This is a genomic window from Frigoribacterium sp. CFBP 13707, assembly GCF_014842245.1.
In the GTDB taxonomy this organism is placed as follows: Bacteria; Actinomycetota; Actinomycetes; order Actinomycetales; family Microbacteriaceae; genus Frigoribacterium; species Frigoribacterium endophyticum.
Map to the genome: position 1 here is coordinate 342,112 of NZ_JACYVL010000003.1, position 56,903 is coordinate 399,014.

Below are 56,903 nucleotides of genomic sequence, written 5' to 3' on the forward strand. Positions count from 1 at the left end.
GCCGACGGCGTTCCCGGCGGCGAGGGCGTCGACGACGCCGGTGAGCAGGTCGGCGCCGCTGGCGGCCAGCTCGGCGAGGAGCTCGCCCGCGGTCTCGTCGCTGCCGAGGGGGCGCTCGATCGTGCCGAAGACCTCGCCGGCGTCGAGCTCGGGCACGAGCTGGAAGACGGCGGCTCCCGTGACGGGATCGCCGGCCATGAGGGCGCGCTGCACCGGGGCGGCTCCGCGCCAGCGGGGCAGCAGCGAGAAGTGCAGGTTGACCCAGCCGAGACGCGGGGCGGAGAGCAAGGGCTCCCGGAGCAGGGCCCCGAAGGCGACGATGACGCCGAGGTCGGCGTCGAGCGCGGTGATCGCGGCCGTCACCTCGTCGGTGACCCGGCGCGCCTTGAGCACCGGCAGGCCGAGCCGCTCCGCCTCGACGGCGACCGGGGTGGCGGTCAGCACGCGACGTCGCCCCTGGGGCGTGTCGTCGCGGGTGAGCACGGCGACGACGTCGTGCTCGCTCGCCGCGAGGGCGGTGAGGGACGGGACTGCGGCAGCGGGGCTGCCGGCGAAGACGAGGCGCACGAGGGGTCCTGGGGGTCGGTGGTGGTGGGCGGTGGGCGGTGGGCGGAAGGTGATGGGCTGCTGACGGACGGGGCACCGGGGAGGCGCGGGGCCTACCCGGACGGCGGCCCGGTCAGCCGGCGGCCGGGTCAGTCGGTGAACGGCTCGACGTCGTCGAAGCGCACCCTGAGTGTAGGGAGCGGTCGGCCGCGACGGCCCGCGACCGCCTTGCGTCGACCGGTCGCGGCGCGGATGACCTGGGAGCGCAGCACCTGGGCCACCTCGGCGCCCCGGGCGAAGTCGAACCGGACGATGGCCCGGACGCCGGCGTCGGGCACCTCGACCGGGCCGAGGACCTCCCGGCCGACCTCGGGCGGGAGCGCCTCGAGGGCCTGGGCGACGGTGTCGACGGTGCCGGTGACCGTGGCCACGCGGACGGCGGGAGGGAACCGCAGCTCGCGCCGGTCGGCGAGCTCGCCCGACACGTAGCGGGCGAGCTGCCACGTGGCGAGCGCCGAGGCCAGCGCCCCCCCGACGCCGACGAGCACCACGGGCGCGCGGCGGGCGGCGAGGGCCGTCGCGTTGGCCCACCAGCGGAGGCAGTCCTCCGCGACGCGCAGGCTCTCCCGCGCGAGCATCCGCTCGCCGTCGAGGAGGAGGACGGCGCGGTAGCCGCCCGGGGCGATCGGCTCCGCCCCGCGGGTGGCCACGACGATGGCCGGCTCGTCGTCGACCCGGACGATCTCGCGGGAGCCGTCGGAGACGATGACGCGGACGCCGGGGAAGGCCTTGCCCAGCTCGTCGGCCGTCCGCGAGGCGCCCGTGCCCACGCTCTTCATCACGGTGCCCTCGCAGGTCTGGCATCGCCAGCCGACGGCCAGGGCGCCGCACCACGAGCAGGCCGGCTGGGCGCCCTGCGACCGCTGCACGAGGGGCCCGTTGCAGCGCAGGCACCGGGCGGTGTCGCCGCACTCCGTGCAGGCGAGTCGTGGCGAGTACCCCGGGTGGGCGACCTGGATCAGCACGGGCCCGTGCTCGACCGCGGCCCGTGCCTCCGTCCAGGCCGTGGAGGGGATCCGGGCCTGCGCGGCGAAGCCGTCGCGGGCCGCCTGCTGCGAGGTCGGGACGACGTGCGGCTGGTAGCGCGGGTCGGGGCGCACCTCGGCGAGGAAGCCGATCTCGACGAGGCGCTGCACGTCGGTGCTGCGCGTGTGCCCGAGGAAGACCAGCGCGGTGCCCTGCTGGGCCTGCCGCAGCAGCGCCGTGTCGCGGGCGTGCACGTAGGGGCTGAGCGGCTCGGAGAAGAGCGGGTCGCCGTCGTCGAAGACCACGATGAGCCCGAGGCGCTCGGACGGCGCCAGGAGCACCGACCGGTTGCCGACCAGGACGAGAGGAGTCGCGCCCCGGGCCCGCAGGACGGCCCGGTAGCGATCGGCGTTCGACTGGCGCGAGTCGAGCCGGACGACCCGGTCGGGCGGGAGCACGGCCGCCAGCGCGCGCAGCACCTGGTCTTCGTCGCGGTGGTCGGGCACGGCGACGATCGCGTCGTCGCCGGCGGCGAGGGCCACCGTCGCCAGCTCGGCGGCCGTGACCGCCCAGCGGCCGACCCACGTGCCGTCGGGGAGCTCGGCGAGCAGCGGCACGGCGTCGACGGCGGCGCGGCCCCTGGCCGGCACGAGGCCCGCCAGGGCGTCGGCGGAGTACCCCGTCACGGCGTGCGCCTCGACGGCCTCGTCGGCGACCGGCTCGACGCCCGCGGCCTCCTCGAGGGCGGCGAGGTGGGCCTTCTCGACCCGCACCTGCCGGGGCGGGACCGCGAGCCTCAGCACGTCGCTCGCGGAGCCGCCGGCGCGGTCGGCCACGGCCCGGGCGAGGCGGTAGACCTCCGGGGCGAGCACGGGGACCGTCGACACGACGTCCTCCAGGTCGCTGAGCTCGCCCCGGTGGTCGCTCGTCGTGTCGAGCTCGACGACGAACGCGTCGGCGATGCGCCCCGCCGAGCGGAGCGGCACCCGGACGCGCACGCCCGGCGCGACGTCGGCGCGGAGGTGTGCGGGCACGGCGTAGTCGAAGAGCCGGTCGAGCTGCGGCAGGGGCGACTCGACCAGGACGCGCGCCACCGCCCGGGGCGCGGCGCCGTCGACGGATCGGCCCGACGCGGGCTCCTCCGCTGGCGGGGACACCGCTGCCGTCGCCACGCCCGTCGGCCCCGTCAGAGCCCGGCGGCGGCCCGCAGGGCGTCGACCCGGTCGAGGGCCTCCCACGTGAACTCGGGCAGCTCGCGGCCGAAGTGGCCGTAGGTCGACGTCGCGGCGTAGATCGGGCGGAGCAGGTCGAGGTCGCGGATGATCGCCGCGGGGCGGAGGTCGAAGACCGCCGTGACGGCCTCGATGATGGTCTCGTCGGGGACGTGGCCCGTGCCGAAGGTCTCGACGTAGAGCCCGACCGGTGCGGCGCGGCCGATGGCGTAGGCGACCTGGAGCTCGATGCGGTCGGCGAGGCCGGCGGCCACGGCGTTCTTCGCCACCCACCGCATGGCGTAGGCCGCGCTGCGGTCGACCTTCGACGGGTCCTTGCCGGAGAACGCGCCGCCGCCGTGCCGGCTGGCGCCGCCATAGGTGTCGACGATGATCTTGCGGCCCGTGAGGCCGGCGTCGCCCTGGGGGCCGCCGATCTCGAAGCGGCCCGTGGGGTTGATGATGAACCGCGTCTCGCGGGAGTCGAGGCCCGCCTCGTCGAGGACGGGCCGCACGACGTGCGCGATGACGTCGGCCTCGAGCTGCTCCATCGACACGCGCGGGGAGTGCTGCGTCGAGACCACCACGGTGTCGACCGTCTTCGGCACGACGCCGTCGTAGCCGACCGTCACCTGGGTCTTGCCGTCGGGGCGCAGGTAGTCGAGCTCGCCCGACTTGCGGACGTGCGCGAGGCGCTCGGCGAGACGGTGGGCGAGCCAGACGGGCAGCGGCATGTACTGGGGCGTCTCGTTCGTCGCGTAGCCGAACATGATGCCCTGGTCGCCGGCGCCCTGACGGTCGAGGACGTCGTCGGAGGTGCCGGCCCGCGCCTCGAGGGCGGTGTCGACGCCCTGGGCGATGTCGGGCGACTGCGCGCCGATCGAGACCTCGACGCCGCAGGTGCGCCCGTCGAAGCTGACGGCGCTCGAGTCGTAGCCGATGCCGACGATCAGGTCGCGCACGATCGTGGGGATGTCGACGTACCCCTTCGTCGTCACCTCGCCGGCCACGTGCACGAGCCCGGTGGTGACCATGGTCTCGACCGCGACCCGGCTCGCCGGGTCGACCGCCAGCAGGGCGTCGAGGATGCCGTCGGAGATCTGGTCGCAGATCTTGTCGGGGTGGCCCTCGGTGACCGACTCGGACGTGAACAGCCGCAGGCTGCTCGCGGCCGGTGTCGGGCTGCTGGTGGTCTGGTCGGTCAGGGTCACGGGTCCTCCGGGTGTCGGGACGGGCCCCCGGGGGTGCCCGGGGACGGGGCGAGGCCCCGCGGGATCGACTCCTGCGGGGCCTCGTCTGATGGTACGACCGACCACCGTCGATGACGGCGGTCGGCGGGAGGGGCGCTACTCGGCGGGCGCCGCGAGCGGCTTGACCTCGAGCTTGTCCTCGTTGATCTCGTGCATGGCGACCGAGAGGGGCTTGTCGTCGATGGTGCTGTCGACGAGCGGTCCGACGTTGTCGAACAGGCTGCCCTCGTGCAGGTCGGCGTAGTAGTCGTTGATCTGGCGGGCGCGCTTGGACGCGAAGATGACGAGCGCGTACTTCGACTCGACCTTCGAGAGCAGCTCGTCGATGGGCGGATCGATGATGCCCTGGTTCTTGTCGGCCATGTGGTGCTCCTCTTGTCATGTCGCAGTGCTGCGTGTGGCGGTGCTGCGTGTGGCGGTGCCGCCGCGGCCGGGGCCGGACGGGAGATCGTGGCGCCGGTCAGGCGCGGGGCGGCCTGGTCAGGACGCAGTCATCAAGTCTACGACCTCACGAGCCGCTTCTGCCACGTCGTGGTTCACGACCTTGACGTCGAACTCGTCCTGGGCGGCCAGCTCGACCTTGGCGGTCTCGAGGCGACGCTGCTGCTCCGCGGCGTCCTCCGTGCCGCGGCCGATGAGACGGCGGACCAGTTCGTCCCAGGTGGGCGGCAGCAGGAAGACGAGGACCGCCTCCGGCATCGCCGTCCGGACGAGGCGCGCCCCCTGGAGGTCGATCTCGAGCAGGACGCTCCGGCCCTCCTGGAGCGCGGCGTCGATCGGCGGCCGCGGCGTGCCGTAGCGGTACGAGTTGTGGACGACGGCGTGCTCGAGCAGCTCCCGCTCGCGGATCATGCGGTCGAACTCGGCGTCGTCGACGAAGTAGTAGTGCACGCCGTCGACCTCGCCGGGGCGGGGCGAGCGCGTCGTCGCGGAGATCGAGAGGTGCACGTCGGGGTAGTTGTCGCGGATGTACGACGACACCGTGCCCTTGCCCACCGCGGTCGGGCCCGCGAGGACGACGAGGCGCGACCGCTGCCGGCCCTTCGCCTCGCGGTGCGCGAGCCAGTCGCCGAGGATGCGGCGCTGCCGCACGCCCAGGCCGCCGACGCGCTTGGACTCGGCGATGCCGAGGTCGGCCATGATGCGCGCGACCCGGGTCGGCCCGATGCCGGGGATGCTCGTGAGGAGCTCGCGGACGCGGAGCGTCGCCTCGGGCTCGGTGGCCTCGCCGGCCCAGGCCGACTCGGCCACGTCGAGCGCCGATCGACGACGCTCCGCGATCGACGCCTTGACGGCGGCGCGGGCGCGACGGGCGGCGACGGCGGCACGGGCGGCGGCGGCCCGGTCGACCGGGGGCGGGGTCATGCGAGGCACGAGCGGACCTCCTCCTGGTCGCGGCGCACGGCGGCGGCCACGCCCGAGGGGCCGGCCGACAGCACGCCCCGCGACGTCGAGACGACGACGGCGTCGGCCGCGGGGCCGTACAGGCTGCGCAGCTGGTCGTACCGGGCGCCCTGGTGGCCGAAGCCCGGGGCGAGCACGGGCGTCGTGGTCAGCCGCGCGACGTCGATGCCGGTGGCGGCGAGGTCGACGGTGGCGCCGAGCACCAGTCCGACCGAGCCGAGGCGGGTCTCCCCCGCGGTCTGGTTGTCGTCGAGCACGTGGTCGACGATACCGCCCGCGACGGTGACGACGCGCCCGTCCGCCCCGGCGGACCCGGCGCGCTGCACGCCCTGCGCCTCGGGGTTCGAGGTCGCGCCGAGCACGAAGACCCCGGCACCGGAGGCGCGGGCCAGGGCGATCGTGCCGGCCGCGGCCCCGAAGCCCAGGTAGGGCGACACCGTGAGCGCGTCGACGCGCAGGGGCGAGTCGGGCGAGAACCAGGCCTCGGCGTACGCGTCCATGGTGCTGCCGATGTCGCCGCGCTTCGCGTCGCCCACGACGAGCAGGTCGGCGTCGCGGGCCGCGGCGAGCACCGCCTCGAGGGCGGCGAAGCCCGCGGAGCCCCACCGCTCGTAGAACGCGACCTGCGGCTTGACGATGCCCGCGCCTCCCCGGGTCGCCTCGACCACGCGGAGGCCCATCTCCCGCGCGCCTGCGGCGCTCACGGGCAGCGACCACTCGTCGAGCAGCCACGGGTGCGGGTCGATGCCCACGCAGAGCGGACCGACGCTCGCCATGACGTCGGCGAGCCGGTCGCCGAAGGGGGCGGGCGCCGCTGGCGCGGTCGGGGTCATCGGCGAGCGGCCCGGGCGATGCCGTAGTCCTGCAGGCTGGTCACCTCGAGGTCGGTGTGCACGGCCTCGATCGACGCCACGGCGGCGCCGAGCTGCGCGATCGTCGTGAAGAGCGCCTTGTCGGCCGCGACGGTGGCGGCGCGGATCTCGTAGCCGTCCGCCCGCGCGCTGGACCCGCTCGGCGTGTTGATCACGATGTCGACCTCGTCGCGGTTGATCAGGTCGACGACGCTCTCGCCGCCGGCGCTGAACTTCGCCACGGTGTCGGCCGCGATCCCGTTGCGCACGAGGACGGTCGCGGTGCCCTCGGTCGCGAGGATCCGGAAGCCGAGCTGCTGCAGGCGCAGCACGGGCAGCACGATGGCCCGCTTGTCACGGTCGGCCACCGACACGAACACCGTGCCCGACGTGGGCAGCCCGCCGTAGGCGGCGGTCTGGCTCTTCGCGAAGGCGCGCGGGAAGTCGCGGTCGATGCCCATGACCTCGCCGGTGGACCGCATCTCGGGGCTCAGCACGCTGTCGACGATCTGCCCCTCCTTCGTGCGGAACCGCTTGAAGGGCAGGACGGCCTCCTTGACGGAGATCGGCGAGTCTAGCGGCACGTCGGAGCCGTCCTGCTCGGGCAGCAGGCCGCTCTCGACGAGCTCGCGGATCGACGTGCCGACCATCACGAGCGAGGCCGCCTTCGCGAGGGGGATGCCGAGGGCCTTCGAGACGAAGGGCACCGTGCGGCTGGCCCGGGGGTTCGCCTCGATGACGTAGAGCACGCCCGCGGCGATCGCGAACTGGACGTTCAGCAGGCCGGAGACCCCGATGCCCTGCGCGATCGCGAGGGTCGCCTCGCGGACGCGGTCGATCTCGCCCTTGCCCAGCGTGACCGGGGGCAGCGTGCAGCTCGAGTCGCCGGAGTGGATGCCGGCCTCCTCGATGTGCTCCATCACGCCGCCGACGTAGAGCTCGGTGCCGTCGTAGAGCGCGTCGACGTCGATCTCCACCGCGTCGTCGAGGAACCTGTCGACGAGCAGCGGCGCGTCGGGCCCGATGATGGCCGCGTCCTGCACGCGGACGAAGTAGTCGGCCAGCGACGGGCTGTCGTAGACGATCTCCATGCCGCGGCCGCCGAGGACGTACGACGGGCGGACGAGCACGGGGTAGCCGATCTCCTCCGCGACGGCGACGGCGCTCTCGTAGTCGGTGGCCGTGCCGTTCTTCGGCGCGAGGAGGCCCGCCCGGTCGAGGATGGCCGAGAACAGGCCGCGCTCCTCGGCGGAGTCGATCGCGTCGGGGGTCGTGCCGAGGATGGGCACCCCGGCCGCCTCGAGGCCCTTCGACAGGCCGAGCGCCGTCTGGCCGCCGAGCTGCACGACGACGCCGACGAGCTCGCCGCTCTGCGACTCCGCGTGCACGACCTCGAGGACGTCCTCGAGGGTCAGCGGCTCGAAGTAGAGCCGGTCGCTGGTGTCGTAGTCGGTCGAGACCGTCTCCGGGTTGCAGTTGACCATGATCGTCTCGTAGCCCGCGTCGCTCAGCGCGAAGCTGGCGTGCACGCACGAGTAGTCGAACTCCACGCCCTGGCCGATGCGGTTCGGGCCCGAGCCGAGGATGACCACCTTGCGGCGGTCGCTCGGGGCGACCTCGGTCTCGACGTCGTAGCTCGAGTAGTGGTACGGCGTGAGGGCCGGGAACTCGCCGGCGCAGGTGTCGACGGTCTTGTAGACCGGGCGCACGCCGAGCGCCCAGCGCTCCTCGCGGACCTCCTGCTCGCCGAGGCCGCGCAGCTGCGCGATCTGGGCGTCGCTGAAGCCGTGGTCCTTCGCGTGGGCGAAGAGATCGGCGTCCAGCTCCGTGGCCGCAGCGACCTCGTCTGCGACCTCGTTGATCAGGACCACCTGGTCGATGAACCAGGGGTCGATGGCGGTGGACTCGAACACCTGCTCGGCCGTCGCGCCGGCACGCAGCGCCTGCTGCACGGTCACGATGCGCCCGTCGGTGGGGGTGTGCGCCAGCGCGAGGAGCGCCTCCGCGTCGCCCGGCTCGCCCTCCCAGTGGAAGCTCGACCCGCGCTTCTCGAGCGAGCGCAGGGCCTTCTGCAGCGCCTGGGCGTAGTTGCGGCCGATGGCCATGGCCTCGCCGACGCTCTTCATCGTCGTGCTCAGCGTGGTGTCGGCGGCCGGGAACTTCTCGAAGGCGAAGCGCGGCACCTTGACGACGACGTAGTCGAGGGTGGGCTCGAAGGAGGCGGGGGTCACCTTCGTGATGTCGTTCGGGATCTCGTCGAGCCGGTACCCGAGGGCGAGCTTCGCGGCGATCTTGGCGATCGGGAAGCCCGTCGCCTTCGACGCGAGGGCGCTGGAGCGGGAGACGCGGGGGTTCATCTCGATGACGATGACGCGGCCGTTCTTCGGATCGACCGCGAACTGGATGTTGCAGCCGCCCGTGTCGACGCCCACGCGCCGGATGATGTCGATCGAGATGTCGCGGAGGTTCTGGTACTCGCGGTCGGTGAGGGTCAGCGCCGGGGCGACGGTGATCGAGTCGCCGGTGTGTACGCCGACCGGGTCGACGTTCTCGATCGAGCAGACGACGACCGTGTTGTCGGCCGTGTCGCGCATCATCTCGAGCTCGTACTCCTTCCAGCCGAGGATGCTCTCCTCCAGGAGGACCTCGGTGGTGGGGCTCTGGTGCAGGCCGTCGGTGACCATGCGCACGAGCTCGTCGCGCGTGTAGGCGAAGCCCGAGCCGAGGCCTCCCATCGTGAACGACGGGCGGATGACGAGCGGGTAGCCGAGGTCCTCGGCGTACTCGATCGCCTCGTCGACCGTGTGCGCGATGTACGACTTCGCGACGTCGGCGCCGGACTCGAGCACGAGCTCCTTGAAGAGCTGGCGGTCCTCGCCCTTCTGGATCGCCTCGACCTTGGCGCCGATCAGCTCGACGCCGTGCTTCGCGAGGATCCCCTCGGCGTCGAGGGCGATGGCGGCGTTGAGGGCCGTCTGCCCGCCGAGCGTGGGCAGGATCGCGTCGGGGCGCTCCTTGACGATGATCGCCTCGAGCACCTCGGACGTGATCGGCTCGATGTACGTCGCGTCGGCGAAGTCGGGGTCGGTCATGATCGTCGCCGGGTTCGGGTTGACGAGGATGACCCGGACGCCCTCCTCGCGGAGCACGCGGCAGGCCTGCGTGCCCGAGTAGTCGAACTCGGCCGCCTGGCCGATGACGATCGGCCCGGAGCCGATCACGAGGACGGAGTTGATGTCTGCGCGCTTGGGCATCAGTTGCTGCTTTCCAGGTCGGAGCCGAAGTCGACGGGCTGGCCGGACTTCCGGGCGACGACCGCCTCGCGGAAGCGGTCGAAGAGGTGGTTGCTGTCGTGCGGGCCCGCGGCGGCCTCGGGGTGGTACTGCACCGAGAACGCCGGGATGTCGAGGGCGCGGAGCCCCTCCACGACCTCGTCGTTCAGGCTGAAGTGGCTGACCTCGACGCGGCCGAAGCCGGCGGGCGAGTCGAGCACGCCCTCGATCGGGGCGTCGACCGCGAAGCCGTGGTTCTGGCTGGTGATCTCGACCCGGCCGGTGGTCTTGTCGAGGACGGGCTGGTTGATGCCGCGGTGGCCGAAGGGCAGCTTGTAGGTGTCGAACCCGAGGGCCCGACCGAAGAGCTGGTTGCCGAAGCAGATGCCGAAGTAGGGCACCCCGTCGCGCAGCGCGCCGCGGAGCAGCTCGACCTGGGCGTCGCTGGCCGCGGGGTCGCCGGGGCCGTTCGAGAAGAACAGGGCGTCGGGGGCGAGCTCGCGGAGCTGCTCGGGTGTCGTGTCCTGCGGGAGCACGTGCACCTCGAAGCCGCGCTGGGCGAGGTAGCGCAGGGTCGAGGTCTTGACCCCGAGGTCGAGCACGGCGACCGTGCCGACGGCCTCGCCCTCGGCCGGGAGCACGTAGCGCTCCGTCGTCGAGACCGCGCTCGACAGGCTCAGGCCGCGCATGTCGGCCGAGTCGCGCACGAGGGCGAGCTGCTCGTCGTCGGCGAGGTCGAAGTCGGCCCCGCTGAAGATGCCGCCCCGCATCGAGCCGACGTCGCGGAGGCGACGGGTCACGGCCCGGGTGTCGATGCCCCGGATGCCCACGACGCCGTCGGCGACGAGCTGGTCGTCGAGGCTGCCCTGGGCGCGGTGGTTCGACACGACGCGGCTGGCGTCGCGGACGGCGTAGCCGGAGACCCAGATGCGGCGGGACTCGGGGTCTTCGTCGTTGACGCCGGTGTTGCCGACGTGGGGCGCCGTCATCACGACGATCTGGCCCGCGTACGACGGGTCGGTGAGGGTCTCCTGGTAGCCGGTCATGCCGGTCGCGAAGACGGTCTCGCCGAGGGTGCGCCCGACGGCGCCGTAGGCGCGGCCGACGTGGCGCGACCCGTCTTCGAGCACGAGGACGGCCCGGGGGGTGTTCGACGCGTCAGTCAATGGTCTTCTCTCCTGTGGGGGTGCCGGCCGCGGGGGCCGGGGGGACGAGGGGGCGCAGGGCGTCGACGACCGGTCGGGGGTCGTCGGCGAAGCGCAGGTAGGTGTCGACGACGGTGTCGCCGAGGCTCCAGGTGACCGCCACGAGGCCGTCGGTCTCGACGACGCGGTCGATCGCCCAGGTGGCGCGCTCGACGGCGCGGACCGAGGAGGCGCGGATCAGCACCGGGGGCTCGCCCGCGATGGCCAGCCGGACGCCCTCGGGGTGCACGGAGACGACTGCGCGACCGCGGAAGCCGAGGCCGTGGACGACGATCCGGTCGAGGGGGTCGCCGGCCCGGGTGGTGGCCACGTAGAACCCGTCGCGCTCGACGCTGGCGGGCCCGAGCTCGTCGGGGGCGCGCTCGGGGGCGGGCACCTCCGACTGTCGTCGCCCGCGGGCGCGCCAGGCGCGGACCATCGCGGCCATGAGGAGGCCGAGGAGGACGAGGACGGCGGCGCCGATGAGCCAGTAGGTCACCGGTCGGTCGCCTCCCCCGCGGCCAGCACGGCGCGAGCCGAGACCTCGGCGGCGGACCGGGCGACGGACTCGGCGTCGACCACGGACCCGTCGAGGACGGTCGCGTAGCCCTGGTGGAAGGTCGCCTCGACCCGCCCGGGGAGCCGTTCGCCCAGGTACGGCGAGTTCGTGCTCTTGCCCGCGAGGTGCTCCAGGCCGAAGGTGCGGGTCACCCCTCGATCGTAGAGCGTGAGCTCGGCGGGCTCCCCCACCGCGAGCGGGCGGCCCTGGCCCGCGACCTGCCCGATCACGGCCGGGGCCGTGGACATGACGCGGGCGACGTCGGCCCAGCCGATCATGCCCGTCTCGACCATGGTGCGGTGCACGACCGAGAGGGCCGACTCGAGGCCGACCATCCCGTTGGCCGCGGCGTCCCACTCGCAGCACTTCGCCTCCGAGGTGTGCGGTGCGTGGTCGGTGGCGACGATGTCGACGGTGCCGTCGGCGAGGGCCGCGCGGAGGGCCTCGACGTCCTCCTGCCGCCGGAGCGGCGGGTTCACCTTGTAGCGCGAGTCGTAGCTCGAGACGAGCTCCTCGGTGAGCAGCAGGTGGTGCGGCGTGACCTCGGCGGTCACGGCGATGCCCCGGGACTTCGCCCAGCGGACCACCTCGACGCTGCCGGCCGTCGAGACGTGGCAGACGTGCAGGCGGGCCCCGACGTGGTCGGCGAGCAGCACGTCGCGCGCGATGATCGCCTCCTCGGCGACGGCCGGCCAGCCGCCCAGGCCGAGCTCGGCGGAGAGGGCGCCCTCGTTCATCTGCGCGCCCTGGGTCAGCCGCGGCTCCTGCGCGTGCTGCGCGAGCACCCCCCCGAAGCCCTTGATGTACTCCAGGGCGCGGCGCATCAGCAGCGGGTCGGAGACGCAGTGGCCGTCGTCGGAGAAGACCCGGACGGCGGCGCGCGACCGGGCCATCGCGCCGATCTCGGAGAGGTGCGTGCCGGCGAGGCCCTGCGACACCGCGCCGATCGGCCGGACGGTCACGTAGCCCGCTCGGTCGCCGAGGGCCTGGACCTGCTCGACGACGCCGGCGGTGTCGGCCACGGGCGACGAGTTGGCCATGGCGTTGACCGCCGTGTAGCCCCCGGCCGCCGCCGCGCGGGAGCCCGTGAGCACCGTCTCGCTGCCCTCGCCGCCGGGCTCGCGGAGGTGCGTGTGCAGGTCGACGAGACCGGGGAGCACGAGCAGCCCGTCACCGTCGACGACCCGGGCGCCGAGGTGGCTCAGCCCGGAGCCGAGCTCGGCCACGACGCCGTCGCGGACGAGGACGTCGGTGCGGGCGCCGTCCGGGGCCTCGACGGAGCGGATCAGGTAGGAGGTGGTGGTCACGGGGTCCCTTCCCGGTCGCCGGCGAGGGTCAGGTAGAGCACGGCCATGCGGACGGCGACGCCGTTCGTCACCTGGTCGCGCACGGTGGAGCGGGGCGAGTCGGCGGCCTCGTCGCTGATCTCGAGGCCGCGGTTCATCGGCCCGGGGTGCATGACGATCGTCGTCTCCGGCAGCGTGCGGAACCGCGCGGCGCCGAGGCCCCAGGAGCGGGCGTACTCGCGGGCGTTGGGGAAGAACGCCTCGTGCATGCGCTCCTGCTGGATGCGCAGCATCATCACGACGTCGGGCCGCACGGCCGCGATGGCCTCGTCGAGGTCGTAGTGGACGTCGACCCCGAAGCGGCTGACGTCGACGGGCAGCAGCGTCGGCGGAGCGACCACGGTGACGTGGGCGCCGAGCGTCCGCAGCAGCCAGGCGTTCGACCGGGCCACGCGGGAGTGCAGCACGTCGCCGACGATGAGCACCTCCACCCCGTCGAGGTCGCGGCCACGACTGGCGGCGCCGTGGAGGCGACGACGCATCGTGAAGGCGTCGAGCAGCGCCTGCGTCGGGTGCTCGTGCGTGCCGTCGCCGGCGTTGACGATCCCGGCGTCGACCCAGCCGCTGTCGGCGAGCACGCGAGGGGCGCCGGAGGCGGGGTGCCGGAGGACGATGCCGTCGGCTCCCATCGCGGCGAGCGTCTGGGCGGTGTCCTTCAGGGACTCGCCCTTCGACACGCTGGAGCCCTTCGCCGCGAAGTTGATCACGTCGGCGCTCAGGCGCTTGGCCGCGGCCTCGAACGAGATGCGGGTGCGGGTGGAGTCCTCGTAGAAGAGGTTGACCACGGTGGTGCCGCGGAGCGTGGGGAGCTTCTTCACCTGCCGGGTGGCGACGTCGGCCATGTCCTCGGCCACGTCGAGCACCCGGAGGGCGTCGTCGCGGCTCAGGTCGGCCGTGCTGAGGAGGTGCCTCACGAGGTGGGCCCGCCGGTCTGCCCGGCGGAGGCGGCGTCGGGCTCGTCGCCCGCGCCTCCCTCGATGGCGACGCCGTCGTCGCCGTCGACCTCCGACAGGTGCACGTAGATGCGCTCCGACGAGGAGGTCGGCAGGTTCTTGCCCACGAAGTCGGCCCGGATCGGCAGCTCGCGGTGGCCCCGGTCGACGAGGACGGCGAGGCGGACGGCCCGCGGTCGCCCGAGCGCGCTGAGCGCGTCGAGGGCGGCCCGGACGGTGCGGCCCGAGTAGAGCACGTCGTCGACGAGCACGACGACCGCGCCGTCGATCCCGCCGGGCGGGAGGCTCGTGGGGTGGCTCGCCCGCGTCGGGTTTCGCCGCAGGTCGTCGCGGTACATCGTGACGTCCACGGCACCGACCGGGACGACGACGCCGGCGATCGACGAGAGGGTCGCTCCGAGACGCTCGGCGAGGGCGACGCCCCGCGTCGGGACCCCGAGGACCACGAGGCCGTCGGGGCCCCGGTTCGACTCGAGGATCTCGTGGGAGATGCGCGTCAGGGCGCGCGTGATGTCAGCCTGACTCAGCACGGTACGGGTGCTCAATCGGACCTCCTTCCCCGCCTCTCGGGACGGAATTTAAAGGACGTCGGGGTGGTGCGTCGCGACCCGGCCCGCAGGCCGCGACGCGGTGCCGCCAGCCTAGCGGCTGGCGGCGACGCTGCTGAGCAGGCCGTTGACGAAGGTGGCGGAGTCGTCGGTGCTCAGCGACTCGGCGAGCTCGACCGCCTCGCTGATCGCGACGTGGTCGGGCACGTCGTCGGCGTGGAGCAGCTCGAAGATGGCGATGCGGAGGATGCCCCGGTCGAGGATGGGCATCCGCTTCAGGGGCCAGCCCTGCGAGTACGTCTCGATGAGCTCGTCGATCTCGGAGCCGTTCTCGACGACGCCCTGGACGAGGTCGCGGGCGTAGCCCCAGCTGGAGCTGCGCTCGGGCTGGGCCATCGCCCGCGTGGTCTCGGCGACCAGGGCGTCGCTGATGCTGATCTGTCGGACGTCGGCGACGTAGAGGACGTCGAGGGCGCGCTTGCGCGCCTTGGTGCGTGCGCTCACGGAGGCTGTCGGCGCCGACTAGTCGGCGACGCGGCCGAGGTAGCCGCCGTCGCGCGTGTCGACCTTGACCTTGGTGCCGGTCTCGAGGAAGAGCGGGACCTGGATCTCGTAGCCGGTCTCGACCGTCGCGGCCTTGGTGCCGCCGGTCGAGCGGTCGCCCTGCAGACCGGGCTCGGTGTACGTGACCTCGAGGACGACGCTGGCGGGCAGCTCGATGTAGAGGGGCGTGCCGTCGTGGAGCGCCATCTGCACGTTCTGGTTCTCGAGCATGAAGTTCTTCGCGTCGCCGACGATCGTCGCCGGGACGTTGATCTGGTCGTAGTCGCTGGTGTCCATGAACACGTAGCCGTCGGCCTCGGCGTAGAGGTACGTGTACTCGCGGCGGTCGACGTTCGCGAAGTCGATCTTGGTGCCGGCGTTGAACGTCTTGTCGACGACCTTGCCCGACATGACGTTCTTCATCTTGGTGCGGACGAAGGCCCCGCCCTTGCCCGGCTTGACGTGCTGGAACTCGATCACGTTCCAGAGCTGGCCGTCCAGGTTGAGGACGGCGCCGTTCTTGATGTCGTTGGTGGTCGCCATGCGTGCGGGGTCCGTTCCGAGTTCTTGGTGATGCGGCCGAGACCGGCCGACGAGCGAGTCTACCGGACGCGCTCGTCCCGGCGGGGAGGGCGACGGGCGGACGCGCCTGCCTAGGAGCCGATCTCCTGGTACGCCATGAAGAGCAGGCTCGCGTCGGGACCGGTGAGGACGGTGGGCTTCGCGACGTCGTCGAGGACGATGAAGCGGAGCATGCCCGCCCGGGACTTCTTGTCGCGCTGCATCGTCGCGAGCAGGGTGTTCCACCGGCCGAGCGGGTAGCTCGTCGGCAGGGTCAGGGACTCGAGGATGCGGCGGTGACGGTCGACGACCTCGTCGCTGAGCCGTCCGCTCAGGCGGGCCAGCTCGGCGGCGAACACCATGCCGACCGAGACGGCCGCGCCGTGCCGCCACTGGTAGCGCTCGGCGTGCTCGACGGCGTGGCCGAGGGTGTGCCCGTAGTTCAGGATCTCGCGGAGCCCCTGCTCGGTGAAGTCCGCCGCGACCACGCGCGCCTTGACGCCGATGGCCAGCTCGAGGACCCGCCGGAACTCCGGGGTCGTCGGGTCGACCGCCCGGTCGACGTCGGCCTCGATCACGTCGAGGATCTCGGGCTCGGCGATGAAGCCCGCCTTCACGACCTCGGCGAACCCGGCCAGGATCTCGTTTCGCCCGAGGGTGTCGAGCATGTCGAGGTCGGCCACGACGGCGACGGGCGCGTGGAAGGCGCCGACGAGGTTCTTGCCCTCGGCCGTGTTGATGCCGGTCTTGCCGCCCAGGCTGGCATCGACCATGCCGAGGACGGTCGTGGGCACCTGGACGAGCGCGACGCCCCGGAGCCAGGTCGCGGCGACGAAGCCCGCGAGGTCGGTGACGGCGCCGCCGCCGAGGCCGATCACGGCGTCGGTGCGCGTGAAGTCCGCCTGGCCGAGCACCTGCCAGCAGAAGGCCGCCACCTCGACGCGCTTGGCGTCCTCGGCGTCGGGGACCTCGGCGATGAGGGCCTCGTAGCCCGCGGCCACGAGGCTCTCGCGCAGCTCGCCGGCCTTCCGGCCGAGCGTGGGCGCGTGGACGATCAGCACCTTGGCGGTGCCGCTCGGCAACAGCGCGGGGATGCGCGAGGCGACGCCCCGACCGAGCACCACGTCGTAGGGGGCGTCGCCGCCGACGCGGATCGTCGTCGAGTCGTCGTCGTGGCGGGCGGAGTCGCCCTGGAGGGCGCTGTCCTGGGGGGCGCTGTCGTGGGGGCGGGTGTCGCTCATGCGGGCCTCTCGGTCTGGTGGTCGGTGCGCCCGGCCAGGAAGACGACGATGTCGTCGACCAAGGTCGAGACGGGCCGGTCGGACGTGTCGAGCTCGACGTCGGCCAGGGATCGGTACAGGGGCGCCCGCTCGTCGGCGATCGCGCGCCAGGCGGCCATGCCGCCGGTCTGCAGGAGCGGGCGGGCGGACCCGGCGATCCGCGCCTCCACCGCCTCGGGCGTGACCGTCAGCAGCACCACGGTCGTTGCGGCGAGCCGCTCGCGCGTGTCGGGGTGGAGCACCGCTCCCCCGCCGAGCGAGACCACGCCGGGGCTGGTCAGCGCCTCGGCGACGACGTCGTGCTCGAGCTCCCGGAACCGGGGCTCCCCGTGCACGGCGAAGATCTCCGCGACGGGCCCGTGCCGACGGACGACGACGCGGTCGGTGTCGACGAAGGGGAGGCGGAGCCGCCGGGACAGCTTCTTCCCGATGCTGCTCTTGCCGGCGCCCATCGGGCCGATGAGCACGACGGGCCCGGCCTCGGCGGCCGGAGGCCCCGACGCCGTGCCCTCCGGGGCGCCGGTCACGATCCGGAGGCCGCCGCCTCGGTGCGGAGGGTCTCGGGGATGGACTCGAGGTAGGCCCGGAGGTTGCGCGAGGTCTCGGCGAGGGAGTCGCCGCCGAACTTCTCGAGCACCGCGTCGGCCAGGACGAGCGCGACCATCGACTCCGCGACGACGCCGGCGGCGGGCACGGCACAGACGTCGGAGCGCTGGTGGTGGGCCTTGCTCTCGTCGCCCGTCGCGACGTCGATCGTCGCGAGGGCGTGGGGGACGGTGGCGATGGGCTTCATGCCGGCGCGGACGCGGAGGACGGTGCCGGTGCTCATGCCGCCCTCGGTGCCCCCGGCACGGTCGGTGTCGCGGGAGATGACGCCGCCCTGGCGGTGCAGCTCGTCGTGCGCGACGCTGCCGCGGCGACGCGTCGTCTCGAAGCCGTCGCCGACCTCGACGCCCTTGATGGCCTGGATCCCCATCAGGGCGGCCGCCAGACGGGAGTCGAGCCGGCGGTCCCAGTGCACGTGCGAGCCGAGGCCGGGCGGCACGCCGTAGGCGAGCACCTCGACCACGCCGCCGAGGGTGTCGCCGTCCTTCTTCGCGGACTCGACCTCGTCGACCATGAGCGCGGAGGTGGCGGGGTCGAAGCAGCGGAGGGGGTCGTCGTCGAGCCGGTCGACGTCGCCCGGTCGCGGCAGGTCGGCGCCCTCGGGCACGCGGACCGGGCCGATGGAGAGCGTGTGGCTGACGAGCTCGACGCCGAGCTCGGCGAGGAAGGAGCGCGCCACGGCGCCGAGGGCGACGCGCGCGGCCGTCTCGCGGGCACTCGCGCGCTCGAGCACGGGGCGGGCCTCGTCGAAGCCGTACTTCTGCATGCCCACGAGGTCGGCGTGGCCGGGGCGGGGCCGCGTGAGCGGGGCGCTGCGCCCACGGGACGCGTCGCTGACCTCGACGGGCTCCGGGCTCATGACCTCCTCCCACTTCGGCCACTCCGTGTTGCCGATGCGGAGGGCGACCGGGCTGCCCATGGTGAGGCCGTGGCGGACGCCGCCGGAGATGGCCAGCTCGTCCTGCTCGAACTTCATGCGCGAGCCGCGGCCGTAGCCGAGCTTCCGCCGGGCGAGGTCGGTGCGGACGGCGTCCATCGAGACGGGCACGCCCGCGGGCAGCCCCTCGAGGACGGCGATGAGCTCGGGGCCGTGAGATTCCCCTGCGGTCAACCAACGAAGCATGCGGCAATCCTCGCACAGGCCGAGGACGTGGCCGTCCGCCGCCCGCCGCCCCGGGCGGGGAGGACGGGCGGCGGGCACGGCGCGGCCGTGGGCCTACTGGTACTCGGGGTGCTCGCGCATCCAGGCCTGCCAGACGGCGACGGCCTCCTCGTGCTCGGCGAACGTCGTCGAGAACGCCGTTTCGCCGGTGTCGAGGTTCGTCGTGACGAAGTAGAGCCAGGAGCCGTCGGCCGGGGCGACGGCCGCGTCGATCGCGAGGTCGCCCGGGTTGGAGATGGGGCCGACGGGGAGGCCCTCGTGCTGGTACGTGTTGTAGGGGTTGTCGGCGTCGCCGCGCTCCGCGTCCGTCGTCGTCACGCGGTGCGTGTTGCCGGTGCCGTAGGCGACGGTCGCGTCGGACTGCAGCAGCATCCCCTGGTCGAGGCGGTTCTGGAAGACCCGTGCCACCTTCGGGTAGTCGGCCGCGAGGCCCGCCTCGCGCTGGATGAGCGAGGCGAAGACGACGATGCGCTGCTGGTCGGCGGGCTGCACGCCGGCGGCCGCGAGGCGCTCCTTCATCGTGTCGACCATCTGCTGCAGGTAGCCCCGCGCGTCGAGGCCGGGGTCGAGCTCGTAGGTCGCCGGGAAGAGCCAGCCCTCGAGGCTGGTCGCCTCGGCGGGGAGGCCGAACGACGCGGGGTCGGCGGCCGCGGCCTGGACCTGGTCGAGCGGGATGCCCGTGGCGTCGGCGAGCAGCGTGTACACGTCGACGGCGGCCGTCCCCTCGGGGATGACGACGCGGTCCGTGACCCGGTTGGAGGAGTCCTGCAGGGCGGCGAGGGCCGAGGCGGCGCTCATCTCCTGCTGCAGCGTGTAGCTGCCGGGCTGGAACGTGATGGTGGGGTCGGCGAGCATGAGCGAGTAGGCGGCCTGGTAGCTCTTCGTGACGCCGGCGTCGTTGAGGTTCGTCGCGATGTCGGAGCCGTTCTCGCCGCTGGTCACGGCGAACTGCACCTCCGTGCCGTTGCCGGTGCCGGAGAAGTCCTCGGGGGCGGGCTCGCCCTGGAGCTTCTCGATCAGGGGCGACACGGCGCCCCACGCCGCGGCGACGCCCGCGGCGCCGCCGCCCACGACGACGAGCAGGACCACGAGCAGCACGATGCCGCCCTTCCTGCTGCCACGAGGGCGCTTCTCACGACCCCGGGGCGAGCGCTCCCGGTCGCGCTGCTCACGACGGGAGGCGGCCGGCACCTCCTCGGCGGGCTCGGCGGTGGCGACCCCGGCTCGGCGGGCACCGGCGGAGGCGCGGCTGCCGTCGGCGCCGCGAGGAGGGTCGGACTGCGGGGGCGACGCGAAGAGGTCGTCCCACTGGGGATCGTCGGCCACGGTCATCGTCCTTCGTCGGGTGCGGGGAGGGCCCCGGCGCCGTCGTCGGGGCCGGGTGCGCCCACGAGGTGACCGGGCGGGCGACCGCTCGACCGCTCGAGGTCGAGCGCGTGCTGGACGATGATAACAGCGGCGACCTGATCGATGACGGATCGTTGTCGACGGCCCTTGCGCCCGGAGGCCCGCAGTGCTCCTTGTGCACTGACGGTGGACAGCCGCTCGTCGACGAGCCGGACCGGCACGTCGCTCCGGCCGGCGAGGACGGCGGCGAAGTCGCGCGCGTCGGTGGTCGAGGGAGTGTCACCGCCCGACAGCGACAACGGCAGGCCCACGATGATCTCGAAGGCCGACGCCTCAGCGGCGTGGGCGAGGATGGCGTCGACGTCGGCGGTGCCGTCCGCCGCCCTCGGCACGGTCTCGACCGGGGTCGCGATCATGCCGTCCGGGTCGGTGCGGGCGACGCCGATGCGGGCGCGGCCCACGTCGACGCCGAGCCGCACCCCGCGACGCACCCTCAGCCCCGGAGGGCCGCGACGATGCCGGCCAGCGCCGCCGGCACGGCGGCCACGTCGGAGCCGCCGCCCTGCGCGAGGTCGTCCTTGCCGCCTCCCCCGCCGCCGAGCACGCCCGCGGCCGCGCGAGCCAGGGCGCCCGCCTTCACGCCGGCCCGACGAGCACCGTCGGTCGTGGCGACGATGACGGCGGGCTTGCCCTGCACGTCGGCCGCCAGGGCGACGACGGACGAGGACGAGGAGCCGAGACGCTCGCGCACGGACGTCACGAGCGACCGCAGCTCGTCGGTGGTGCGCAGCGCGCCGACGTCCTCGGCCACGACGGTCAGCTCGCCGACCGGAGCGGCCGTCGCCGCGAGCGAGGGCACCCGGGTCGCGAGCTGGGCGGACTCGAACTCCGCGATCCGCTTCTCGGCGGCCTTGAGGCTCGCCACCAGGTCGCCCACGCGCTCGGGCAGCTGCTCGCGCGGCGCCTTGAGCGACGACGTGAGCTGGGCCACGATCGCGCGCTCCGACGCGAACTCGCGGAACGCGTCCAGGCCGACCAGCGACTCCACCCGGCGGTTGGTCGAGCCCACGGAGGTCTCGCTCACCAGGTTCACGAGCCCGACCTGCGAGCTCGTCGAGACGTGGGTGCCGGCGCAGAGCTCCCGCGACCACGGGCCCCCGATGTCGACCATCCGCACGGTCTCGCCGTACTTCTCGCCGAAGAGGGCCATGGCGCCCATCGCCCGGGCCTCGTCGAGGGGCATCTCGCGGGTGACGACCTGGAGGTCGTCGCGGATGGCACGGTTCGCGATCTCCTCGATCTCGGACCGCGTGGCGGGGCTGAGGGCCTGGTTCCAGTTGAAGTCGAGGCGCAGGTAGCCGGCCTTGTTGTACGAGCCGGCCTGGTGCGCCTCCGGCCCGAGCACCTCGCGGAGCGCCGCGTGCACGAGGTGGGTCGCGGAGTGCGCCTGCGTCGCGCCGCGGCGCCACACGGGGTCGACGACGCTCGTGGCGGCGTCCCCGACGCCGACCTCGCCGGAGCGCACCTGCACCCGGTGGCTGATGAGGCCCTTGACCGGCTTCTGCACGTCGAGCACCTCGAGGTCGAAGCCCGTGCCGACGATGCTGCCGGCGTCGGCCTCCTGCCCGCCGGACTCCGCGTAGAGCGAGGTCTCCGCGAGGATCACCTCGGCGATGTCGCCCGCGACGGCACGGTCGACGGAGGCACCGTCGACGATGATGCCGAGGACGGTCGACTCGGTGTCGAGCACGTCGTACCCCGTGAACACGGTCTCGCCGTGGGCACGGAACGCGCTGTAGACGCTGAGGTCGGCGAGGGCGGTCTTCCGCGACTTCGCGTCGGCCTTGGCGCGGGCCCGCTGCTCGCTCATGAGGCGGTCGAAGGCCTCGCGGTCGACCGTCAGGCCGTTCTCCTCCGCGATCTCGAGCGTCAGGTCGATCGGGAAGCCGAAGGTGTCGTGGAGGAGGAAGGCCGTGTCGCCCGCGAGTCGCGGGGAGCCGGAGCCCTCGTCGCGGCGCTTCGTGTCGGCGACGGCGATGTCGAGGATGTCGGTGCCGGCCGACAGGGTGCGGAGGAAGGTCTCCTCCTCGCCGACGGCGAGCTGTGAGATGCGGTCGTAGTCGGTCTCGACCTCGGGGTAGGCCGCCTTCATGGCGTCCCGTGAGGCGGCGAAGAGCACCGGGAAGGTGGCCCCCTCCACACCCAGCAGGCGCATGGACCGCACGGCGCGGCGGAGCAGGCGACGCAGGATGTAGCCGCGGCCCTCGTTCGACGGACGGACGCCGTCGGAGAGCAGCATGAGCGCGCTCCGCACGTGGTCGGCGATGACCCGCATGCGGACGTCGTCGTCGTGCACGGCCCCGTAGCGGCGGCCGGACAGCTCCGCGGCGGCGTCGAGCACGGGGCGGACCTGGTCGATCTCGTACATGTTGTCGACGCCCTGCTTGAGGAACGCGACACGCTCGAGGCCCATGCCGGTGTCGATGTTCTTCGCGGGCAGCTCGCGCACGATGTCGAAGTCGACCTTCGAGCGCACGTTGTCGATCTGGTACTGCATGAACACGAGGTTCCAGATCTCGACGTAGCGGTCGTCGTCGGTGGCGGGGCCGCCGTCGACGCCGTAGGCCGGGCCACGGTCGAAGAAGATCTCGGAGCACGGGCCTGCGGGACCGGGCTGGCCGGTGTGCCAGTAGTTCGTGTCCTTCCCGAGGCGCTGGATCCGCTCGTCGGGCAGCCCCGCGATGCGCTTCCAGAGCTCGATCGCCTCGTCGTCCTCCTCGTAGACGGTCACCCAGAGGTCGTCCGGCGAGAAGGCCAGCCCGCCGTCGGCCTCGCTCGAGGTCAGCAGCCCCCACGCGTACTCGATCGCGCGGTCCTTGAAGTAGTCGCCGAACGAGAAGTTGCCGTTCATCTGGAAGAAGGTGCCGTGCCGCGGCGTCTTGCCGACCTCCTCGATGTCGTTGGTGCGGATGCACTTCTGGACGCTGGTGGCCCGGGGCCAGGGCGTCGGCACGAGGCCGGTGAGGTAAGGGATGAACGGCACCATGCCGGCGACCGTGAAGAGCAGCGACGGGTCGTCGCTGACCAGGGAGGCGGACGGGACCACGGTGTGGCCTCGCTCACCGAAGTACTCGAGCCAACGGCGGCGGATCTCTGCGGTCTGCATGGTTCTCCCAGGGGTGCTGCGGTGATGTGCGGGGGCGGACGAGGAGGCGCGGGGCCCCGGCCGGGTCAGCCCTCGGTCGTGGGGTCCGTCGCCGAGCGCAGCTCGGCCTCACGGGTCTTGTAGCCGTCGACGACCGCGGCGCGGAACGAGGTGACGCTGCCGTCGATGTCGTCGAGGAGGCGCTGCCCCCCGGCCGTGCGGACGGCGAGGTGCGCGATGCCGAGCCCGAGGACGACGCCGACGGACAGCAGGATCAGGCTCTTCACGGGTGCTCCTCACGGGTCTGCGCCGGGACGGCGCGGGTCGACACGTCAGCTTACTTCGAACGGCCGGGCGGTCGGGCACCGGGCCGCCGGGGACGACGAAGGGAGCGCGCCACGTGAGCGGCGCGCTCCCTCCGGAGTCGCTGTGGAGCAGGTGCTAGCGGGCGGCGTAGTACTCGACGACCAGCTGGACCTCGCAGGTCACGGGGACCTCGGCGCGCTTCGGGCGACGCACGAGGCGGGCCTGCAGCTTGTCGATCTCGACCTCGAGGTACGCGGGCACCTTGGGGAGGAGGTCGACGTGGCCACCGGCGGCGGAGACCTGGAAGATCTCCATCTTCTCGCTCTTGGGCTTGACGTGGATCATCTGGCCCTCCTTCAGACGGAAGGAGGGGCGGTCGACGAGCTTGCCGTCGACGAGGATGTGACGGTGCACGATCATCTGACGGGCCTGGGCCGTGGTGCGGGCGATGCCGGCACGGACGACCAGGGCGTCGAGACGCGTCTCGAGCAGCTCGACCAGGTTCTCACCGGTCAGGCCCGAGGCCTTGCGGGCCTCGTTGAAGACGATGCGGAGCTGGGCCTCGCGGATGCCGTACTGGGCACGCAGGCGCTGCTTCTCACGGAGACGGACGGCGTAGTCGCTGTCGGTCTTGCGCTTGGTGCGGCCGTGCTCGCCGGGAGCGTAGGGACGCTTCTCGAGGTAGCGGGCGGCCTTGGGGGTCAGCGCGATGCCGAGGGCACGCGAGAGACGGGTCTTGCTGCGGGTACGTGACTTGGTCGACACGGTCGTCCTGTTCTTGTCGTGGATCATGGAGGGCCGGCCCAGCGCGCGAGCGCCGGCAGGCGTAACAAGAGGGGTGAGTGCCGCGGTGGCGACCGGCTACAGGTCGTCGCACCTCTCTCGGGGACGTCTTCAGCAGCCGCGCATCGACACCCGAGTTCTAGGCAACCCCACGAGCATACAGGAGCGGCTGCGGCTGCGCGACAGGACCGAGGCGGCGAGTCGCGCTCGGGCGTCAGCGGCCGCGGGTGATGCGGCGCAGCTTCTCGAGCCGGGCGGCGACGTCGCGCTCGTTGCCGTTCGAGGTGGGGTCGTAGTAGGTGCGGTCGACGATCTCGTCGGGGAGGTACTGCTGCTCGACCACGCCGAACTCTGAGTCGTGCGCGTACTTGTAGCCCTTGCCGTGCCCGAGGCGGCGGGCCCCGGGGTAGTGCGCGTCTCGGAGGTGCTTCGGGACGGGGCCGGCGCCTCCCGCCCTGACGTCGGCGATGGCGGCGTCCAGGGCGCTGTACGAGCGGTTCGACTTCGGCGCCGTGGCGAGGTACACGACGGCCTCGGCCATCGGGATGCGCCCCTCCGGCATGCCGATCATCTGCACGGCCGTCGCCGCCGAGACGGCCACCGTCAGCGCGTTCGGGTCGGCCATCCCGATGTCCTCCGAGGCGGAGACGATGATGCGCCGGCAGATGAAGCGAGGGTCCTCCCCCGCCTCGATCATCCGGGCGAGGTAGTGCAGCGCGGCGTCGACGTCGGAGCCACGGACGGACTTGATGAACGCGCTGATGACGTCGTAGTGCTCGTCGCCGTTGCGGTCGTAGCGGAGCAGGGCGCGGTCGACCGACTGGGCGACGGTCTCGGCGGTGATGACCGGTCGGCCGTCGCCCCCGTCGCCGTCGTCGCCGTACTCGGCGTCGGGGTCGTAGTCGGCGTCGGCGTCGACCTCCTCGGTCGCGGCGCCCGCGGCGGTGAGCTCGGCCGTCGTCGCGGTCGCGGCGTGGGCGGACGCCTCGAGCGCGGTCAGCGCCCGACGGGCGTCGCCGGACGCGAGCCGGACGATCGTCGACAGCGCCTCGTCGTCGAGGACGACCCGGTCGTCGAGGCCCCGGGGGTCGTGGACCGCGCGACGGACGAGGTCGCCGAGGTCGTCGTCGCTCAGCTGCTCGAGCGTGAGGAGGAGCGACCGCGACAGCAGGGGCGTGATGACCGAGAACGAGGGGTTCTCGGTGGTCGCGGCGATGAGGATGACCCAGCCGTTCTCGACCCCGGGCAGCAGGGCGTCCTGCTGCGCCTTCGTGAAGCGGTGGATCTCGTCGAGGAAGAGGACCGTCGTCGTGCCGTACAGGTCCCGGTTCGTCAGCGCCTTCTCCATCACCTGACGGACGTCCTTGACGCCCGCGGTGACGGCGGACAGCTCGATGAACTGCCTGCCGGAGCTGTGCGCGATGGCCTGCGCGAGGGTCGTCTTGCCCGTGCCGGGCGGGCCCCAGAGGATGACCGAGACCGCGCCCTGCTCCCCCGTGGTGTCGGAGGCGAGGGTGACGAGTGGCGAGCCGGGCCGCAGCAGGTGTCGCTGGCCGGCGACCTCGTCGAGGCTGGTGGGGCGCATGCGGACCGCGAGTGGGGTCGAGCTCTGCGGGAGCGGGCTCATGGGCACCCATGCTAGACCGGGCCCCCGACACGGGAGCGGTCGTCGGCGCCGCCGTCCGCCCCGATACAGTCGATCCCACCGCACGAGCTCGTCCGCACGGGGCCGAGCGACGACCGAGCACGGAGGACACGCGTGGCTGCGACGAAGAACGACCGGGAGTCCCGCGACAGGCTGCGGCGGTACACCGCCCGGCAGCAGGTGCACGCCGCCCAGGTCGCCCGGCGCCGCCGCGACGACGTCCTCGCCGTCGTGGCCGTGGTGGTCGTCGTCGGCCTCGCCGTGCTCACGCAGGTGGTGTGGGGCAAGGACGACCCCGGCACGGCGGCGTCGACCCCCTCGCCGAGCGCCTCGTCGACGGCCGAGGCGACCGGCACCGGCGACGTCCCGAGCGCCGAGATCGCCGAGGGGCGCACCTGGACGGGGCAGTTCGACCTCAACGACGACGTGCAGCTGGGCGTCGAGCTCGACGGCGCCGCGGCGCCGCAGGCGACCTCCGTGCTGGTCGACCTGGTGCGGAAGGGCTTCTACACCGGCACGAGCTGCCACCGCATGAGCGACGCCGACTCCGCCGAGTTCCTCCAGTGCGGCTCGGCGAACGGCGACGGCACGGGCGACGCCGGCTTCACCTTCGGGCCGCTCGAGAACGTGCCGTCCGACGGCCTGTACCCGGCGGGCACGATCGCGATGGCCAGGGGCGAGAGCCCCGACTCGCAGTCGACCCAGTTCTTCGTCACCTACGGCGACACCTACCTCGACGCCTCGACCGGCGGGTACACGGTCGTGGGCCGGGTGACGAGCGGCCTCGACCAGCTGACCGCGAACGTCACCGACGCTGGCCTCACGCCGGGCACCAGCGAGACGGACGGCGCGCCGGTCGTGCCGACCACCATCACGTCCGCCTCCCTGGAGTAGTCCTCCGCGCCTCCTCGTGCAATAGGCTGGGCACCCATCGCGGGGGCTCGTCCTGAGCGCCGCGACGAGCACCTCCAGCAAGGGATGACAGTGGCTACTGACGATCGGGCACCCTGGGGCCGAGTCGACGACGACGGCACCGTGTACGTGCGCGAGGGCGAGGGCGAGCGCGCCGTGGGGCAGTACCCCGACGCGACGCCCGCCGAGGCCCTCGCCTACTACGAGCGCAAGTACACCGAGCTGAACGGGCAGGTCACCCTGCTCGAGCAGCGGGTGAAGCGCGGCGCCTCCGCCTCCGACGTGGCGAAGACGGTGAAGGCCCTGCACCAGCAGCTCGTCGAGCCGAGCGCCGTCGGCGACATCGAGGCCCTGCGCACGCGCGTGGCCGCCCTCGACTCGACCGTCGGCGAGATGACCGAGAAGCAGAGCGCCGAGGCGCAGGAGGCGCTGACCGAGGCCGTCGCCTACCGCACGTCGCTGGTCGTCGAGGCCGAGACGCTCGCCGCGCAGGATCCCGCGCGCGTGCAGTGGAAGCAGGTCACCGCCTCGGTCGACGACATCTTCGCCCGCTGGCAGAAGCACCAGCAGGACGGACCGCGCATCCCCAAGGGCGAGGGCAACGACCTCTGGAAGCGCTTCCGAGCGGCCCGGTCGACCATCGACCAGCACCGCAAGGCGTTCTACGCCGAGCTCGACTCCACCCACCGCGAGGCCCGTCAGCGCAAGCAGGCCCTCGTCGAGGCCGCGGACGCCCTGGCGGCCCGCGGTGCGGACGGCATCCCCGAGTACCGCCACCTGCTCGACGACTGGAAGCGCGCGGGCCGCGCCGGCAAGAAGTACGACGACGCCCTGTGGGCGCGCTTCAAGCGGGCCGGCGACGTCCTCTACGCCGCCAAGGGCGAGATCGCCGCGCAGGACGACGTCGAGTACGAGGGCAACCTCGCGGCCAAGCTGGCCCTGCTCGACGAGGCCGAGAAGATCCTCACGGTGACCGACCGGGTGCCGGCCCGTGAGCAGCTCACCTCCGTCCAGCTGCGCTGGGACGAGATCGGCCGCGTGCCCCGCGAGCAGCTCCGCTCGGTGGAGGACCGCCTGCGCAAGGTCGAGTCGCACGTGCGCGAGCTCGACGAGCAGTTCTGGGAGAAGAACAACCCCGAGCGCAAGGCCCGCTCGGAGGGCCTCGCGAGCCAGCTGCAGGACGCCATCACCAAGCTCCAGGAGGAGCTGACGGCGGCCGAGGCGTCCGGCGACGCGCGTCGCGTCGCGGAGGCCCGCGAGGCCCTCGACGCCCGCCGGGTCTGGCTGGACGCACTCGGCTCCTGACCGGCCCGCGACGCGTCGCCCCGATCGACCACGACCGCCCGCCCTCTCCACAGGAGAGCGCGGGCGGTCCGTCGTCCCGGCCCCGGTGCGCCAAGCTGGGCACGTGCGCCGACCGCTCCCCCGCCTCCTCAGCCCTCGGGACCTCCCCGAGGCCGAGCTGCGGGCTGCCGTGCTCGACGGGGAGCTCTACGCCCTCGGTGACCGCTGGTCGTCCGTGGCCGACCCCGACGACGCGGAGGCGCGGGCCCGGTCCGTCCTGTCCGAGTCCTCGTCGAGGACGATCGCGGCCCGCCGCACCGCTGCCTGGATCTGGGGGGCCTGCGCCGCGCCTCCCCCGGACCTCCAGTGCCTCGTGTCGTCGTCGGCCCGCAGCCGCGGAGCTCCGTCGGGCAGCCGCGTGTCGGAGGTGCGGATCGACGACGACGAGGTCGTCCACCTCGGCGGAGCCCTCGTGACGTCGCCGGCGCGGACGGTGCTCGACCTGCTCCGGCTGGACGACGTCAGCGGAAGGTCGGAGCAGCTCGCCCTCCGCGTGCTCTCAGAGCACGAGGTGGAGCCGCGTACCGTCCTGTCGCTCTCGCGGCGACACTCGTCGGCGGTCGGTCGCGCCCGGGCGCAGGCGCTCCTGCGAGCCCTCGTCGACCCGGTGCTCGGCTGAGGCACCGGGTCGACGGAGGGCAGGCCCGTCAGCCGGCGCTCACCCGGTAGACGTCGTAGACCGCGTCGATCCGCCTCACGGCGTTGAGGACGCGGTCGAGGTGCGTGGTGTCGCCCATCTCGAAGACGAAGCGGCTGAGGGCCAGGCGCTCGTCGGACGTGGACACGCTCGCGGAGAGGATGTTGACGTGGTGCTCGGAGAGCACCCGGGTCACGTCGGAGAGCAGGCCGCTGCGATCGAGGGCCTCGATCTGGATCTGGACGAGGAAGACGCTCTTCGAGGACGGCGCCCACTCGACGTCGATCATCCGCTCGGGCTCCTTCATCAGTCCCTGCACGTTGTGGCAGTTGGCCTGGTGCACGCTGACGCCCTGGCCCCGCGTGACGAACCCGACGATCTGGTCACCCGGCACCGGCGTGCAGCACTTGGCGAGCTTGACGAGGATGTCGGGGGCCCCACGGACGAGCACGCCCGAGTCGCTGTTGCGGAGCGGACGCGTGACGCCCTTGCTCGGGAACTCGAACTCGCCCTCGTCGACCTCGTTCTGCTGCTGCACCGCGGCGAGCACCTTCTCGATGACCGACTGCGTCGAGATGTGGCCCTCGCCCACGGCGGCGTACAGGCTCGAGACGTCGTCGTGTCGAAGCTGCGAGGCGACCTCGGCGATCGAGTCCTGGTTCATCAGCTTCTGCAGCGGCAGGTTCTGCTTGCGCATCGCCCGCGCGATGGCGTCCTTGCCCTGCTCGATCGCCTCGTCGCGGCGCTCCTTGGTGAACCACTGACGGATCTTGTTCCGGGCCCGGGGGCTCTTGACGAAGCTCAGCCAGTCCTGGCTGGGGCCCGAGTCCGGGTTCTTCGAGGTGAACACCTCGACGACGTCACCGCTGTTGAGCACGCTCTCGAGCGGCACGAGGCGGCCGTTGACCTTGGCGCCCATCGTCCGGTGGCCCACCTCGGTGTGCACGGCGTACGCGAAGTCGACGGGCGTGGCGCCGGAGGGCAGGCCGATGACCTTGCCCTGCGGCGTGAAGACGTAGACCTCCTTGGCGCCGATCTCGAAGCGCAGGCTGTCGAGGAACTCGCCGGGGTCGGCCGTCTCGGCCTGCCAGTCGGAGATGTGCGCGAGCCAGGCCATGTCGGTCTCGGTGCGCGCGCCCGTGCTGGAGTCGTCACGGCCGCCGTTCATCCGCTGCTTGTACTTCCAGTGCGCGGCGACGCCGAACTCCGCGCGCTGGTGCATCTCGTGCGTCCGGATCTGGATCTCGACCGGTCGGCCCTTCGGCCCGATCACCGTCGTGTGCAGCGACTGGTAGAGGTTGAACTTCGGCGTCGCGATGTAGTCCTTGAAGCGACCCGGCAGGGGGTTCCAGCGGGCGTGGATGGACCCCAGCACGGCGTAGCAGTCGCGCAGCGAGTTCACCAGGACCCGGATGCCGACGAGGTCGTAGATCTCGTCGAACTCGCGGCCGCGCACGATCATCTTCTGGTAGATCGAGTAGTACTGCTTCGGCCTGCCGACGACGTCGCCCCGGATCTTCGTCGACTTGAGGTCTGACTTCACCGCGTCGATGACGTTCTGCACGAACTGCTCACGCTGCGGGGTGCGCTGCTTGACGAGGTTGTCGATCTCGACGTAGAGCTTCGGGTGGAGGACGGCGAAGGAGAGGTCCTCGAGCTCCCACTTGATGGCCTGGATGCCGAGCCGGTGCGCGAGCGGCGCGTAGATCTCGAGGGTCTCGGTGGCCTTCCTCGTCGCCGACTCGGACTCGACGAAGCCCCAGGTGCGCGCGTTGTGGAGGCGGTCGGCCAGCTTGATGACGAGCACGCGGATGTCCTTCGACATCGCGACCACCATCTTGCGGACCGTCTCGGCCTGGGCGCTGTCGCCGTACTTCAGCTTGTCGAGCTTGGTGACGCCGTCGACCAGCATCGCGATCTCGTCGCCGAAGTCCCGCTGCAGCATGTCGAGCGTGTAGTCGGTGTCCTCCACGGTGTCGTGCAGGAGGGCGGCGGCGACGGTCTTGGAGCCGATGCCGAGGTCGGCGAGGATCTGGGCGACGGCCACGGGGTGCGTGATGTACGGCTCGCCGCTCTTCCGCAGCTGCCCCTGGTGGGCGCGCTCGGCGACGCTGTAGGCCCTCTCGATGACCACGAGGTCGGCCTTCGGGTGGTGCATGCGGACGGTCTTGACCAGGCGGTCGACGGCACCGGCCGGCTGGCTCCGGGAGAAGAGCCGGGGCAGCAGCGTGCGGAGCGACGCCGTGCCCTGAGGCTCGGGCGGCGCGTCGTTCCTCGTGGTGATCTCGGTCACGACCGCGCCTCGCTCTCGTCCTGGGGCCTCCTCGGCCCCGTCGGGTGGGTGGTGGCCGTGGCGGTGACCCGCTCCGACAACGCTACCCTCTCGCGGTCAGTCGACCGACGCCGGCCCCCCGCCGTCGCGGGTCAGCTCGCCGTCGGCGTCGCGCCAGGCGAGCATGCCGCCCTCGACGTTGACGGCTCGGCGACCTGACCGACGCAACGCCGCCGAGGCACGCATCGAGCGCATCCCCGAGTGGCAGACGACGAGCACGTCTCGGTCGGTCGGCACCTCGTCGAGGCGCTCCCCCAGCTCGGAGAGCGGCACGAGCAAGGCCTGCGGCGCGTGGCCGGCGTCCCACTCGGAACGCTCGCGGACGTCGAGCAGGTAGCCGCCGTCGGCGACGAGGGCGACGGCCTCCGCGGCGGTGACGTCGGGGAAGTCGGACGAGCCGGCGGCGGCGGTCACGAGCCGACCTCGGCGCGCTCCTCGGCCGTGACGGGGGCGGAGGCCGCCGTCTTCTTCGCGTCGCGGTCGGCCAGGGCCGGTTCGCGCATCCGCAGCGTCGCGTAGAGCGGCGACGCGATGAAGATCGTCGAGTAGGTGCCCACGAGGATGCCGATGAACAGGGCGAGCGAGATGTCGCGCAGCGTGCCGGCCCCGAGGACGAACGCGCCGATGAAGAGGATCGCCGCGACGGGCAGCAGGGCCACCACGGAGGTGTTGATCGACCGCACGAGCGTCTGGTTGACGGCGAGGTTGACCGACTGCGCGAAGGTCCGCCTCGAGCTCTCGCCGTCCTCCGTGGTGTTCTCGCGGATCTTGTCGAAGACCACCACCGTGTCGTAGAGCGAGTAGCCCAGGATGGTGAGGAAGCCGATGACGGCCGCGGGGGTGACCTCGAAGCCGACGATGCCGTAGATGCCGGCCGTCAGGACGAGGTCGTGGAGCAGGGCCGCCATGGCGGCCAGCGACATCTTCCACGTCCGGAAGTAGAGCGTCATGCCGATCGCGGCGAGGATGAGGAAGATCACGAGGCCCTTGATGGCCTGGCCGGTGATGTCGGCGCCCCACGAGGCCCCGATGAACGACGACGTGACCCGGTCGGCGGGGACGTCGTAGGCCTCGGCCAGGGCGTCAGCGACGTCGTTCGTCTGCGCCGGCTCCAGCTGCGAGGTCTGCACGCGGATGGTGTCGGAGCCGACCTGCGTCACGCGGGGTGTCGAGCCGGGCGCCGTCGCCTCGACGGTCTCGCTCGCGACGTCCTGGTCGAGGGAGGCGGGCTGGGCCACCTGGAACTCGGACCCGCCGGTGAACTCGATGCCGAAGTGGAAGCCGCCGCGGAGGAAGGGCACCGTGGCCGACAGGATGAGGACGACGACGGCGACGATGTACCAGGTACGGCGTCGGCCGACGATGTCGTAGGAGCGAGCCCCCGTGTAGAGGTCGTTCCCGAACTTCGAGAAACTGGCCATCAGGAGTCCTTCCCGTCAGTGCGCGTCGTGTCGTCGACACGGTCGCCGTTCTTCTCGGCGGCCTTGCGCTCCGCGATGGTCTGGCGCTTGGCGGCCTCGCGGCCACCGGCGCCCTTGCGAGCCCCGACGGGTGCCGGGGTGCGGAACTGTGCCCGGCCGCGGTAGACCGCGCCGAGGGCCTTGGGGTCGAGCCCGCTGAGGGGGTTGCCCTCGCCGAAGAAGCGCGTGCGGGCGATCAGCTGGAGCATCGGGTGCGTGAACAGGGCCACGACGATCAGGTCGATGACCGTCGTGATGCCGAGCGTGAGCGCGAAGCCCTTCACGTTGCCCACCGCGAGGATGAAGAGCGTGATGGCGGCGAGGAAGTTGACCGTGTCCGACGCGATGATCGTGCGGATGGCCCGACGCCAGCCCGACTCGACGGCGGACTCGAGGATGCGCCCGTCACGGAGCTCGTCGCGGATGCGCTCGAAGTACACGATGAACGAGTCGGCGGTGATGCCGATGGCCACGATCAACCCCGTCACGCCGGCGAGCGAGAGCCGGTAGCCCTCCCGCCACGAGAGGATCGCGATGACGAGGTAGGTCAGGGTCGCCGCGATGACCAGCGACAGGATCGTGACGAAGGCCAGCGCCCGGTACTGCACGAGCGAGTAGATGACGACGAGGATGAGGCCGATCAGGCCGGCGATGAGGCCGCTGACGAGCTGGGTCTGGCCGAGCGTCGCCGTGATGTTCTCGTTGCTCTGCACCGTGAAGCTGATCGGCAGCGCGCCGAACTTGAGCTGGTCGGCGAGGGTCTTCGAGGTGTCCTGCGTGAACGAGCCGGTGATCTGCGCCTTGCCGTCGGTGATCGCGGCGTTGGCGGACGGGGCGGTGATCACCTGGTTGTCGAGCGTGACCGCGAACTGGTTCTGCGGCGCCTGCAGGGTCACGAGGCGGGAGGTGACGTCGCTGAACTCGCGCGAGCCCTGGCCGTTGAACTCGAGGTTCACGGCCCAGGTGTTCGTCGAGTTGCCCTGCGAGTCGGTGGCGAGGCCGTTGGTGGCGTCGCTGATGTCGCTGCCCTGCACCTCGACCGGGCCGAGGATGAACTTCGACGTGCCGTCGGTCGAGCACGTGACGAGCGGCTCGTCGTCCGGCGCGGTGGCGAGGTCGTTGTCGGCGGCGCACTGGTAGTTCGTGTACTCGTCGGCCAGCTGCTCGGTGATCCACGCCAGGTCGGAGGCGTTGGTCGGCGAGGCGGTGGGGGTCGAGTTGAGCTCGGGGTTCGGCGTGTAGGGCGTGGCGGACGGGCTCGCCGAGGCGCCGTCGGTGTCGTCGCCCCCGACGGCGGCCGTGCTCACGGCCTCCGTGTAGAGGACGGGGCGGAAGGTCAGGCGCGCCGAGGCCTCGATGCGCTCGAGGGTCGCGTTGTCGGGCCGGCCGGGGATGGAGACGACGATGTTCTGCGAGCCCTGGCGGGTGATCTCCGACTCGGAGACCCCGGCCGAGTCGATGCGCTGACGGATGATCGTCACGGCCTGGTCGAGCTGCTGGCTCGAGACGGACTCGCCGCTCGCGAGCTGTGCCGCGAGGGTGATCTGCGTGCCGCCCTGCAGGTCGAGCGCGAGCTCGGGCACCCAGCTGGCGCCGGCGGCCCAGTCGGCCTTGCCGTTCAGCAGGGTGGCGGTGCCGTTGAGGGCGGTCAGCCCCGCGATGATGACCAACAACCAGGTCAGGGAACGAAGGGCCTTCTTGACCGGCGTCGAGCGTGCCACGGAGGAGTCTGCTTTCTCATGGGAGCGCGCGCCCTGGTGAGGAGCGCGCGCCGGTGGTCGAGCGAGGCCACGTCGTGGCCCCGCGACGGCGGTCTAGACGGTGCGGGGGTTCTCGTCGTCGGAGGCCGAGGTGTCGACCCGGTCGCCCGGGGCACGCTCGCCGAAGGCGGGCTTGGTCAGGTCGACCGGTGCGGCGGCGGGACGGCCGTCGACGTCGTCGGCCTCGTCGGCCTCGTCGACGACGGTCTCGTCGTCGGCGGCGACCGGGGGCGTCACGACCCGGCCGAGGGTCTGGCGGTGCACCTTCAGGACGGTGCCCGGGGCGACCTCGACCTCGGCCGTGGTGGTCTCGTCGTCGATCGAGACGATGGTGCCGTAGACGCCGAAGGTCAGCATGACCTCGACCCCGGGGACGAGCGCTGTCTGCAGCTCGGCCTGCTGGCGGTCGCGCTTCTTCTTGTTGCGGAACATGAAGAAGACGAGGACCACCAGGAGGAGGACCATGATGAGCGATGTGGCGTCCATGAGGAACTGCCTTTCGGAGCTAGGAGGTTGTCGTCGGCGGCGGTGCTGCGGGGGCCCCTGGCCTCACCGACCTCCGGAGATCATAGTTCATCGCCGAACAGCGCCCCTGAGCCGCGCGACAGGCCGAAGTGCCGCCACGCCGTCGCGGTGGCCACCCGCCCGCGCGGGGTCCGGACCAGGAGGCCCACCCGGACGAGGAAGGGCTCGACGACCGACTCGATGGTGTCGGCCTCCTCCCCGACGGAGACCGCGAGGGTGCCGAGCCCGACGGGCCCCCCGTCGAACCGGGTGAGGATGGTCTTGACGACCTCCCGGTCGAGGCGGTCGAGCCCCAGGTCGTCGACGTCGTAGAGCTCGAGCGCCGCGCGCACCGTCGCGAGGTCGGCGTCACGGCCGTGGACGAGGGCGTAGTCGCGCACCCGGCGCAGCAGGCGGTTGGCGATGCGCGGCGTGCCGCGGCACCGGCCCGCGATCTCGGCCAGGGCCTCTCCGTCGACGGCGATGCCGAGGAGCGAGGCGGCGCGTCGGAGCACCTCGGCGAGCTCCGCCTCGTCGTAGAACTCGAGGTGGGCCGTGAAGCCGAAGCGGTCGCGGAGCGGGTTCGGCAGCATCCCGCTGCGGGTCGTCGCCCCCACCAGGGTGAAGGGCGAGAGCTCGAGGGGGATGCTCGTGGCCCCCGCGCCCTTGCCGACCATGATGTCGATCCGGTAGTCCTCCATGGCGAGGTAGAGCATCTCCTCCGCGGAGCGCGCCATGCGGTGGATCTCGTCGATGAAGAGGACCTCGCCCGGCACGAGGGCCGAGAGCACGGCGGCGAGGTCGCCGGCGTGCTGGATGGCCGGCCCGGACGACATGCGCAGGGGGCGGCCGCTCTCGTGGGCCACGATCATCGCCAGGGTCGTCTTGCCCAGCCCGGGCGGACCGGCCAGCAGGATGTGGTCGGGCGACCGCCCCTGCATCGCGGCGGCCTTGAGGAGCAGCTCCAGCTGCCCGCGGACCTTCGCCTGCCCGACGAACTCGCCGAGCGAGGTCGGCCGGAGCGCGCCCTCGAAGGCGAGCTCCGCCTCCGACTCGACGGTGGGCCGGGTCAGGTCGGCGTCGGTCACGAGCGGGCGCCGAGCGACTTCTGCGGCCCGAGGTGGCCGAGCGCCGCCCGGAGCAGCTGCGGCACGGCCGCGGCGACGTCGTCGCCCCGGGCGGCCACGACGGAGTCGATCGCCGCCTGGGCCTCGCGCTCCGACCAGCCGAGGCCGACGAGCGCGACGAGGACGTCGGCGGCCGTGCTGGAGGCGGCGGTGACGCTGGGTGCGGACGCCGCGACGTCGAGCTTGCCGGCCAGCGACAGGACGATCAGCTTCGCCGTCTTCGGGCCGATGCCCGAGACGCGACGGAACGCCGCGTCGTCGTCGTCGGCGACGGCGTGGGCGACCTGCGACGGGCTGAGGTGCCCGAGCACTCCCTGGGCGCTCTTCGGGCCGACGCCCGTCACGCTGCGGAGCAGGTCGAAGACCTCGAGCTCCTCGCGGTCGGCGAAGCCGAAGAGGGAGAGGTCGTCTTCTCGGACGACGAGGGCGGTGTGGAGCATCGCCGTCTCGCCGGGCCGCAGGGTCAGGGCGAGCTGGGCCGTGACGCCGACGCGGAGGCCCACTCCCCCGACCTCGACGACGACGGTCGTCCCGGAGGCGGACAGCACGGTTCCCCGGACGGACGAGATCATGCCCCCAGCCTAGGAGCCCGCTGACGCTTCTCCGCGTCGCGCCACGCCCGCTGGGCGGGCGTCAGCCCGGCGGCCGTGCCGGCACCGCCCGACGCCGAGGACGAGGCGGACGGCACGGTGGTCGTGCGACCGTCGCGACGCCAGGCGTGGCAGATCGCGATGGCGAGGGCGTCGGCGGCGTCCGCCGGACGGGGCGGCTCGGCGAGGCCGAGCAGCCGGGCCACCATGGCGGCGACCTGGGCCTTGTCGGCGGACCCGTAGCCGGTGACGGCGGCCTTCACCTCGGAGGGGGTGTGCAGCGCCACTGGGATCGACCGCTCGGCGGCGGCACGCAGCGCGAGCCCGCTGACCTGCGCGGTGCCCATGACGGTGCGCAGGTTGTCCTGCGCGAAGACGCGCTCGATCGCCATCGCGTCGGGCCGGTGCTCGTCGACGAGGGCCTCGATGCCCCGGCCGATCGTCATGAGCCGCTGCTCGAGGGGCTCGTCGACGCCCGACCGGACGACCGTCACGGCGACGAGGGTGGCGCGCCGCTGGGCGTCGACCTCGACCACGCCGACGCCGCAGCGCGTCAGGCCGGGGTCGATGCCGAGCACCCGCAGCGGCACGGCCTCGTCAGTCTTCGTCGTCGTCGTCGAGCGCGGCCTGCACGTCGGCGGGCACGTCGAAGTTGGCGTAGACGTTCTGGACGTCGTCGTCGTCGTCGAGCGCGTCGACGAGCCGGAACACCTTGCGGGCGGTCTCGAGGTCGACCTCGATCTTGAGGCCGGGCACGAACTCCACGTCGGCGGAGTCGTAGTCGATCCCGGCGTCCTGGAGCGCGGTGCGGGTGGGGACGAGGTCGGACGGCTCCGTCACGATCTCGAAGCCCTCACCGCGGTCGGTGACCTCCTCGGCGCCGGCGTCGAGGACGGCGGCGAGGACGTCGTCCTCCGTCAGCTCGTCGGTCTTCATGACCGCGATGACGCCCTTGCGGCTGAAGTTGTACGCCACGCTGCCGGGGTCGGCCATGGTGCCGCCGTTCCGCGACATGACCGTGCGGACGTTGGCGGCGGCCCGGTTCTTGTTGTCGGTGAGGCACTCGATCAACAGGGCGACGCCGTTCGGGCCGTAGCCCTCGTACATGATGGTCTGGTAGTCGACGACCTCGCCGCTGAGGCCGGCGCCGCGCTTGATCGCGCGGTCGATGTTGTCGTTCGGCACCGAGGTCTTCTTGGCCTTCTGCACCGCGTCGACCAGGGTCGGGTTGCCCGACATGTCGGCACCGCCCTGCTTGGCGGCGACCTCGATGTTCTTGATGAGCTTGGCGAACGACTTCGCGCGACGGCTGTCGATGACGGCCTTCTTGTGCTTGGTCGTGGCCCACTTGGAATGCCCGGACACGGTGCTCCTTACCTACGGCAGATGATCCGGATCAGTGTACCGGCCGTCGCCGCCCGGAGAGGTCAGCGGGAGGCGAAGGCGCGGGCCTTGTCGAGGAACCGGGCGTGGAACCGGTAGTCGGCCGTGACCTCGGGGTGGAACGCGGTGCCGAGCAGGGAGCCCTGCTCGACCGCGACCACGCGGCCGTCGTCGAGCACGCCCACCGCGGTGGCCAGCGACCCGACCCTGTCGACGACGGGGGCGCGGATGAAGACCGCGTGCACGGGAGGGCCGCCGATCACGGGCACGTCGAGGTCGGTCTCGAAGGAGTCGGTCTGGCCGCCGAACGCGTTGCGGCGGACGGAGACGTCGAGCCCGCCGATCGTGCGCTGCCCGGGGGTGCCGTCGACGACGTGGTCGGCCAGCATGATGAGGCCCGCGCAGGTGCCGTAGACGGGCAGGCCGCCGTCCACCGCGGCACGGAGGGGCTCGGCCATGCCGAAGGTCCGGGAGAGCTTGTCCATCACGGTGGACTCCCCGCCGGGGATGACGAGGCCGGAGACCGAGGCCAGCTCGTCGGGGCGACGGACGGGCACGGCTTCGGCACCGAGGGCCGTGAGCACCGCGAGGTGCTCACGGAAGTCGCCCTGGAGGGCGAGGACCCCCACCCGGGGGCCCCGCGCCTCCGTCGAGGGGCTACCAGCCACGCTCGGCGAGGCGGTGGGGCGCCGGCAGGTCGGGCACGTTGATGCCGACCATGGCCTCGCCCAGGCCACGGGACGCGTCGGCCACGACCTGCGGGTCGTCGAAGAACGTGGTCGCCTTGACGATGGCGGCCGCCCGCTCACGCGGGTTGCCGGACTTGAAGATGCCGGAGCCGACGAAGACGCCGTCGGCGCCGAGCTGCATCATGAGCGCGGCGTCGGCCGGGGTCGCGACGCCGCCGGCGGTGAAGAGGACGACGGGCAGCTTGCCCGTCGCGGCGATCTCGGCGACGAGCTCGTACGGAGCCTGGAGCTCCTTCGCGGCGACGTAGAGCTCGTCCTTCGCGAGGCCCTTGAGCTGCGCGATCTCCTTCGAGATGGTGCGGATGTGCTTGGTCGCCTCGGAGACGTCGCCGGTGCCGGCCTCGCCCTTCGAGCGGATCATGGCCGCACCCTCGGTGATGCGGCGGAGGGCCTCGCCGAGGTTCGTCGCGCCGCAGACGAAGGGGACGGTGAAGTTCCACTTGTCGATGTGGTTGACGTAGTCGGCCGGGCTCAGGACCTCGGACTCGTCGATGTAGTCGACGCCGAGGGTCTGCAGGACCTGCGCCTCGACGAAGTGGCCGATGCGGGCCTTGGCCATGACGGGGATGGAGACGGCGGCGATGATCTCGTCGATCATGTCGGGGTCGCTCATGCGGGCGACGCCGCCCTGCGAGCGGATGTCGGCGGGCACGCGCTCCAGGGCCATGACGGCGACGGCGCCGGCCTCCTCCGCGATCTTCGCCTGCTCGACGTCGACGACGTCCATGATCACGCCGCCCTTCAGCATCTCTGCGAGGCCGCGCTTGACCCGGTCGGAGCCGGTCGTGCCGGCGGCGGTCGACGAGGAGGCGGAGGTGGGGACGGAGGTCGGGGTGCTGTCGCTCATGATGCGCCTAGTTTAGGCGCACTCGTCAGGCTGCGGGCCCCGGTGACGCCGCCGGTGCCGAAGTGGCCTCGTCGTGCGGCCACGCCTCGGCGACCGCGGTGCGGACGTCGCCGAGCAGCTGCGTGATCGCCTTCGTGCCCGCCACGATGGGGAAGAAGTTCGAGTCGCCCGCGTAGCGCGGCACGACGTGCTGGTGGAGGTGCGCCGCGATCCCCGCGCCGCCCACGGCTCCCTGGTTCATGCCCAGGTTGAACCCCTGCGCGTGGGACACCTCGGTGAGCACTCGCATGGCCGTCTGCGTCAGCGCCCCGATCTCCGCGACCTCCTCGGGAGTCGCGAGGTCGTAGGTGGAGACGTGCCGGTACGGGCAGACCAGCAGGTGACCCGGGTTGTACGGGAACAGGTTCAGGAGGACGTAGGCGTGGCGGCCGCGGGCGACGACCAGCGCCTCCTCGTCGGGTCGCAACGGCGCACGGCAGAACGGGCACGAGTCGTCGTCGTGCGCGCCCTGCCCGCCGGCGACGTACACGGCGCGGTGCGGAGTCCAGAGTCGCTGGAAGGCGTCGGGCACGCCCGCGAAGTCGCCCGCCGACTCCCCGGGGGCGGGCGTCGCGCCCTCTCCCCCGGAGCCGGCGGGCGTGCTCGCCGTCACCCTCAGACCTGGGCCTTCGTCTCGATGGCCTCGAGGATCTTCGCGACGGCGTCGGCGACGGGCACGCCGTTCTCCTGGGAGCCGTCGCGGTAGCGGAAGCTGACGGCCCCCGCGGCGCGGTCCTCCTCGCCGGCGATGAGCTGGAACGGCACCTTGGACTTCGTGTGCGTGCGGATCTTCTTCGGGAACCTGTCGTCGCCGTGGTCGACCTGGGCGCGCACGCCCTTCTCCCTCAGCTGCGCGACGACGCCGTCGAGGTAGTCGCCGTACTCGTCGGCCACCGGGATCGCGACGACCTGCACCGGCGAGAGCCAGACCGGGAAGGCCCCGGCGTAGTGCTCCGTGAGCACGCCGAAGAACCGCTCGATGGTGCCGAAGAGGGCCCGGTGGATCATGACCGGGCGCTGGCGCGTGCCGTCGGCGGCCGCGTACTCCAGCTCGAACCGCTCGGGCAGGTTGAAGTCGAGCTGCACCGTCGACATCTGCCAGGTGCGGCCGATGGCGTCGCGGGCCTGGACGGAGATCTTCGGGCCGTAGAACGCGGCCCCGCCCGGGTCGGGCACCAGCTCGAGGCCGGACTCCTCCGCGACCTCGCGAAGGGTCGACGTCGCGGTCTCCCAGATGTCGTCGTCGCCGACGTACTTCTCCGGGTCCTTCGTGCTGAGCTCGAGGTAGAAGTCGGTGAGGCCGTAGTCGCGGAGCAGCGACAGCACGAAGGCGAGCGTGCCGGTCAGCTCTTCCTTCATCTTCTCGCGGGTCGTGAAGATGTGGGCGTCGTCCTGGGTCATGCCGCGGACGCGCGTCAGGCCGTGGATGACGCCGGACTTCTCGTTGCGGTAGACCGTGCCGAACTCGAAGAGCCGGAGCGGCAGGTCGCGGTACGAGCGCGGCTGCGACCGGTAGGCGAGGATGTGCATCGGGCAGTTCATGGGCTTGAGGTAGTAGTCGGCGCCCTGGCGCGTGACCTCGCCCTCGTCGTTGCGTGCCTCGTCGAGCTTCATCGCCGGGAACATGCCGTCCTTGTACCAGCCGAGGTGGCCGGAGGTCTCGAACAGGCTGGCCTTGGTGATGTGCGGCGTGTAGACGAAGTCGTAGCCGGCGGCCTCGTGGCGCCGTCGCGAGTAGTCCTCCATCTCGCGGCGGATGATGCCGCCCTTCGGGTGGAAGATCGCGAGCCCGGAGCCGATCTCGTCCGGGAACGAGAACAGGTCGAGCTCGACGCCGAGCTTGCGGTGGTCGCGCTTCGCGGCCTCCTCGAGGCGGGCCTGGTAGGCCCGCAGCTCGTCCTTCGTGGGCCAGGCCGTGCCGTAGATGCGCTGCAGCTGGGGGTTCTTCTCCGAGCCGCGCCAGTAGGCGGCGGCCACGCGCATCAGCTTCGTGGCGTTGCCGAGGAGTCGCGTGCTCGGCAGGTGCGGACCGCGGCAGAGGTCGTACCAGACCACGTCGCCGGTCTTCGGGTCGACGTTGTCGTAGACGGTGAGCTCCGCCCCTCCGACCTCGACGGACTCGCCGTCGTCGCCCACGCCGTCGGCGCCGCCCTTGAGCCCCACGAGCTCGAGCTTGTAGGGCTCGCCGGCCAGGAGCTCGCGGGCCTCCTCGTCGGTGACGACGCGGCGCCTGAAGCGCTGGCCCTGGCGGATGATCCGCTCCATGCCCTTCTCGATGGCCTTGAGGTCGTCGGGCGTGAACGGCTCGGCGACGTCGAAGTCGTAGTAGAAGCCGTCGGTGACGGGCGGCCCGATGCCGAGCTTGGCCTCCGGGTTGATCGCCTGCACGGCCTGGGCCATCACGTGCGCGGCCGAGTGGCGGAGGATCGAGAGGCCGTCGGGCGAGTCGATCAGGACCGGCTCGACGACGTCGCCGGCGTGCACCTCGGACGCGAGGTCGCGGAGCTCGCCCGCCACGCGGATCGCCACGACGGCCTTGTCGGTGAACAGCTCGAGGCCGGTCGTCGTCTGCGTCACCTCGACCGTCTCCGGGCGGGCGGTGGCGCCGCTGTCGGGGGTGACGCTGGCGTCGGGGGCAGGCTGGTCAGACACGGTCGTGTGCTCCTTGGCGTTCGGGGGACGGCGGCCAGTTTAGCGGCGGGCGACGCCCCTCCCCGCTACGCGGCCAGCTCGACGGCGCAGGCCTCCGCCGCCACCCAGGCGAGCATGCCGCACTTGACGCGCATGACGAACTTCGAGACGCCGTGGAAGGCGACGGCGTCGCCGAGCAGCTCGTCGTCGGGCTCGCCCGCACCGCGCGACCGCATCATCTCGCGGAACGCCCCGACCCGGACCCGGAGCTCGTCGAGCGTCAGGCCGGGGGCGACGTCGGCGAGGACGGACGCGGACGCCATCGAGATGCTGCAGCCGGCGCCCTGCCAGCGCAGCGACTCGACGCGGTCCGTCCCGGGGACGAGCGCGACGCGCACGGTGATCTCGTCGCCGCAGGTGGGGTTCCGCTCGTAGTGCTCGGCGCCGGCCCCGGGCAGGTCGCCGTCGCCGTGCCGCGCCTTGGCGTGGTCGAGGATCACCTGCTGGTACAGGGAGTCGAGGGCGCCGCTCATCGGTCGCCCTCCCCGGCCGGGGCCGCCACGCCGTCGTCCACGCCGAAGTAGGCGCGGACCCCGGCGACCCCGGTCAGCAGCCGCGCCACGTCCTCCGTGGTCGTGTACAGGTACGTGCTCGCCCTCGTGGTGGCGGTGACGCCGAGCCGGCGGTGCAGCGGCTGGGCGCAGTGGTGCCCGACGCGCACCGCGACGCCCTGGGCGTCGAGGTACTGCCCGACGTCGTGGGCGTGGACGCCGTCCACGACGAAGCTGGCGAGGCCCGAGCGGGCGACGCCCGCGGGCGGCCCCACGACTCGGACGCCGGGGATCGCGGAGAGGCCCGTGACGAGCGACTCGGCCAGCGCCTCCTCGTGCTGCTGCACGCGGTCGAGCCCGACGGCCTGGAGGTACCGGACGGCCTCGGCGAGGGCGACGGCCTGCGAGACGGGCTGCGTGCCGGCCTCGAAGCGCTGCGGGGCGGGCAGGTACTCGGCCGAGTCGAGCGTGACGGTGGTGATCATCGACCCGCCCGTGCGGAAGGGCGGCAGCGCGCCCAGCAGCTCCGCCCTCCCCCAGAGCACCCCGATGCCGGTCGGCCCGAGCATCTTGTGGCCCGAGAACGCGAGGAAGTCGACGTCGAGGGCGCGGACGTCGACGGGGCGGTGGGGCACCGACTGGCAGGCGTCGAGCACGACGAGGGCCCCGACCGCGTGTGCGAGCGCGACGATTTCGTCGACGGGGGCGACCAGCCCGGTGACGTTCGAGACGTGGGCGACGGCCACGACGCGCGTCCGGGGCCCGATCAGGGCCGCGGCGTCGGCGGCCGTCCACACGCCGTCGTCGTCGACCGCGACGGCGCGGAGCACCGCTCCCGTCACGGCCGCTAGCTCTTGCCAGGGGACGAGGTTGGCGTGGTGCTCCGCCTCGGTGACGACGATCTCGTCGCCGGGCCGGAGGGCGAACCTCCGGGCGGGCTCGCCGCCGCGGCCGTGGGTCGCGTTCGCCATGCCGTAGGCCACGAGGTTCAGGGCGTCCGTGGCGTTCGCCGTCCAGACGACCTCGTCCGCGGAGGCGCCGAGCAGGCCGGCCACGGTCTCCCGCGCCTCCTCGAAGGCCTCGGTCGCCAGGGCGGCGAGCGTGTGCGCGCCGCGGTGCACGGCCGAGTTGGTCGTCTCGAGGAAGGCGCGCTCCGCGTCGAGCACGGCACGGGGCCGCTGCGCGGTCGCGCCGGAGTCGAGGTACGCCAGCGGCTCGCCCGAGATCTCCTGCGCGAGGAGCGGGAAGTCGGCGCGGAGGCGCGCGGCCTCGTCGTCGGAGAGCGGCCCCGGGGAGGCGGTCGTCGCGGCGGCCCGAGGGCCGGCGGTCGTAGAGGTGGTGGTCACGGTGTCCCTTCTCGCCGATCGTACCGAGGGTCGACCACGGCACCGTCGTGCAACGGCGCGAGGGCGCCGTGTGTTCCCGGAGGCCGCCCGGCCCGCGCACGCCGCGGTCGGCGTCAGTCGTCGAGCGGCCGCAGCACCCGTCGCAGGAACTGCTGCGTGCGCGCCTCGCGCGGGCGGTTGAGGACGTCGGCCGGCGTGCCGCGCTCGACCACGACGCCGTCGTCCATGAAGACGACCTCGTCGGCCACCCGCCGGGCGAACTCGAGCTCGTGCGTGACGACGATCATCGTCCAGCCCTCCTCCGCCAGCTCCTTCACGACGGTGAGCACGTCGCCGACGAGCTCGGGGTCGAGGGCGGAGGTCGGCTCGTCGAAGAGCAGCAGCTCGGGCCGGAGCGCCAGCGCGCGCACGATGCCCACGCGCTGCTGCTGCCCGCCGGAGAGCTCGACGGGGTAGGCGTCCTCGCGGCCGCCGAGGCCCACGCGCGCGAGCAGCCCTCGGGCCTCGCTCCGCGCCTCCCCCGGGTCGCGCCCCTGGACGCGGATCGGCCCCTCGACGACGTTCTGCAGCACGGTCATGTGCGGGAAGAGGTTGAAGTGCTGGAACACCATCGACGACCGGTCGCGGAGGGCGAGCAGCTCGCGCTTCGACGCCCCCGCCCCGAAGTCGAGCACCTGCCCGGTCGAGAGGGCGACGGTGCCGCCGTCGGGCACCTCGAGGCTGTTGAGCGACCGCAGCACCGTGGTCTTGCCCGAGCCGGAGGGCCCGATGATCGCGACCACCTTGCCACGGCGGACGGAGAGGTCGATGCCCTTCAGCACGGCCGTGCCCCCGAACGACTTCGTGAGCCCGGTCACGGTCAGCACGGCGGGGGCGGACGAGGAGGCGCGGGCGGGGCCGGCGGCGGAGGCGTCAGCGGGCGACATGGCGGTCCAGCTTCTTCTCGAGGGCGCCCTGGCCGGTCGACAGGGCGAGGCAGATGACCCAGTAGACCAGGGCGGCCTCGAGGTACAGCAGCATGAACTCGTTCGAGACCGTCGCGATCTGCTGTGCCTGCCGGAAGAGCTCGGTGACGAGGATCAGCGAGGCGAGCGAGGTGTCCTTGACGAGCGAGATGAACGTGTTCGAGAGCGGGGGCACGGAGACGCGCGCCGCCTGCGGCAGCACGACGCGCCGCAGCGCGAGCGAGCGCGACATGCCGATCGTGTGCGCCGCCTCCCACTGGCCGCGCGGCACCGACTGGATCGCCGCCCGGATCACCTCGGCGCCGTAGCCGCCCACGTTGAGCGAGAACGCGATGATCGCGCTCGGCCAGGGGTCGAGGCGCACGCCGATCGACGGCAGTCCGTAGAAGACCACGAACAACTGCACGAGGAGCGGCGTGCCCCGGATGACCGAGACGAAGACGCGGGCCGGCCACCGCAGCCACCGCGTCGGCGACAGCCGCATGAGGGCGACCACCAGGGCGATGACGAGCCCGATGGCCATCGAGGCGAGGGCCAGCGGGATCGAGGCCACGAGGGCGCCCGACACGATCGGCCAGAGCGACCGCCAGAAGAGGTCGGACGACGGCACGGGCTACTCGCTGACGTCGCTGCCGAAGTACTTCTCGGAGATCGAGGCGAGCGTGCCGTCGGCGCGCAGCTCGTCGAGGGCGTCGTCGATCGCGGCGACGAGATCGTCGGACCCCTTCGCGACCACGAAGGCGCTCTCGGAGACGTCGTCGGTGGTGGCGCCGACCTTGACCGCGGCCGCGGCCGTCGGGTCGGTCTGCTGGTAGTCGAGGAAGGTCAGCTCGTCGTTGACCGTGGCGTCGATGCGCCCCTGCTCGAGGAGGGCGATCGACTGCGCCCAGCCCTCGACGACCTCGACGTCGGCGCCGGCGTCCTTGGCGGTGGTGTACCAGTTGCTCGACTGCGACTGCGCGGTGGTCTTGCCGTCGAGGTCGGCGAGCGACGTGATGGAGGTGTCGTCGGCCGGCACGATGACCACGCCGCGGCTCACCGTGTACGGGGCCGAGAAGTCGTACTTGGCCTCGCGCTCGTCGGTGATCGAGACCTGGTTGGCGATGAGGTCGAAGCGGCCCGCGTCGAGGCCCGCGAAGATCGCGTCCCACTGGGTCTCCTGGAACTCGGGCGTGACTCCCAGCTTCTCGGCGACGGCGGTGACGACCTCGACGTCGTAGCCGGTGAGCTCGCCGGAGCCGTCCTCGTGGAAGGTGAACGGCTTGTAGGTGCCCTCGGTGCCGACGACGAGCTTCCCGGCGTCCTGCACGTCGGCGAGGGTCGTGCCCTCCCCCGCCGCGGCGCTGCTGCTGCCGGTCGGCGCGCTGACGACGCCGTCGGTCGACGCGGGGGCGCAGGCGCTGAGGCCGAGCACGGAGGCGGCGACGACGCCGGTGAGGGCGACGGTGCGGGCGAGGCGGGTGCGGGGCGCGGTGATCTTCACGTCGGACTTCCTGGTCGGGGGTGCTCCTGCGCCCGGGTCGGGCGTGGCTCCCGACCCTAACCGCGCGTCGCCCCCGCTGATTCCCGATGACGCCGCGTCTCGTCGTCGAGCCTCACGTGCACGTGCCGGACGTCGTCGGCGGCGACCGCGACGAGGGAGAGCGACAGCGACCCGAGCCAGCGGCCGTCGAGCAGGTCGGAGCGCACCAGGGCCTCCGGGTCGCGCTCGTCGAGCGACGTGCTCTCGCGGAGCACGTCGAGCCACGGACCCCACGAGGAGCCCGCGTCGGCGAGGGCGTCGAGACCGCCGAGCCCGTCCGCCCGGCTCTCGGCGGGCGGCGGCCCCGTGGGCGCCTCCGCCGCACGGAACCGCGGGGCCCAGCGAGCCACGCGCGGCACCGACGGGTCGTCCACCGCTCCGTGCGTGAGCACGTGCACCCCCGGGGCGAGGCGCTCGGTCCGGAGCGCGGAGCCGTCCCACGAGGTCACCAGCGCCCCCTCCCGGTCCGCGGTGAGGAGCGTGAAGGGACGCTGGCGCGGGCGGCCGACGGGCAGGTCGCCGTCGGCCGCCGCGCGGATCGGCAGGACCCCCCGGGTCTCCCACCCGCCCTCCGGCTCCGGCGGCCGTTCGTGCCGGTTGAGGACGACGGAGGCGCGGGCCGGGTCCGTCGCCGTGGCCAGCCAGGCACCGCCGGCCTCCCGGTCGTGGACGCCCTGCACCCGCTCGCCGAGCTCGGGCCACCAGGCGGCCGGAGGATCCCACGGGCGGTCGGCGGCCTCGTCGCGGAGGCCGAGGAACACCACGGGCCAGGGGCCGGACGGGGCGACGGAGACGACGACTGTGCACACGGGGAGGCTCCTCGGCCGGGTCGGGGGCGCGACCACCCCGGGATGGGGCATCGTGGAGGCAGCAACGCTACCGGGCCGCCGGCGCTTCCCCGACGGCCCCCGACGTCAGGGGAACCGTGACCGGACAGACCGACCGTGGCCAGCACCGACGAGACGACGACGGCGAGGGCGCCCGGCGCCTCACGGTCGTGGTCGGCGTCTCGGGCGGGATCGCCGCGTACAAGGCGGTCAGCGTCGTCCGCGGCCTCGTCGTCCGGGGCCACGACGTCCACGTCGTCCCGACGGAGGCGGCCCTGCGGTTCGTGGGCCTGCCCACCTTCGAGGCCATCAGCCGCAACCCGGTGCACACCTCCGTCTTCGACGACGTCGCCCAGGTGCGCCACGTCGCGCTCGGCCAGGCGGCGGACCTCGTCGTCGTCGCGCCGGCGACGGCCCACACCCTCGCGGCGATCGCGCACGGGCTCGCCGACGACCTCCTCGGCACGACGATCCTCGCGAGCACGGCTCCCCTGGTCGTCGCCCCGGCCATGCACACCGAGATGTGGCGGAACGCCGCCACCGTCGCGAACGTCGAGCTGCTGCGCTCGCGGGGCGTGGTCGTGGTCGGCCCCGACGACGGGCCGCTCACCGGCGGCGACAGCGGGCCGGGTCGTCTCAGCGAGCCGGACGTGATCGTCGAGGCCGCGCTCGCGGCCGTCGCCGAGGCCGTCGTCGCGGAGGCGCGCCCCCGCGACCTGTCCGGTCGCCGCGTCGTCGTGACGGCCGGCGGCACCCGCGAGCCCCTCGACCCCGTGAGGTTCCTCGGCAACCGCTCGAGCGGTCGACAGGGGCTCGCCCTGGCCCGGGCCGCTGCGTCCCGCGGGGCGGCCGTGACCCTCGTGGCCGCGCACCTGGACGACGACGTCGCCCGGGCGGCGGCGCTCCTCCCCGGCGTCGAGGTCGTGGCGGCGGGCACCGCGAGCGAGCTGCTCGACGCGACCACCGCCTCCTCGATCGGGGCCGACGTCGTCGTCATGGCGGCGGCGGTCGCCGACTACCGCCCCGTCGAGGTGGCCGCGTCGAAGATCCGCAAGGACGACCGGGGCGACGAGCTGACGCTCCGCCTGGTCAGGACGACCGACGTGCTCGCGGCCCTCAGCGCCTCACGGCCGGCCGACCAGGTCGTCGTCGGCTTCGCCGCCGAGACGGCCACGTCGCCCGAGGAGCTGCTCGACCTCGGGCGCCGGAAGCTCGCCCGCAAGGGCTGCGACCTGCTGGTGCTCAACCCGGTCGGCTGGTCGACCGGGTTCGGCACCGACGACTCGGACGTCGTCGTGCTGGGCGCCGGGGGCGACGAGGTCGGCCGCCTGGCCGGGACGAAGGACGAGGTGGCGCACCTCGTGCTCGACGCCGTCCTCGCGACGGGGCGACTCGACCTCGGCCTCGGCGGTGGCGGCCTCGCCTGAGGCGGCCGCCCGTGCCGCGGCGTCGTCGGCGCGTTGGTGCAGCCAGATGACGAGCACCACGCTGAAGACGACGAGCACCGTCCACGAGCCGATCTTCGACGGGTGCACGATCGACCAGCCGTCGGCCTGGGAGGCGTAGGCCCAGGCCCCGACGAGGGTCGCCGCGTTCTCCGCGAGCCAGATGAAGACGGCGATGAGCGCGAACGAGACGAGGAGCGGCATGCGACGGACCCTCCCCCGGACGGTGAAGGCGACCCGGTGCCGGCCGAGGAGGAGGACGGCCACCGCCATCAGCGGCCACCGGACGTCGGGCAGCCAGTGGTTCGTGAGGAAGTTCAGGTAGAAGGCGGCCGCGAGGGCCAGCGCCGGGCCCGTCCGCACGCGGTCGACCCGGAGGTCGAGGCGCCGCCAGGCCTGGCAGACGTAGCTCCCGACGGCCGCGTACATGAAGCCGCTGTAGAGCGGCACGTCGGCCACGCGGAGGACCCCCTCGTCGGGGTAGGACCACGAGCCGACGGCGACCTTGACCACCTCGAGGCCGAGGCCCAGGAGGTGGAAGGCGCAGATCACGAGCAGTTCGCGGCGGCTCTCGAGCCGCCCGACGACGAAGGCCGCCTGCACGGCGACGCACCAGACGAGCATCGCGTCGTACCGCGGGATCCCCACGTCGACGACCGAGGTGACGGCGAGGCCGACGAGCACGGCGACGGCGAAGGCGCAGGAGAGGGCCTGCTGCACCGCGAAGGCGACGAGGTCGCGGAGGGCCTCGACGGCCCGGTCGAGGGACGGCGCTCGGCGACCGGCGGTCGGGGAGCCGGCGGGCAGGGGGCCGGAGGCGGGCGTGGCGGACATGTCGGCGACGCTACGGGCGGCGACGCCCGCCCCGGATCGGCCCGGAGGACCACCGTGGTCCTCCCCGCGGACGACCGCTCCTGCGCCCCGGGCTCGCCCGTTCACCTCGGTGTGCCACCATGCCCCCGTGAGCAAGAAGATCGATGCAGCCCTCAAGACCCTGGTCAAGGCCCTCGAGCACCACGGCGAGGTGATGGGAGACCGGCCGCTCTCGGCGAAGAAGGCGGGGCGCGCCACCGAGCGCGTGCGCCAGGCGGCCGCCGAGTACACGCTGGTCGTGGCCGACAAGACCGGTCAGCCGAACCCGTTCGTCGACTTCCTCGACCCCGAGACCGTGCGCTCGCTGCGGGGCGAGCGCGACGCCATCGCGGCGAAGAAGGGCACGGGCTCGACCGGGCCCTCGTCCTCCTCCTGACCCCGGGGGCCGCCGGCGCCGTCAGCCGAACGGCACGACGGCGACGGCCCGCGGCGTGAACGCCACGTGGACGGACTCGCCGACCTCGCGCCGCTCGTGCGCGCGGTGGTCGAGCACGACGACGTCGTCGGGCGACGTCCGGACCCTCGTGCGGCAGACCGCGCCGAGGAACGACACCGACTCGACGACGCCCGCGACCCCGCGGTCGGCGAACGTCACGTCCTCCGGGCGCACGTAGGCCCACGCCTCTCCGTCGTCCGGGGAGCCGACGGCGGCGACCTCCTGCCCGGGCAGCCGCACCCGCCCGTCGACGACCTCGGCCCGCAGCCGGTTGCTCGACCCGACGAACTCCGCGACGAACCGCGTCGCCGGCGCCGAGTACAGCTGCTCGGGCGTGCCGATCTGCTCGATCGCGCCGGCCCGCATCACGGCGACCCGGTCGGCGACGGCCAGGGCCTCCTCCTGGTCGTGCGTCACGAAGAGGGTCGTGATGGCGAGCTCGCGCTGCAGGCGACGGATCTCCTCTCGCAGCTGCACCCGCACCTGGGCGTCGAGCGCGCTGAGAGGCTCGTCGAGCAGCAGCACGCGGGGCCGCGTGACGAGCGCGCGGGCGAGCGCGACGCGCTGCTGCTGGCCGCCCGAGAGCTGGTGCGAGAACCGGCCGCCCAGCTCCCCGAGGCCCACCAGGTCGAGCATCTCGGCGGCGCGGGTCGCCCGCTCGGCCCGCCCCGCGCGCCGCGTGCGGAGCCCGAACTCGACGTTCTGCTGCACCGTCAGGTGCGGGAAGAGCGAGTACGCCTGGAAGACCATGCCGACGTCTCGACGATGGGTCGGCACGTCGACGACGTCGCGCCCGTTCACCGTGATGCGGCCCTCGGTGACCGTCTCGAGCCCCGCGAGGGTGCGCAGTGCCGTCGTCTTGCCGCAGCCCGAGGGGCCGAGGAGGGCGACGAGCTCCCCCGGCGCGAGGTCGAGGTCGACGCCGCGGAGCGCCACGTGGCCCGCGTACTCCTTGACCACGCCGCGGAGGGCGACCGCGGCGCCCGCGGTCGACGTCGTCCGGGCGCCCGCGGCCGCGGAGCCTCGACCGGTCGGTGACGGGGCCGAGGAGGCGGTGGTCGGGTCGACGGGGGCGGTGGCGGTCACGAGAGGGCCTTCCGGGCGGGAGCTGGGGCGGGGGCCGCGACGTCGCGGCCGGGGAGGACGGGGCGGCCCGCGCCGGCGGAGCCGACCCTGCCGACGACGGCGAGCAGCAGGAACGCGAGCAGGAGGGCGAGCAGGGCGAGGATGACGGCCGCGAAGGGGTCGCTGCGCGAGACCTGGACGAGCGACGTCTGCAGCGTCACCCGGTTCAGCAGGCTGGCGATCGTGTACTCGCCCAGGACGACGGCCACCGTGATGAACGCCGCGGCCAGGAGCCCGCGACGGAGCGACGGCACCACCACACGGAGGAGGGTCGCGACGCCGCCGGAGCCGAGGGTCCTGGCCGCCTCGGTGAGGGTGCGGAGGTCGGTGGCGGCCAGGTCGGCCTGGACGGCGCGGTGCGCGTAGGGAAGGACGGTGACCCCGTAGGCCAGCGCGAGGGTCCAGGCCCCCGAGCCGGCGACCCGCGAGACGACCGAGTAGACCGGGGCCAGCCCGACGACGAGCACGATCGCCGGCACCGTGACGGGCACGAGGCAGACGAACTCGAGGGGCCGCACCAGCGCCGGGTACCGCAGGTGCACGACGACCATCGTCGGCACGAGCAGCACGAGCACGAGCACGGCCGTCACCGCCGCGAGGACGAGGCTGTTCGTGACGCCCTCGACGAGGGAGCGGTACGCCCTCTCGTTCTCGGGGGCGGCGAGGGCGGTCCAGTGCCCCAGGTCGTGGCCCGTCCCGTCCGCCGAGCGGAGGGAGAACGCGACCATGGCCGCGATCGGGACGGCGAAGACGGCGCCGACCACGGCGAGGACGGCCTTCCGCAGCGCCGTCCCGGGTTCCCCGCGTCGGCGGGTCACCGCTGCCACCGCTCCGTGCGGCGCTGGAGCAGCGAGTAGAGCGTCATGAGCACGACCATGACGACGACCATGCCGAGCGCGAGCACGCCGGCGACGTCCTCGCGGCCCAGCACCGTCTCGCTGACCAGCGCCGCGCGGATCTGCAGGGGCACGATCTGGGCGCCCTGGCTGATCAGGGCCGCGGCGGTCGCGTACGAGGAGAAGGCGTTCGCGAAGAGCAGCAGCACGCTGCCGACGAAGGCCGGTGCGAGCACGGGCACGACGACGCGGAGCAGGTGCTCGCGCCGCGTCCCGCCCAGGGTGGCCACCGCCTCCTGCCACTGGGGCTTGAGCCCCGTGACGGCCGGCATGAAGGTGATGACCATGAGCGGCACCTGGAAGTAGACGTAGGGCAGCAGCAGCCCGGGCACCTGGTAGAACCAGACGCCGCCGGCGAAGACGTCGACGCCCAGCCGGGTGAGCAGGAGCTGGGTGACGACGCCCTGGATCCCGATGGTGGCCGTGAAGGCGAAGGCGAGCATGACGCCGCCGAACTGCGCGAGGACGCTCGCGGCCGAGTCGACGAGGCTGCGGACGAGGCCGTCCGGGCGGAGGGCGGTGAGTCCCCAGCAGACGACGGCGCCGACGACCGCGCCGACGACGGCGGTGATCCCCGACACGAGCGCGGAGCTCCCGAAGGCGCGGAGCACGAGGGGCTCGCCGAGGGCGGTGAGCGCCGAGAGGCTGGGTCGGCCGTCGCCCGTCACGAAGCCGGTGCCCAGCGCGACGACGCAGGGCACGGCGAGGAAGAGCAGGACGTAGACCGCGAACGGGGTCAGGGCCCACCACGCCGCCGGACGGCGCCGGGCCCGAGGGGGCCGGGCGCCGTCGACGCGGTCGCGGTCGGCCGCGGGGGGCCTCCCCTCGACGAGCGCGACCACGATCAGCCGATCGCCTGCGCCCAGGTGCCGGCGAGCAGCGCGGAGGCGGCCTCGGTCTGCTCGGTCGTCAGCTGCACGGTGTCGGCCGGCTGCTCGCCGACGGCGTCGAGGGCGTCCTGGTCGACGGTGCCGGCCTCGGTCATCGCGGCCAGGCGCACGGGGTACGCCCCGGCGGCGAGGTACAGGTTCTGGGCCTCGTCGCTCATGATGAACTCCTGCCACAGGCGCGCGGCGGCGGGGTGGGGCGCGTCGACGTTGACGGCCTGGTTGTAGTAGCTGCCGAGCGCCGTCCCGGGCAGCACGGCCGTCCTCCAGTCGCGCCCTCCCGCGTCGGCCGCGGCCGCGAGGTTGTTGTAGCTCCAGTCGAAGACGACGGGCGTCTCGCCCGAGGCGATCGTGGCGGGGGTCGGGTCGGTGGGCAGGAAGTTGCCCGCGTCGGCGAGCTCGCCGAACCAGCTGACCCCGGCGCTGACGTCGTCGGCGCTGCCGCCGTCCTGGAGCGCCGCCCACTGGACGGCCGCCGCGGCCGCGCCGGCCTGGGTCGGGTCGCCGTTGATCGCGACCTTCCCCCTGTACTCGGAGCCCAGCAGGTCGTCGAGGGTCCCCGGCTCGGGCACGGCGTCCGCGTCGTAGCCGACGGACATCAGGCCGGTGTAGTCGTAGACCCAGGCGCCGTCCGCGTCCTTGTGGTCGTCGGCGATGTCGTCCCACGTCGCGACCTTGTACTTCGCGAACTGGTCGAGGTTCGCGAGCGTCACGGCCGAGCCCAGGTCGAAGACGTCGGGCGCGGTGTCCTGCCCGGCGAGGTTCTTCGCCGCCGTGATCTCCTCCGCGCTCGAGACGTCGGGGCTGTCGCTGTTGACCGTGATGTCGTACTCGGCCTCGAAGGCGTCGATGATCTTCCCGTAGTTGGCCCAGGTGTCGGGCAGGGCGATCACGTTGAGCTCGCCCTCGGCCTCGGCGGCCGCGACGAGGGCGTCCATGCCCCCGAGGTCCTCCGCGCTGGTGGCGGTCGCGGCGGTGCCGGAGGCGGCGTCGTCGCCCGCGGCGTCGGCGGCGGTGCAGCCCGCGAGGCCGAGGGCGAGGACGGTGAGCGCCGCGGCGGCGGCGAGGGGGCGGGTCGGGGTCACGGTGTCCTCCAGGTGCGGGGCCGCGGGCGGCCGCCGGTCGTGCGGCCGGTCGTGCGGCCGGTCGTGCTGACCGGCCCGCGAGCACCGTAGGGAGCGAGGACGACGAGGAGGCGGCGCCCCGGTGACGGGACGGTGGACGCCGGGTGGCCGTCCGAGCGGGCCGCCCTCAGCCCCGCGAGTAGCGGACGACGACGCCCGGTGACACCGTCACGCGGTCGGGCTCGCGCTCGGCGAGGTCGGGCAGGCCCGCCGCGGCCAGGAGCCCGTCGTCGAGGCGCGTGACCGTGCCCGTGCGGAAGGTCCACGGCTCGTGCGCGCGACGCCACCAGCCGGTGACTCCGCGGCGTGCGGTGTGGACCCCCCAGCGGTCGGAGAGGAACCTCGTCGTCTCGTCGGCGTCGGCCGTGGGCGGGGTGACCGTCTCGGGGACGAGGGCGACCCGGACGACCGAGCCCGCGCCTCCCGCCCGGCGCTGCGTGCGGTGGGCGACGTCGTCGTCGCGCACCCGGCTGCCGGCCCGGGCCCAGACGTAGGGCAGGCCGATCAGCCGAGCCGCGACCACGGCGGGCGCGTGCTGGGTGTCGATCGAGCGGTACGCGATGCCCCGACGGCCCTCGTCGTCGACGGTCGCGAGCTGGACGACGATCTCGGTCATGGTGCCGAGCCGCCCCAGGCGCGGCAGCGGCGGCACGGTGCTGTCGACGAAGCGGTAGGCGACGAGGCTCGCCCAGGCCGCCCCGTCGTGCAGGTCGGGCCTCGTGGCCCGGGGCACCAGCGGCGCCGCGAGGGCCGGGTCGACCGCCCAGTGCAGGCCGACGACGTCGCGCCAGTCGTGCTGGGTGACGGGGCGGTGCGGCAGCGGCGGGGCGGCGGGCATGCTCCGATGCTGCTCCCCCGGAGCGGGTGACGGTACGGTCACGGGATGAGCGACACGCCCCCTCCCGCCCCCACCACCGCGTCGTTGGCCATCACCGCCGGCATCGCCTTCCTCGGCCTCGTCTTCGCGGCGGAGGCGCTGCTCTCCCCCGACGGCTCGTGGGTGACCATCGTCGTCGGGGCGGTCATCGCCGTGGTCTACGGCGTGCGGACCGCGCTGGCGATCCGGCGACGGCGGGCCGCCAAGGAGGGCTGAGCGCCGACGTCGGCCCGCCCGGTGGACGCTGTCGAGCCGTGGTGACCACGACGGGTGCGGCGGAGGCGCCGCGGGCCTAGGCTCCTGCCACCGGAGGCCCGGACCCCGGCGGGCTCGGCACCGTGCCGGGTCGCTGCACGCACAGGGGGTCCCCGTGGACACGTTCGTCGTCTCGCTCTCGCTCGTGGCCGCGGTCGGCCTCGGAGCTCTCGCCCCGGCCTCGGCCCAGGCCGCGCCTCCGCCTCTCGTGTCGTCGACCGCCGTGGTGCCGGCCACGACGGCGACGGGCACGGTCTCCGTGAGGCTGCTGCGGTCGTCGGGCACGGCCCTCGGCCTTCCCGGGGCTGCCGTCCGCCTCGTCGGCGCCTGGCCCTTCGAGCGGGACGCGACCACCGACTCCACCGGGGCCCTGACCTTCGCCGACGTGCCCGTGGGCTCGCGCTACTGGGTCTCCGTGACCCCGCCGCCGACCGCCGGTCACGGTCGCCGGACACCGGTGATGACGACCGACCTCACCGTCCGGGCCGAGGCACCGACGGCGGTCGACGTGACGCTCCCCGTCGGGGGCACCCTCGGCGGCCGGCTGGTCGGCCCGTGGCCCACGCCGCCGGCCGGGCTCACGGTCGAGGTCTACGGCAACCGGACCGGCACCTCCCTCACCTCCGTCACCGACGCCGAGGGGCGCTACTTCTTCTCCGGCATGCCCACCGACCTCTACACGGCCACGGTCGTGGCTGCCCCGGGTGCGGTGCCCACCGTGTGGCGACAGGACGTCGAGGCCGAGACCGCCACGACGCCGGCGAGCCACGTCGCCGCGGCTCCCCGGTACGTCCACACGACGTACGACCTCCAGGTCGTCGTCGACGAGCCCGACCCGGTGAACGCCCCGGGCCCGGACCTCGACGGCGCCGTCGTGACCATCACCGACACGGCGACCGGGGCCGTCATGACGCAGGCCCTCGACGCGACGAGCTCCCCCCGCAAGGTGGCTCAGTTCATCGTGCCGAGCGGTCGCTACACGGTGGGCGTCGAGACGGCGTCGCACCAGCGCTGGTGGTGGGCGGGGCAGTACGTGCCCGTCCCGCTCGTGCGGAGCGCGGCGGAGGCGGTGCCGGTCTCGGTCACGTACGGGGCCGATCGGTCGACCGACGTGTTCCTGGCACCGCAGTCGTCCAGGCCGTGATGGGCGGCTGGCCGTGATGTCGGGTGAGGGCATGAAAAAACCCCGGCGGACCGGGGTTCTGTCGACATGCTCTGTCGAGAGGTGTTCTGTGTGGGCGATACCGGGCTCGAACCGATGACCTCTTCCGTGTGAAGGAAGCGCGCTACCAACTGCGCCAATCGCCCCTGTGGGACTCGTCGATGCTAGTGCATCGGGGCGGCCCGGCGCCATTCGAGGCCCCGGCGCGGGCAGGTCCGACCCTGCTGATCAGGGCCCGCAAGACACGAACATGCCTCAATTTGTTTTCTGCCCCGGGTCTGGGTATTGTTCTTTTGCACGCAGAAATGCAAAGCGAAATGCGGATGTGGCGCAGTGGTAGCGCATCACCTTGCCAAGGTGAGGGTCGCGAGTTCGAATCTCGTCATCCGCTCGAGTGTAATGCTCACCAGAGGGTGGTCCACCGACTGGTGGCTCCCCCTCTGGGAGCTGCTCGTATGGTGGAGTGGCCGAGAGGCGAGGCACCGGCCTGCAAAGCCGTTCACGCGGGTTCAAATCCCGTCTCCACCTCCATGTCGTCAAGACTCCGGTCTATGATGTCGTGATCAACTGAATACGTCGCCTCGGCGACATGCATGAGCGATTGGCGCAGCGGTAGCGCGCTTCCCTGACACGGAAGAGGTCGCTGGTTCGATCCCAGTATCGCTCACACAGAGAAAGCCCCCGGTTCGCCGGGGGCTTTCGTCGTTCCCGGGGGTTGGTTCGTTCCCGAGGGCTTTCCTCGATCTCATGGGCTGTCGGCCTCCGAGGA

The 56,903-nt window shown here is 73.0% G+C and carries 54 protein-coding genes, 4 tRNA genes and 1 pseudogene (1 of these 59 running past the window's edge); 10 read left to right on the forward strand and 49 right to left on the reverse strand.

Going from position 1 to position 56,903, the window contains the following annotated elements:
* The 23 genes from IFT45_RS08575 to IFT45_RS08685 form a co-directional block, all read right to left on the reverse strand.
* Positions 1-567, reverse strand: the 5' portion of a protein-coding gene (locus IFT45_RS08575; protein WP_192127655.1) for a formyltransferase family protein. The gene continues 450 nt to the left of window position 1, outside the view; only the first 567 of its 1,017 coding nucleotides appear in the window; it begins with the start codon at positions 565-567; the stop codon falls past the left edge of the window.
* A gap of 128 nt (positions 568-695) precedes the next feature.
* Positions 696-2,729 (reverse strand): primosomal protein N', encoded by a 2,034-nt coding sequence (locus IFT45_RS08580; protein ID WP_371810922.1) that lies wholly within the window; start codon positions 2,727-2,729, stop codon positions 696-698.
* 29 nt (positions 2,730-2,758) lie between these two features.
* The gene (gene metK / locus IFT45_RS08585) at positions 2,759-3,988 is read right to left on the reverse strand and encodes a methionine adenosyltransferase (protein WP_056055904.1); all 1,230 of its coding nucleotides are present in this window, start codon (positions 3,986-3,988) and stop codon (positions 2,759-2,761) included.
* A 141-nt stretch (positions 3,989-4,129) separates the two neighbouring features.
* Positions 4,130-4,396, reverse strand: a complete 267-nt coding sequence (gene rpoZ / locus IFT45_RS08590) for a DNA-directed RNA polymerase subunit omega (RefSeq protein WP_056054714.1) — start codon at positions 4,394-4,396, stop codon at positions 4,130-4,132.
* A gap of 117 nt (positions 4,397-4,513) precedes the next feature.
* Entirely contained in the window at positions 4,514-5,398 is an 885-nt protein-coding gene (gene gmk / locus IFT45_RS08595) for a guanylate kinase (RefSeq protein WP_056054710.1), read from the reverse strand.
* Positions 5,395-6,270, reverse strand: a complete 876-nt coding sequence (gene pyrF, locus IFT45_RS08600; protein ID WP_185232631.1) for an orotidine-5'-phosphate decarboxylase — start codon at positions 6,268-6,270, stop codon at positions 5,395-5,397. The genes gmk and pyrF overlap by 4 nt, the downstream gene beginning before the upstream one ends.
* Positions 6,267-9,542 carry a carbamoyl-phosphate synthase large subunit gene (carB, locus tag IFT45_RS08605; RefSeq protein ID WP_192127656.1) on the reverse strand — a complete coding sequence of 1,092 codons (3,276 nt, stop codon included), beginning with the start codon at positions 9,540-9,542 and terminating at the stop codon, positions 6,267-6,269. The genes pyrF and carB overlap by 4 nt, the downstream gene beginning before the upstream one ends.
* A complete protein-coding gene (gene carA / locus IFT45_RS08610; RefSeq protein WP_192045691.1) occupies positions 9,542-10,726 on the reverse strand; it encodes a glutamine-hydrolyzing carbamoyl-phosphate synthase small subunit in 1,185 nt (394 codons plus the stop codon). Before carA ends, carB begins: the two co-directional genes overlap by 1 nt.
* On the reverse strand, positions 10,719-11,243 hold the full coding sequence (locus IFT45_RS08615) for a hypothetical protein (protein ID WP_192127658.1): 525 nt from the start codon (positions 11,241-11,243) through the stop codon (positions 10,719-10,721). Before IFT45_RS08615 ends, carA begins: the two co-directional genes overlap by 8 nt.
* On the reverse strand, positions 11,240-12,610 hold the full coding sequence (locus IFT45_RS08620; protein WP_192127660.1) for a dihydroorotase: 1,371 nt from the start codon (positions 12,608-12,610) through the stop codon (positions 11,240-11,242). Before IFT45_RS08620 ends, IFT45_RS08615 begins: the two co-directional genes overlap by 4 nt.
* Positions 12,607-13,563, reverse strand: coding sequence for an aspartate carbamoyltransferase catalytic subunit (locus tag IFT45_RS08625; RefSeq protein WP_192127662.1), 957 nt, complete (start codon positions 13,561-13,563; stop codon positions 12,607-12,609). Before IFT45_RS08625 ends, IFT45_RS08620 begins: the two co-directional genes overlap by 4 nt.
* On the reverse strand, positions 13,560-14,147 hold the full coding sequence (gene pyrR / locus IFT45_RS08630) for a bifunctional pyr operon transcriptional regulator/uracil phosphoribosyltransferase PyrR (protein ID WP_192045688.1): 588 nt from the start codon (positions 14,145-14,147) through the stop codon (positions 13,560-13,562). The genes IFT45_RS08625 and pyrR overlap by 4 nt, the downstream gene beginning before the upstream one ends.
* Positions 14,148-14,243: 96 nt before the next feature.
* On the reverse strand, positions 14,244-14,654 hold the full coding sequence (gene nusB, locus IFT45_RS08635) for a transcription antitermination factor NusB (RefSeq protein ID WP_056054687.1): 411 nt from the start codon (positions 14,652-14,654) through the stop codon (positions 14,244-14,246).
* A gap of 18 nt (positions 14,655-14,672) precedes the next feature.
* Positions 14,673-15,236 carry an elongation factor P gene (efp, locus tag IFT45_RS08640; protein WP_056054683.1) on the reverse strand — a complete coding sequence of 188 codons (564 nt, stop codon included), beginning with the start codon at positions 15,234-15,236 and terminating at the stop codon, positions 14,673-14,675.
* 110 nt (positions 15,237-15,346) lie between these two features.
* Entirely contained in the window at positions 15,347-16,495 is a 1,149-nt protein-coding gene (aroB, locus tag IFT45_RS08645) for a 3-dehydroquinate synthase (protein WP_192127664.1), read from the reverse strand.
* Entirely contained in the window at positions 16,492-16,986 is a 495-nt protein-coding gene (locus IFT45_RS08650) for a shikimate kinase (RefSeq protein WP_192127831.1), read from the reverse strand. The genes aroB and IFT45_RS08650 overlap by 4 nt, the downstream gene beginning before the upstream one ends.
* A 71-nt stretch (positions 16,987-17,057) precedes the next feature.
* A complete protein-coding gene (aroC, locus tag IFT45_RS08655; RefSeq protein WP_185232619.1) occupies positions 17,058-18,263 on the reverse strand; it encodes a chorismate synthase in 1,206 nt (401 codons plus the stop codon).
* Positions 18,264-18,356: 93 nt separating this feature from the next.
* Entirely contained in the window at positions 18,357-19,628 is a 1,272-nt protein-coding gene (gene mltG, locus IFT45_RS08660) for an endolytic transglycosylase MltG (RefSeq protein WP_371810923.1), read from the reverse strand.
* Between the two features lie 2 nt (positions 19,629-19,630).
* Complete coding sequence (gene ruvX / locus IFT45_RS08665) at positions 19,631-20,140, reverse strand: Holliday junction resolvase RuvX (RefSeq protein ID WP_192045684.1); 510 nt, start codon at positions 20,138-20,140, stop codon at positions 19,631-19,633.
* A 2-nt stretch (positions 20,141-20,142) separates the two neighbouring features.
* Positions 20,143-22,815 carry an alanine--tRNA ligase gene (gene alaS, locus IFT45_RS08670; protein ID WP_192127669.1) on the reverse strand — a complete coding sequence of 891 codons (2,673 nt, stop codon included), beginning with the start codon at positions 22,813-22,815 and terminating at the stop codon, positions 20,143-20,145.
* Between the two features lie 65 nt (positions 22,816-22,880).
* Positions 22,881-23,081, reverse strand: coding sequence for a hypothetical protein (locus tag IFT45_RS08675; RefSeq protein WP_167259154.1), 201 nt, complete (start codon positions 23,079-23,081; stop codon positions 22,881-22,883).
* A 154-nt stretch (positions 23,082-23,235) separates the two neighbouring features.
* Complete coding sequence (rpsD, locus tag IFT45_RS08680) at positions 23,236-23,865, reverse strand: 30S ribosomal protein S4 (protein ID WP_082514352.1); 630 nt, start codon at positions 23,863-23,865, stop codon at positions 23,236-23,238.
* Positions 23,866-24,097: 232 nt separating this feature from the next.
* Positions 24,098-25,510 (reverse strand): replication-associated recombination protein A, encoded by a 1,413-nt coding sequence (locus IFT45_RS08685; RefSeq protein ID WP_082514460.1) that lies wholly within the window; start codon positions 25,508-25,510, stop codon positions 24,098-24,100.
* 132 nt (positions 25,511-25,642) lie between these two features.
* Between IFT45_RS08685 and IFT45_RS08690 the strand changes: the two genes are divergently transcribed.
* The 3 genes from IFT45_RS08690 to IFT45_RS08700 all read left to right on the forward strand — a co-directional run bounded on the left by IFT45_RS08690 (position 25,643) and on the right by IFT45_RS08700 (position 28,403).
* The gene (locus tag IFT45_RS08690) at positions 25,643-26,422 is read left to right on the forward strand and encodes a peptidylprolyl isomerase (RefSeq protein ID WP_192127671.1); all 780 of its coding nucleotides are present in this window, start codon (positions 25,643-25,645) and stop codon (positions 26,420-26,422) included.
* Between the two features lie 84 nt (positions 26,423-26,506).
* Positions 26,507-27,745 (forward strand): DUF349 domain-containing protein, encoded by a 1,239-nt coding sequence (locus tag IFT45_RS08695; protein ID WP_197982295.1) that lies wholly within the window; start codon positions 26,507-26,509, stop codon positions 27,743-27,745.
* A 103-nt stretch (positions 27,746-27,848) separates the two neighbouring features.
* The gene (locus tag IFT45_RS08700; protein ID WP_192127673.1) at positions 27,849-28,403 is read left to right on the forward strand and encodes a hypothetical protein; all 555 of its coding nucleotides are present in this window, start codon (positions 27,849-27,851) and stop codon (positions 28,401-28,403) included.
* A 28-nt stretch (positions 28,404-28,431) separates the two neighbouring features.
* On the opposite strand, the gene IFT45_RS08705 is transcribed toward IFT45_RS08700, so the two are convergent.
* The 19 genes from IFT45_RS08705 to IFT45_RS17115 form a co-directional block, all read right to left on the reverse strand.
* On the reverse strand, positions 28,432-30,714 hold the full coding sequence (locus tag IFT45_RS08705; protein ID WP_082514350.1) for a bifunctional (p)ppGpp synthetase/guanosine-3',5'-bis(diphosphate) 3'-pyrophosphohydrolase: 2,283 nt from the start codon (positions 30,712-30,714) through the stop codon (positions 28,432-28,434).
* Positions 30,715-30,810: 96 nt separating this feature from the next.
* Positions 30,811-31,167 carry a rhodanese-like domain-containing protein gene (locus tag IFT45_RS08710; RefSeq protein WP_192127675.1) on the reverse strand — a complete coding sequence of 119 codons (357 nt, stop codon included), beginning with the start codon at positions 31,165-31,167 and terminating at the stop codon, positions 30,811-30,813.
* Positions 31,164-32,174, reverse strand: a complete 1,011-nt coding sequence (gene secF, locus IFT45_RS08715; protein ID WP_192127676.1) for a protein translocase subunit SecF — start codon at positions 32,172-32,174, stop codon at positions 31,164-31,166. Before secF ends, IFT45_RS08710 begins: the two co-directional genes overlap by 4 nt.
* The gene (gene secD / locus IFT45_RS08720) at positions 32,174-33,934 is read right to left on the reverse strand and encodes a protein translocase subunit SecD (RefSeq protein WP_185232606.1); all 1,761 of its coding nucleotides are present in this window, start codon (positions 33,932-33,934) and stop codon (positions 32,174-32,176) included. Before secD ends, secF begins: the two co-directional genes overlap by 1 nt.
* Before the next feature lie 93 nt (positions 33,935-34,027).
* The gene (gene yajC / locus IFT45_RS08725; RefSeq protein WP_192127679.1) at positions 34,028-34,459 is read right to left on the reverse strand and encodes a preprotein translocase subunit YajC; all 432 of its coding nucleotides are present in this window, start codon (positions 34,457-34,459) and stop codon (positions 34,028-34,030) included.
* A gap of 80 nt (positions 34,460-34,539) precedes the next feature.
* Positions 34,540-35,565, reverse strand: coding sequence for a Holliday junction branch migration DNA helicase RuvB (gene ruvB, locus IFT45_RS08730; RefSeq protein ID WP_056054648.1), 1,026 nt, complete (start codon positions 35,563-35,565; stop codon positions 34,540-34,542).
* Entirely contained in the window at positions 35,562-36,176 is a 615-nt protein-coding gene (ruvA, locus tag IFT45_RS08735; protein ID WP_056054645.1) for a Holliday junction branch migration protein RuvA, read from the reverse strand. Before ruvA ends, ruvB begins: the two co-directional genes overlap by 4 nt.
* The gene (ruvC, locus tag IFT45_RS08740; protein ID WP_192045901.1) at positions 36,173-36,778 is read right to left on the reverse strand and encodes a crossover junction endodeoxyribonuclease RuvC; all 606 of its coding nucleotides are present in this window, start codon (positions 36,776-36,778) and stop codon (positions 36,173-36,175) included. Before ruvC ends, ruvA begins: the two co-directional genes overlap by 4 nt.
* Positions 36,779-36,791: 13 nt before the next feature.
* On the reverse strand, positions 36,792-37,559 hold the full coding sequence (locus tag IFT45_RS08745; RefSeq protein WP_185232602.1) for a YebC/PmpR family DNA-binding transcriptional regulator: 768 nt from the start codon (positions 37,557-37,559) through the stop codon (positions 36,792-36,794).
* A gap of 62 nt (positions 37,560-37,621) precedes the next feature.
* Positions 37,622-38,245 carry a pyridoxal 5'-phosphate synthase glutaminase subunit PdxT gene (gene pdxT, locus IFT45_RS08750; RefSeq protein WP_056054635.1) on the reverse strand — a complete coding sequence of 208 codons (624 nt, stop codon included), beginning with the start codon at positions 38,243-38,245 and terminating at the stop codon, positions 37,622-37,624.
* A complete protein-coding gene (gene pdxS, locus IFT45_RS08755) occupies positions 38,235-39,173 on the reverse strand; it encodes a pyridoxal 5'-phosphate synthase lyase subunit PdxS (protein WP_056054631.1) in 939 nt (312 codons plus the stop codon). The genes pdxT and pdxS overlap by 11 nt, the downstream gene beginning before the upstream one ends.
* Before the next feature lie 25 nt (positions 39,174-39,198).
* Positions 39,199-39,825: an HIT domain-containing protein gene (locus IFT45_RS08760; protein WP_192127681.1), complete on the reverse strand. Its 627-nt coding sequence runs from the start codon at positions 39,823-39,825 to the stop codon at positions 39,199-39,201.
* A 2-nt stretch (positions 39,826-39,827) separates the two neighbouring features.
* The gene (thrS, locus tag IFT45_RS08765; protein ID WP_371810939.1) at positions 39,828-41,789 is read right to left on the reverse strand and encodes a threonine--tRNA ligase; all 1,962 of its coding nucleotides are present in this window, start codon (positions 41,787-41,789) and stop codon (positions 39,828-39,830) included.
* 140 nt (positions 41,790-41,929) lie between these two features.
* The gene (gene sufU, locus IFT45_RS08770) at positions 41,930-42,376 is read right to left on the reverse strand and encodes a Fe-S cluster assembly sulfur transfer protein SufU (protein WP_167259138.1); all 447 of its coding nucleotides are present in this window, start codon (positions 42,374-42,376) and stop codon (positions 41,930-41,932) included.
* On the reverse strand, positions 42,373-43,740 hold the full coding sequence (locus tag IFT45_RS08775; RefSeq protein WP_192127684.1) for a SufS family cysteine desulfurase: 1,368 nt from the start codon (positions 43,738-43,740) through the stop codon (positions 42,373-42,375). Before IFT45_RS08775 ends, sufU begins: the two co-directional genes overlap by 4 nt.
* Before the next feature lie 113 nt (positions 43,741-43,853).
* On the reverse strand, positions 43,854-44,666 hold the full coding sequence (locus tag IFT45_RS08780) for an amino acid ABC transporter ATP-binding protein (RefSeq protein WP_192127686.1): 813 nt from the start codon (positions 44,664-44,666) through the stop codon (positions 43,854-43,856).
* Entirely contained in the window at positions 44,653-45,315 is a 663-nt protein-coding gene (locus tag IFT45_RS08785) for an amino acid ABC transporter permease (RefSeq protein ID WP_056054613.1), read from the reverse strand. Before IFT45_RS08785 ends, IFT45_RS08780 begins: the two co-directional genes overlap by 14 nt.
* Positions 45,316-45,318: 3 nt before the next feature.
* Positions 45,319-46,188, reverse strand: coding sequence for an amino acid ABC transporter substrate-binding protein (locus IFT45_RS08790; protein WP_255465404.1), 870 nt, complete (start codon positions 46,186-46,188; stop codon positions 45,319-45,321).
* Between the two features lie 56 nt (positions 46,189-46,244).
* Positions 46,245-47,036, reverse strand: coding sequence for an NRDE family protein (locus IFT45_RS17115; protein WP_192127688.1), 792 nt, complete (start codon positions 47,034-47,036; stop codon positions 46,245-46,247).
* Between the two features lie 188 nt (positions 47,037-47,224).
* Here IFT45_RS17115 and coaBC point away from each other — a divergent pair, with 188 nt between their 5' ends.
* Positions 47,225-48,481: a bifunctional phosphopantothenoylcysteine decarboxylase/phosphopantothenate--cysteine ligase CoaBC gene (gene coaBC / locus IFT45_RS08800; RefSeq protein ID WP_371810940.1), complete on the forward strand. Its 1,257-nt coding sequence runs from the start codon at positions 47,225-47,227 to the stop codon at positions 48,479-48,481.
* A gap of 72 nt (positions 48,482-48,553) precedes the next feature.
* On the opposite strand, the pseudogene IFT45_RS17120 reads toward coaBC, so the two are convergent.
* A pseudogene (locus IFT45_RS17120) lies at positions 48,554-49,333 on the reverse strand (DUF817 domain-containing protein); the annotation flags it as partial.
* Between the two features lie 127 nt (positions 49,334-49,460).
* Between IFT45_RS17120 and IFT45_RS08810 the strand changes: the two are divergent.
* Positions 49,461-49,748 (forward strand): hypothetical protein, encoded by a 288-nt coding sequence (locus IFT45_RS08810; RefSeq protein WP_192127692.1) that lies wholly within the window; start codon positions 49,461-49,463, stop codon positions 49,746-49,748.
* A gap of 21 nt (positions 49,749-49,769) precedes the next feature.
* Here IFT45_RS08810 and IFT45_RS08815 read toward each other — a convergent pair whose 3' ends face one another.
* From IFT45_RS08815 to IFT45_RS08835, 5 genes are all read right to left on the reverse strand, one after another.
* Positions 49,770-50,894 carry an ATP-binding cassette domain-containing protein gene (locus tag IFT45_RS08815; RefSeq protein WP_192127694.1) on the reverse strand — a complete coding sequence of 375 codons (1,125 nt, stop codon included), beginning with the start codon at positions 50,892-50,894 and terminating at the stop codon, positions 49,770-49,772.
* Positions 50,891-51,751 carry an ABC transporter permease subunit gene (locus IFT45_RS08820; RefSeq protein ID WP_371810927.1) on the reverse strand — a complete coding sequence of 287 codons (861 nt, stop codon included), beginning with the start codon at positions 51,749-51,751 and terminating at the stop codon, positions 50,891-50,893. The genes IFT45_RS08815 and IFT45_RS08820 overlap by 4 nt, the downstream gene beginning before the upstream one ends.
* On the reverse strand, positions 51,748-52,671 hold the full coding sequence (locus tag IFT45_RS08825; protein ID WP_371810928.1) for an ABC transporter permease: 924 nt from the start codon (positions 52,669-52,671) through the stop codon (positions 51,748-51,750). The genes IFT45_RS08820 and IFT45_RS08825 overlap by 4 nt, the downstream gene beginning before the upstream one ends.
* 2 nt (positions 52,672-52,673) lie before the next feature.
* The gene (locus tag IFT45_RS08830) at positions 52,674-53,801 is read right to left on the reverse strand and encodes an ABC transporter substrate-binding protein (RefSeq protein ID WP_192127696.1); all 1,128 of its coding nucleotides are present in this window, start codon (positions 53,799-53,801) and stop codon (positions 52,674-52,676) included.
* 166 nt (positions 53,802-53,967) lie between these two features.
* Complete coding sequence (locus tag IFT45_RS08835) at positions 53,968-54,678, reverse strand: YqjF family protein (RefSeq protein WP_192127698.1); 711 nt, start codon at positions 54,676-54,678, stop codon at positions 53,968-53,970.
* A 45-nt stretch (positions 54,679-54,723) separates the two neighbouring features.
* Between IFT45_RS08835 and IFT45_RS08840 the strand changes: the two genes are divergently transcribed.
* Together IFT45_RS08840 and IFT45_RS08845 are read left to right on the forward strand one after the other, a co-directional pair.
* Positions 54,724-54,933 (forward strand): hypothetical protein, encoded by a 210-nt coding sequence (locus tag IFT45_RS08840; RefSeq protein WP_192045674.1) that lies wholly within the window; start codon positions 54,724-54,726, stop codon positions 54,931-54,933.
* Positions 54,934-55,087: 154 nt separating this feature from the next.
* Positions 55,088-56,116, forward strand: a complete 1,029-nt coding sequence (locus IFT45_RS08845; protein WP_192127700.1) for a carboxypeptidase-like regulatory domain-containing protein — start codon at positions 55,088-55,090, stop codon at positions 56,114-56,116.
* Between the two features lie 91 nt (positions 56,117-56,207).
* Here the strand turns inward: IFT45_RS08845 and IFT45_RS08850 are convergent.
* A tRNA-Val gene (locus tag IFT45_RS08850) sits at positions 56,208-56,280 on the reverse strand.
* Positions 56,281-56,453: 173 nt separating this feature from the next.
* On the opposite strand from IFT45_RS08850, the gene IFT45_RS08855 reads away from it, so the two are divergent.
* From IFT45_RS08855 to IFT45_RS08865, 3 genes are all read left to right on the forward strand, one after another.
* Positions 56,454-56,525 (forward strand) — tRNA-Gly (locus tag IFT45_RS08855).
* A gap of 66 nt (positions 56,526-56,591) precedes the next feature.
* Positions 56,592-56,665: transfer RNA gene (locus IFT45_RS08860), tRNA-Cys, on the forward strand.
* A 64-nt stretch (positions 56,666-56,729) separates the two neighbouring features.
* Positions 56,730-56,801, forward strand: a tRNA-Val gene (locus tag IFT45_RS08865).
* Positions 56,802-56,903 lie beyond the last annotated feature (102 nt).

Coding starts and splice junctions, on each gene's coding strand:
- IFT45_RS08685 (WP_082514460.1), bottom strand. CDS start 25,510: ATGAGCCCGCTCCCGCAGAGCTCGACCCCACTCGCGGTCCGCATGCGC.
- IFT45_RS08780 (WP_192127686.1), bottom strand. CDS start 44,666: ATGTCGCCCGCTGACGCCTCCGCCGCCGGCCCCGCCCGCGCCTCCTCG.
- IFT45_RS08840 (WP_192045674.1), top strand. CDS start 54,724: ATGAGCGACACGCCCCCTCCCGCCCCCACCACCGCGTCGTTGGCCATC.
- carB (WP_192127656.1), bottom strand. CDS start 9,542: ATGCCCAAGCGCGCAGACATCAACTCCGTCCTCGTGATCGGCTCCGGG.
- secF (WP_192127676.1), bottom strand. CDS start 32,174: ATGGCCAGTTTCTCGAAGTTCGGGAACGACCTCTACACGGGGGCTCGC.
- yajC (WP_192127679.1), bottom strand. CDS start 34,459: ATGGACGCCACATCGCTCATCATGGTCCTCCTCCTGGTGGTCCTCGTC.
- aroB (WP_192127664.1), bottom strand. CDS start 16,495: ATGAGCGACACCCGCCCCCACGACAGCGCCCCCCAGGACAGCGCCCTC.
- aroC (WP_185232619.1), bottom strand. CDS start 18,263: ATGCTTCGTTGGTTGACCGCAGGGGAATCTCACGGCCCCGAGCTCATC.
- pyrF (WP_185232631.1), bottom strand. CDS start 6,270: ATGACCCCGACCGCGCCAGCGGCGCCCGCCCCCTTCGGCGACCGGCTC.
- ruvA (WP_056054645.1), bottom strand. CDS start 36,176: ATGATCTCGTCCGTCCGGGGAACCGTGCTGTCCGCCTCCGGGACGACC.
- gmk (WP_056054710.1), bottom strand. CDS start 5,398: ATGACCCCGCCCCCGGTCGACCGGGCCGCCGCCGCCCGTGCCGCCGTC.
- efp (WP_056054683.1), bottom strand. CDS start 15,236: ATGGCGACCACCAACGACATCAAGAACGGCGCCGTCCTCAACCTGGAC.
- IFT45_RS08695 (WP_197982295.1), top strand. CDS start 26,507: ATGACAGTGGCTACTGACGATCGGGCACCCTGGGGCCGAGTCGACGAC.
- alaS (WP_192127669.1), bottom strand. CDS start 22,815: ATGCAGACCGCAGAGATCCGCCGCCGTTGGCTCGAGTACTTCGGTGAG.
- pdxS (WP_056054631.1), bottom strand. CDS start 39,173: ATGAGCGACAGCACCCCGACCTCCGTCCCCACCTCCGCCTCCTCGTCG.
- rpoZ (WP_056054714.1), bottom strand. CDS start 4,396: ATGGCCGACAAGAACCAGGGCATCATCGATCCGCCCATCGACGAGCTG.
- IFT45_RS08650 (WP_192127831.1), bottom strand. CDS start 16,986: ATGGGCGCCGGCAAGAGCAGCATCGGGAAGAAGCTGTCCCGGCGGCTC.
- sufU (WP_167259138.1), bottom strand. CDS start 42,376: ATGAGCGGCGCCCTCGACTCCCTGTACCAGCAGGTGATCCTCGACCAC.
- IFT45_RS08835 (WP_192127698.1), bottom strand. CDS start 54,678: ATGCCCGCCGCCCCGCCGCTGCCGCACCGCCCCGTCACCCAGCACGAC.